The sequence below is a fragment of the Pelobacter seleniigenes DSM 18267 genome, from assembly GCF_000711225.1.
Taxonomy (GTDB): domain Bacteria; phylum Desulfobacterota; class Desulfuromonadia; order Desulfuromonadales; family Geopsychrobacteraceae; genus Seleniibacterium; species Seleniibacterium seleniigenes.
On record NZ_JOMG01000004.1, the window covers coordinates 458692 to 516362 of the forward strand.

Genomic DNA, 57671 nt, shown 5'->3' on the forward strand with positions numbered 1-57671 from the left:
GGCACCGCAGTGGTGATTTTTCCGGACGGATTCAAGGTTGATATCGCTTCGGCCCGGCTTGAATACTATGACAGCCCTGCGGCTCTCCCTCATGTGGAGCATGCCTCCATCAGGCAGGATCTGTATCGCCGTGATTTCACCATCAATACCTTGACGATCGCTTTGAATCGCGAAAATTTCGGGCAAATGCTCGATTTTTTCGGTGGCCAGCGCGACCTGAAAGATAAGGCGATCCGGGTTCTGCATAACCTGAGCTTTGTTGAAGATCCCACCCGACTCTTCCGCGCGGTTCGTTTTGAGCAGCGCCTTGGCTTTCGGATTGGCCGGCAGACCGAACGACTGATGAGGAGCGCGGTACGCATGAACCTGGTGAAGAGGGTCGGTGGCGCCAGGATTCTCAATGAGCTTGAACAGATTCTCAGCGAAGCGCATATCCTCCCGGCCCTTGAGCGGCTGGAACAATTTGAGCTGCTGAAATTTATCGACCGTCGCCTTAAAATAGATGTGCCCAGCAGAAAGTTGCTGATTGCCGCGGGGCGGGCGGCAAACTGGTTCGATTTGCTCTATACCGGTGAATCCTATCGGCGTTGGCTGCTCTATCTCCTCTGTCTGTTCGGCCAGCAATCGGAAAAAACGGTCAGCGGAATCATCCGTTGGCTGAACGTTCATCCGCGCGATCAGGACCTCTTTCTTGAAAAAAGATCGCGCAGCTTGGTGTTGTTGAAAAAATTGAAGTTTTGGAAGGCGAAGCAGGCCCCTCCAACGAATAGCGATATCTTTCACTGGTTCGAAGGCCTGCCGCTGGAGTTGATACTTTTTTTAATGGCTTCAGCTGAGGATGACGTTCTGCAAAAATGGATTTCCCTGTATGTGACCCGGTTGCGTAATGTCAAAATTGCGTTGACCGGCCAGGATCTGATTAATCTTGGGCTGCAGCCGGGACCCTATTTTCAGGATATTTTCAGGGTGGTGCTGGACGCTCGCCTGAATATGGATGTCACCAGTAAACAGGAAGAGATCGAGCTGGCCTTGAAAAACTTTCCGCCCTAGTGGGCTGTTGAAAAGTCCATCCCTGGATTTTTTCAAGCGAGGTGTGGATAAGGCGATTTTTCCCATATCAATACGTTAGAGCGTCACTATTGATTTTGATCGCTCTTCCATGGGCCCAACATGCTGATTCTCAACAGCTTGCTCGTGCCGAGCGGCCTGTTTTGTTGACCGATCGAGTTATCTCGATTAGACTGAGGCACCGGCTTGTAAATCGTTAACAAGCGCTAAGGCTTGGGAGTGCGAAGCGAAACATATATGGAAAGTGTCATCTCCAAGATTGCAATCATGCTGGTCCCTGCGTTGCTGGCAGTCATGCTGCATGAAATTTCCCATGGCTACATCGCCGAACGTTTCGGCGACCCGACCGCACGGCTGCTAGGCCGTCTGACCCTGAATCCGTTCAAGCACATCGACCCCATCGGCACCATTGCGCTTTTTATTTTCGGTTTTGGTTGGGCTCGTCCGGTGCCGGTCAACCCGGGCAATTTCCGCCATCCAAAGCGGGACATGATCTGGGTCGCGGTCGCTGGACCGGTGACCAATCTTCTTCTGGCCATCGCGTCAGCGATTTTCTTGCGTGGCTTGGGATATATTGATCAGAGTTTTATCGGCGCTGCGGATACGTATATCAAGTTTTCAACTCCGGTGAAAATGATGCTGGGTTTCAGCCTCTATATCAACACCTTGCTTGGTGTTTTCAATCTCATCCCTGTGCCGCCGCTTGATGGCGGACGGATTCTGACCGGGGTACTGCCGGAGCGGCAGGCGGCTCTTATCGGCCGGCTTGAGCCCTTCGGCTTTGTATTGATCCTGCTGCTGGTGTTTTTCACCGATCTCTGGCGTGTGATTCTGGCGCCGATTATCAACACGTTGGTGGTGTTGATGGCGGGCAGCCAGGTTGAAGTGGTTCGGCAGGCAATGCACTTCCTGTTCGGACATTGAAAATATGCCGATCCAGATTCTGCTTGAAAACTTTTCCGGTCCCCTTGACCTTCTTTTGCACCTGATCAAAACCAATGAAATGGATATCTACGATATCCGGATTATGGAAATTACCGAGCAGTATCTATCGATTATCGAACAGATGAAGCAGCTTGATCTGGATGTCGCCGGAGAGTTCCTGCTGATGGCGGCCACCCTGATGCATATCAAATCTCGTATGCTGCTGCCGTCGAGTGAAGAGATTGAAGAAGAAGAGGGAGAAGATCCGCGCGCCGAACTGGTTCGGCGACTGCTTGAATACCAGCGCTACAAGGAGGCGGCCCGGTTATTTGAAAATATGCCGCAGTTGCAGCGTGATTATTTCACCGGTCTGGTCAGGGCTGCCGATTATCTGGAACTGGAAGATGCTGCCGATGAAGAAATCACGGTCGGAATCTATCAGTTGGCCGAAGCCTTTCATCGGATCCTCAGTCATCGGCCGAAAGAGGTCTTTCATGAAGTCGTCCGCGAATCGCTCTCCGTTGCGCAATATATCAGGCGACTTTCTGCCCGATTGGCGGAAAAAAAACGCATGGCTTTCCATGAGTGTTTTTCCCCCCGGGCTTCCCGGATTGAACTCGTTGTGACTTTTTTGGCCATGTTGGAACTGGTTAAAATGAGAATGATCAATATCGAACAGGTGAAAGAATTCAGTGAAATCTGGCTGACCCTGGTGGTCGCTCCCGAACAGCTTGATCAGCTTTCGGCAGTTGAGGATGCTCTTGGTTATGAATAATCTCAAGCAGCTGGTTGAAGCATTTATCTTTGCTGCCGACGGACCACTCAGCCTGGATCGTCTGTGCGCACTGCTTGAGCAACCCCGGGCAGTGGTCAGGCCTGTGGTTGAGGAACTGATGCAGGAGTATCAGCTTAGCGCACGCGGGTTCCGGATTTTTGAAATTGCCGGTGGCTACCAGTTCCGCACCCTTCCTGATTTTGCTCCTTACCTGCGCAGAATGGCCAAGGAGAGATCGGTTAAATTTTCCCAGGCGGCCCTGGAAACTCTCGCCATCATTGCCTATCGGCAACCGGTCACCCGGGCGGAAATTGAGTATCTGCGCGGGGTTGATTCCGGCGGGATTGTCAAGTCGCTGCTGGAAAGAAATCTGTTGCGCATTCTCGGTAAGAAGGATGTTCCCGGCCGCCCCCTTTTATATGGTACCAGTCGGCAGTTCCTTGAATTTTTCGGGCTGCGTGATCTGAACGACCTGCCGACTCTTAAAGAATTTGCTGCTTTGGACCCGGAACTTGTCGAGGCCGAGCCGCTAGCTCCGGAAGGAACCTGATGCCAATGGCAGAAAGAATACAGAAACTCATTTCCCAGGCGGGACTTGCTTCCCGGCGACAAGCTGAGCGCTGGATTGAAGAGGGGAAAGTCCTGCTCAATGGCCGTAAAGCCGGACTTGGTGACCGGGCGGATTTAACCGTGGATAAGGTTGAGGTCGCCGGGCGTGCACTGCAGGCTGCAGAGAAGAAGATCACCGTGCTGCTGAATAAGCCACGTGGCTATATCTCAACCCTGAAGGATCCCGGGGAAAGGCGCCTGGTGACTGAATTGGTTGCGGATATTCCAGCGCGCTTATTTCCGATCGGGCGCTTGGATTACAATACCGAAGGGTTGCTGCTGCTGTCGAACGACGGCGACCTGGCCCTGCGCTTGACCCACCCTCGCCATCATGTGAAAAAAACTTATCTGGTCAAAGGGCGGGGCCGTCTGACTAGCGATATGATCGGGCAGTTGGAACAGGGAGTTATGATTGATCAGTACAAGACCGCTCCGGCTCAGGTCGCAAAAGTGAGGAACTCGGCGACAACCTGCTGGTTTGAATTGACCATCAGTGAAGGGAAAAATCGTCAGGTCAGGCGGATGTGCGATGCTATCGGAATCTCGGTGGTCAGGCTGAAAAGAATTGGCTTGGGCGGGTTGGATCTGGGCGGGTTGGAAACCGGCCGATATCGGCTCCTGAGTGCCGCTGAGGTGGCAAGATTGAAAAAAATTAACTAAGTTTATATTCATTATTATACTTTGTCTTAAGATTGTGCTATGCTCGGCCTTGTTAAGGTTTGAATTCAGTGTTAATGCGGGGCAAGGTAAGTGTATTGTTCCGCTTGACTTTTAAAGGTTCATTGTCTAGCGTGAAATAAAGGTCGAGTTGTTGAAACTGTAAATATCGGAGCATTTTTTTGGCAACGAACAAAGAAAAACTCATCGAGTCGGCACAAAAAAATCTGAAGAAAAAGCAGATTGTTAAGGCGATTAAGGACTACGCCAAGATCGTCGAGCTGGACCCGGCAGATGTTCGTTCCCGGCAGAAACTGGCAGAATTGTTCGTGCGTACCAACAAGCCGGCGGAAGCCTTCGAACATTATGAGGCGGTCGCGAAATATTTCTCCAGTAACGGTTTTTATCTGAAAGCCATTGCCATCTATAAGCAGATGCAACGGCTGGATCCAAGCCAGGTTTCAATCATCAATCGGCTCGCTGAATTAAATGAAAAGCAGGGCCTGGTCGGAGACGCCATGGCTGAATATCGCAGCCTGGTCGACTATTACGCCCGCAACGGTATGGTCGCGGATGAGATCAAGACCCTGGAGAAAATGCGTGACCTTGATCAGAATAATCTTAACGTCCGAGTCAAGCTGGCTGAGGTTTATGCCACCAATGAGCGTAAGGATGACGGCTTTGAAGAGCTGGAATCGGTTCTGGATATCCTGAAAAACAAGAACGATTTTGATAAAGCCCTGAAGCTCTACAAGATGTTCCTGCCCCTTTACCCCAACAATAAAAAACTGCAGATGGGGCTGGCCCTTACTTTTTATGAAAAACGGGATTTCGGCCGGGGGGTTATCATCCTGGAAACCCTGCTGAAGGAAAAGCCGTCCGATCCGGATCTGTTACGTCTTATCGCCAGCGGCTATGCTGATCAGCAAAATTGGCCCAAGGCTCTCGAAATCTATCAAAAGCTGCTTGATCTGGATCCTAGTGACCTGGATATCTGTGAGGCCATCATCAAGGGTGAGATCGGTTCCCAGCAGTATGTTCACGCCTTGTCACAGCTGGAAGAGTGGAAGGATGCATTCTTAAAGGCGGAACGGCTTGATCGGTTGAAAGAATACTATGAGCTGCTCAAAGACAAGCTCGGCGACAACCGGATCGTTCTGCAGACCCTTGACTCCATTTATGAGCTGACCGGCGACGGTGACAAACTGCTCGATATCATGTCCGAAGTTCAAATCGAGACGGACGATGATGTGGTTGAGGAAGAGACCCTGTCTGATACCCTGCTCGGTTCGGCCCAGGAAGACATTTCCATCGACGATCTTGACCTTGATCCCGGCGAAGACGCTGAGCCGATCAGTCTGGATGTGGTTGAGGACGAAAATATCGATCTGGAGCTGGAGTCGCTGGAAGATGTTTTCGGCAATGAGGAAGAGGTTGCCGTTTCGGGCTCTGAGGCCGAAGCGGTGATTGAATTGAATGACGGGGCGGATTTTGATTTTGATTTTGCTGCCGATTCAGATGATGATCTGTTTGGCGCCGCTGAACCCGCTTCGATAAGTCCGGCTCCGGCACAACATAATCTGCGGGCCGATCTTGAAGAGGCGGAGTTTTATCTGCAGCAAGGGTTGTTCAACGAGGCCGAGAAGCAGTGCCGAGATATCCTTGCCTACGCTCCGGATAATGAGGAGTGTCGGCAGAAACTGGCTGATATAGAAAAACAGCGCAATGTTGCTGCGCCGACAGCATCGGCCGCTGATTTTGCCGACGGCTTCGGGGATTTTGATTTTGATACTGTTTTTCCCGCCGACACCGTCGCCAGCCCGGAGCAGAAAAAAGTGTTCCGGACCGATGTCGATGAGCAGATCGCTGCCGACGACATGGAGTCTCATTATAATCTCGGCATTGCCTATCGTGAGATGGGCTTGCTTGACGATGCTATCAGCGAGTTCGAAAAGGCCGAGAAAGAGCCGTCCCGCTATGTTGATTGCCAGACGCTCAAAGGGCTCAGCTATTCCGACAAAGAAGATTATGGCAACGCTGAGATCATGTTTCAGCAGGCTCTTGATTCGCCCTACCTTGAAGAGATTCAGCGGCTTAATCTCGGTTACGAACTCGGATTGCTGTACGAGCGTGCCGGTCGCGCCAACGATGCCCTGATCAGTTTTCAGGATGTGTTGTCTCAGGATTCCAATTACCGGGATGTCAGGGATCGGGTCAAGACGCTGAAAGCATCCCTGGGGTTGGTTGATGAGATCGCAGATAACTCGCTGGATGAGCGTAAGGAGAGGATCTCCTTCCTTTGATAAAATTCCAATCTATCTTTTGAGGCTGACCAGCTGCCAGGACTCATTGCGAGGGTATTTGCATGGGGTATACAGATTATTTTCAGTTCGAGCGTGAACCCTTTTCCAACGCACCAAACGACAAATTTTATTACGACAGTGAGCAGCATAAACAAGCGCTGATGCGTTTGAAATACTCGGTTGATTCGGACAAAGGGTTGGCTGTCTTGGTGGGCGGTGTTGGCACCGGTAAGACAACTTTGGCACGTCGCATGCTGGACAGCCTGCCGATCGGGAAATACGAATCTTCCTTGCTGGTGATGATTCATTCAGGGATTACCCCGGAATGGATTCTGTCGCGGATTTGCATGCAGCTTGGGGTCAAACAGCCTGATGGCAGTCCATTGAGAATGCTTAAACAGCTTTACGAAAGGCTGCTGCAGATTGAACAGGAAGGGCGTAAAGCCGTCGTTCTGATCGATGAAGCGCAGATGCTCCAGACGCGTGAATTGATGGAAGAGTTTCGGGGCCTGCTGAATCTGGAAATTCCCGGTAAAAAACTGCTGAATATCGTTTTTTTCGGACTGCCTGCTTTGAACAATATCATGAAGCTTGACGAACCCCTGGCTCAGCGCGTCGCCTTCAAATACACCCTCAGACCATTGACGCCTGAAGATGCCCAAAAATACATCAACTATCGTCTGCAAGTTGCCGGGGCTGAAAAATCGCCTTTTCACCCTGATTGTTTGCCGCTGATCCATCAGCTGTCCGGAGGGGTTCCCAGGCTGATTAATACCATTTGTGACAATGCTTTGTTTGAAACCTACCTGCGCCGTGATCAGGGGATTACCCCGGCGATCATCAGTAATGTCGCTGAAGACCTCGGCCTGATCGAAATGGATCTGACCAAGCCTTACAATGAGCATAACGATGACGATGATGACCTGGAAATTATTTTTGATGAGCTTCAGGATAAATAAATTCCGGAAAACAGACTGATTCTCAGCGGCCGGATTTCGATCCGGCCGCTTTGTTTTTCCCTTCAAATAAGCCATAATAGCAACCATGGAACCAACAATTCATATTCTTCCTGAAGAGCTATGCAACAAAATTGCCGCAGGCGAGGTCGTCGAGCGACCGTCTTCCGTGGTCAAGGAATTGCTGGAAAACGCCCTTGATGCAGGTGCGAGCGACATCCTCGTTGAGCTTGAAGCCGGAGGGAAAAGGCTGATTCGGGTAACCGATAACGGGTCCGGCATGAATCGCCAAGACGCCTTTCTGGCCTTTGAGCGTCATGCGACCAGTAAAATCAGAACGGATGAGGACCTGTTTGCCCTCAACACCCTGGGGTTTCGCGGTGAGGCGCTGGCTTCCATTGCTTCTGTCTCCCGGTTGCGGCTGAAAACCTGCGCTAACAGCGAAGGGCTTGGCCAGCAGATTTACGCCGAAGGGGGGAGAATCAAAAACGCCGAGGAGACCGGCTTGCCACAGGGAACCGTGGTTGAAGTGCGGAATCTTTTTTTTAATCTACCGGCGCGTAAAAAATTCCTGCGCAAGGAACAGACCGAACTCGGTCACGCTGCGGATGTCGTCACCAAACAGGCCCTGGCTCATCCCGAAGTCAGCTTCCGGTTGCGGCATAATGATCGGATCTTGCTGGATTTAAGGCGGGAAAAGGGCGTTCGGGAGCGCGTGGCCGCTTTGTTGGGACGTTCTTTACTGAAAGATCTGCTGAATGTGGAGAGTCAGTCCGGCTCGGATCTGCGCCTGTTCGGACTTATTTCCGCGCCGCAGCTGAACCGTTCCGCAGCGACTCATATCTATACCTTCATCAACGGCAGGTATATCCGCGATCGGGTTGTGCAGCATGCGGTCATGGAAGGTTACCGGCACCTGCTCATGAAGGGCCGTTACCCGGTTGCCGTCATTTTTCTGGAGATTGATCCGGCGCAAGTCGATGTCAATGTCCACCCGACCAAGCATGAGGTCCGCTTCCGGGAGCAGTCCCTGGTTCATGACTTTATCGCAACCAGTCTGCAGCAGACGTTGAAACCTGCCGACTGGCTGACTGGTTCCGCTGACTCCGTGGATCAGCGGGTTGCCGCGGACCAACCGGCCATGCTTGCTCCCGATTCGACAACTGCGGGTGAAGTCTCCGGCCCCGTGGTTACCGAAAGGTCTGTCGTGTTGAAAGAGGCTCCGGCCGATTATCATTCGACCCTGACTGGAGCAGAGCCCGTCTCAAGGAGCGTCGGCCTCTCATCCATGCCGTTTCCTGAACCCTTGGCCAATGGCGAGGGGAGGGAGGACAACAGTGAACCCGTGCAGTCCTTGCTTCCGGGCGCGTCCAGTGACGGATACTTTAGTCGCCTGCAGATCCTTGGCCAGTTTCATCAGAGTTATATCTTATGCCAGGATGGCGACGACCTGATCTTGATCGATCAGCACGCCGCCCATGAACGGGTTGGGTTCGAAAAGCTTCGCCACTCTTATGCGGCCGGAAATATTCCCAGCCAAACCCTCTTGTTTCCCGAGATCCTGGAGCTTGATTTCAACAGCGCCACCGTCCTGACGGAACAGACCGGAGAATTGGCCGCTTTGGGTTTTGAGATCGAGCCTTTTGGCGGTAAATCTTTTGCGCTGAAGGCGGTCCCGCAATTGCTGGGCAATAAGTCCGCTGCCCGACTGGTGGTTGATGTCGCTCTTGAACTGGAGCGGGTGGGCAGGACAGGACAGCTCCGCGATTCTATCGACGAGGTCCTGATCATGATGGCCTGTCACAGCGTGATCAGGGCCAACCAGGCTTTGTCCACTTTGGAAATCAAGGCGCTATTCAAGGAGCTTGACCTGATTGATTTCAAGGCCAACTGCCCTCATGGCCGCCCGGTTATGCAGCGGTTGACCCTGGCGGAAGTCGAACGGTTGTTCCGGCGTCATTAACGATTGAGACCGATGAAGAGCAGACCCAAAGTATTGACTATCTGCGGCCCGACCGGTTCCGGTAAAACCGCGCTGGCCTTGACTCTGGCGCAGAAGTATCCCCTGGAAATCATTTCCGCCGACTCCCGCCAGGTTTATCGGCGGATGGATATTGGCACCGCCAAGGCCACCGTGGCAGAACAGCGCCAGGCGCCTCATCATATGATTGATCTGATCGACCCGGATCAGGATTTCTCGGTGGCCGACTTTGTCGACCGGGCCCGGCCGTTGATCGAGGCGATTGCTCAGCGCGGACATGTTCCCTGTGTGGTCGGTGGGACCGGGTTGTATATCAAGGCGCTGCTCGGTGGGCTGGCTGCCCTCCCTGAGGGCTGCCAGGAGCTGCGTAACGAATTGCATGCACGGGAACAGCTCGAGGGGGCAGGAACCCTGTATCGGGAATTGCAGGAGATCGATCCTCCGGCGGCTGCGGAGATTCATCCGCACAATCTGGTGCGCATTGTGCGGGCTCTGGAGGTTTTCCGACTCAGCGGCCGACGGATGTCTGCATTAAAGGAAGAACATCGCTTTGCCGATCGACACTACCCCTCATTTCAGTTGGCCTGCAGCTTCCCGCGCGAGGAACTCTATGCGCGGATTGACCGCCGCGCGCAAGAGATGCTTGATGCCGGTCTGGTGGCCGAGGTCGAGGCGCTGGCGGCCGATTATTCCTTTGCTCTGAAAGCGCTGCAGACCCTGGGCTATCGAGAGGTGGTTCGCTACCTGAAAAAAGAAATTACCGCGAACGAGATGCTGGAAGATATCCGCAAATACACCCGGCAATATGCAAAGCGGCAATTAACCTGGTTTCGTGCTCAACCAGAAATAATTTGGGTTGATTCCACAAAGGAGTCTGGTAAAGTGATACAATCTATTGATAATTTTATACTTCGTTAAAGGAGCGGACATGCCTAAGTCACCATTCAATATTCAGGATCAGTATCTGAATCAGGCTCGTAAAGAGCGCGTCAAAGTATCCATTGTCATGATGTCCGGGGAGACGTTTCAGGGGTACATCAAATCTTTTGACAGTTTTTGTATCCTGGCAGAAAGTGACGGGGATATTTTGATATATAAACATGCGGTGAGCACCATCACCTCTACAGACGGGACCTTCCGATTGCACGGCGGGCGCGATTAACAGATTTATTTAAATCACCATTTACAGGGGGCGTTACGGTTTCAGTGGCGCCCCCTGTTTCTTTTGCACCTGGCCGGGGCTTGCCCAGAGCCGCCGACGAGGTGCTATAATGATCGGTCGGAAGGTCTTTTTCGGCCTGACCGGACCAAGGAATTGCGATGCTCAAAATAGAATCAGTCGAACCAGGAAGTTACGCTGCGGAACTTGGCCTTGCCGCCGGTGACAGTCTTATTGCCATCAACGGCAAACAAATTGATGATCTGCTCGATTATCACTTGACCGTTTCCGCGGAAAAGCTTGTCATCGAGGTCACTCATGATGACGAACTCTGGGAACTGGAGCTGCTGAAGGAGAGGGAAGAGGATCTCGGCCTTGAGGTTGAGCATCCCTACCCCCGGCAATGCGGCAATCAATGTCTGTTCTGTTTCGTCCATCAGCTTCCCAGAGGGATGAGGAAAACACTCTACATCAAAGATGAGGATTATCGTTTTTCCTACCTCTATGGGTCTTATATCACTCTGACAAATGTGCAGGAAGCCGACCTGCAGAGGATTATTAGCGAGCAATTATCACCGCTGTATATTTCGGTTCATGCGACGGAACACGCGTTGCGACAGACCCTGCTGGGAACCGAGATCCCGGACCTCATGCCGCTGATCGAGCGGCTGACCGCGGCCGGCATCGTGCTGCATTGTCAGGTGGTGCTGTGCCCCGGTTACAACGATGGGCGCGCACTGGAAACCACCATCACGGAACTGGCCGGGTTTTATCCGGCGGTGGCTTCGCTGGCGGTGGTTCCGGTCGGACTGACCCGCCATCGGCAGAAACTTCCTCAGCTCCAGCCGGTCACCGAGCGCGAGGCGACAGCATGCCTGGAACTTATTGACGGGTTGCAGGACAGGTTTCGCGGGGAGTTGGGCAGCCGCTTTGTCTTTGCCGCAGATGAGCTCTATCTTAAAGCCGAGCGGGAGATCCCGGCGTTGGATGCCTATGAAGATTGTGCGCAGTTGGAGAACGGTGTCGGCCTGATTGCCCGCTTCCGCCAGCAGGGAGAAGAAGTCCTGCTGGAAGCCGAGCCGCTTGACCTGGGCACGGTGACCCTGGTGACCGGTACTTCGTTTGCCGAAGAGCTGCAGTCTTTCGCTGACCGGCTGGCCTTGCGGACAGGTGTGAAAATGCATGTTCTCGGGGTTGAAAATAACTTTTTCGGAACCGCTGTGAGCGTGACCGGCCTGGTCACCGGAACAGATCTTCTGGACCAACTGCAACAGATCGGGACTACGGATGCCGTTGTTATCCCGGACGTCATGCTCAGACAGGGCGAAGAGCTGTTTCTGGACGATGTCCTGGTCGAAACCATCCAACAGCGCTGCAATTGTCCGGTGGTGGTTATCGAAAGCTCCCCCTGGGGATTGCTGGAGGGGCTTGAGTCCCTGGCGGAAGGGCCGGAAATTATCCATTGCCAAGAATAGAAGACCATGATCACCTATCGAACCACACTTCCCGTTAAAGGGATGAAATGCCAAAAATGTGTTGCCCGTGTCACTGCCCTGCTGACCGAGTTTCCTGAGATTGACGAGGCCAAAGTTTCCCTCGCCGCTGGCGAGGCGGAAATTTTGACCTCGACTGCACTGTTGCCCCATGCGGAAATAGCGGCGCGATTGTCCGCAGCCGGTTTCGAAACCACAGCTACCGTTGAAGCGGAAGCAAACCCCTCCATCGCCGCAGCTGCTCCTGTAGCAGCGACCGCCCCAAGCGAAAATGCAACGGAACTACGTTTTCCGGTTGGCGGTATGCACTGCGCTTCCTGCGCGGCAACTATTGAGCGACGGGTCGGGGCGGTCGCCGGGGTTGAGGCGGTCGCCGTCAATCTGGCGGGCAATTTTGCCCAGGTCCGTTATCGACCGGAGCGGGTGACTCCAGAGGCTATTTATGCCGCTGTTGATCAGGCCGGCTTCAAGGCCATTCGTGGCGCAGAACCTGACCTTGCCGAAGACGCCAGGAAAGAACTGCGCCTGGTCGCGATTGCCGCGGCCGGTGCCGTGCCGATCATGTTGTTGATGTACTTCCCCCTGTTTGGGGACACGACGCTCTACCTTAACGCGGTGTTGGCGTCTATCGTTCAGTTTACTGCCGGCCTCGGCTTTTACGGGAGCGCCTGGAAATCACTCCGTAACCACAGTGCCAACATGGATGTGCTGGTGGCTTTGGGGATTAGCGCAGCTTACGGGTATTCATTGCTGGCACTTTTCGGCCTGCTCGGCACTGGGGCAACGGTTTTCTTCGAAACCAGTGCCATGCTGATTCTGTTCATCCGTTTCGGCAAGTTGCTTGAATCGCGGGCCAAAGGGCGTGCCAGCGCGGCACTGAAGAAGATTCTCCAGCTGCAGGCCGATTCGGCGCTGCTGGTCAAGGATGGCAAGGAGCAGCAGGTTCCCATTGCCGCTGTCGTTCCGGGTGATCTGGTCCTGGTTAAGCCGGGTGAAAAAATCCCGGTTGATGGTGAGGTCGTGGATGGACGCGCTGCCGTCGATGAGTCGATGATCAGCGGCGAGGCAGTGCCGGTTGCCAAAGAACCCGGCAGTGCCGTGATTGGAGCTACTGTCAACCGTTCCGGGCGGTTGATGATCAGGGCAACGCATGTTGGCGAAGCAGCGGTTCTCGCTCAGATCGTCCGCATGGTCGAAACGGCACAGGGCGACAAACCACCGATTCAGCGTCTGGCTGATCGGATTTCCAACGTTTTCGTACCGATTGTCATCGCCCTGTCGCTGCTCACTTTTTGCGGCTGGCTGGTTGTGGGAAAAGAGTTTCTGTTCGCCTTTCAGATGGCGGTCGCCGTGGTAGTGGTGGCTTGCCCCTGTGCACTGGGCCTGGCAACACCCACGGCCATTATGGTGGGAAGCTCGGTCGGGCTTGAACTCGGTATTCTGTTTAAAAAAGCGACGGTTCTGGAACAGATATCAGGCTTGCAGACACTTTTGTTCGATAAAACCGGAACCTTGACCAAGGGACGGTTTAACGTCGAGCAGGTGATCAGTTGTGGTGAGATGGAGGAGCGGGAGCTGCTTGCTTTTGCCGCATCCCTGGAGAGTGCCAGTACCCATCCGCTGGCTCAAAGTATCGTCGAAAAAGCCGCCGCATTGCAGATTCCCGTACCAACGTCCGGCGATATTGTCGAAACCGGGGGGCATGGTTTGTCCGGGACAACGGCCGGAAGGAGAGTGCTTTGCGGCAGCCAGAAGCTGCTGAGCGATCACGGTGTCGATCTGTCACTCCTGCCGAACCCAGATGTCTGTCGCGGAAATTCGCTGATTTTTATTGCGATCGATGATAAATTACAGGGGATTGTGTGCCTTGCCGATGAGATCAAAGATAATGCCGGCAAGGTTGTCTCCGGGCTCAGGCAGCTTGGCATCGAACCGGTTCTGGTCACTGGTGATCGCCAGGAGGTTGCCGAGCGGGTTGCGGCTCAGCTTGGTATCTCTTTGGTCGAGGCAGAGGTCTTGCCGGAGCAGAAACTGGCTGTGGTCAAAAAATACCAGCAGCTCGGGCAGCGGGTCGGGATGGTGGGGGACGGGATTAACGACGCACCTGCTCTGGCCCAGGCGGATATCGGCATTGCCATTGGCAGCGGCACCGATGTTGCCAAGGAAACCGGCGATCTGGTGCTGGTGGGGGGCGATCTGTTCGACATCGAACGGGGGATTCTGCTGGGCAAAAAAACGCTCTGGAAAATCAAGCAGAACCTGTTCTGGGCGTTCTTTTATAACTTGTTGGGGATTCCTCTGGCGGCCGGATTGTTTTTCCCTTGGTTTGGTCTCTATCTCAAACCGGAATATGCCGGTTTGGCCATGGCTTTTTCCAGTGTTTCCGTGGTGACCAACAGTTTGTTGCTGCGGCGTAGTAAACAAACGTTAGCCCAACTGGGGAGATAATGCCGCCGAAACTGATCATCGGCGTGATCGGCGCAGGGTCCGCAACCGCGGCCGGAATGGCCAAAGCCCGTGAAGTCGGCCGGCTTCTTGCCGAAAGAGGAGCGGTGCTGGTCTGTGGCGGGCTTGGCGGGATTATGCAGGCGGCGGCCGAGGGGTGTCACAATGCCGGCGGCGAGGTTATTGGTATTTTGCCCGGAGCCGACGCCGGCGCGGCCAACCCTTATGTCACTTTGCCCATTGTGACGGCCATGGGACAGGCACGAAATGTCATTATTGTTCAGACCGCGCAGGCGTTGATAGCGATTGAGGGGGAATACGGGACCCTTTCCGAGATCGCAATAGCGTTAAAATTGGGTAAACCTATTGTTCAAATCGACAGTTGGCCGCAACTAAAAACTGGCGGACAGGTGGACACTGCGGAAGAAGCCGTCACGATGATTTTCAATGCCCTCAAGGAGAAATCCGGCTGATGAAGAAAGAAGTCCCACTTGTTTCGATTCTCCCCGAGTGCCCGCAGAGGGCGCCGGAGGAAGACATGGTCAGCCAGATGATCGAGTGGCTGCGAGGGCGTGGCAAGGTCCTGATTGTTACCCATGATAATCCGGATCCCGACTCCATCGCTTCAGCGGTCGCTTTACGGCATCTGATCCTGGTGAAAACGGGGCAGGATGCCATACTGACCTATGGCGGGGTGATCGGCCGCAGTGAAAATCGCAAGATGGTGGAACTGCTGGAGATCCCGCTGGTGCCCATCGCCGAACTGAATCTGGAACAGTTCAACGTGGTCTGCATGGTTGATACCCAGCCGCAAACCGGGAATAATTCCTATCCGGCCGGACAACCAGTGCACCTGGTCATCGATCATCATCAACCCAAGCGTGATCTGTCCGCGATCTGTTGGGTTGATGTCCGTGAACATTATGGTGCTTCGGCGACGATTCTTTACGAATACCTGAACAGTCAGCAGGTCTCCATCAATACCCGTCTTGCCACCAGCTTGTTTTATGCCATCAAATCGGAAACCCAGGATCTGGGCCGGGAATGGTCCAAGGCCGATCGTGAAGCTTATCTCAGGCTGCTGCCACTGTCGAACAACCGGATTCTGTTCGATATCATACACCCGCAGGTTTCGAGGGATTATTTCTGCGCCTTTCGCACTGCCCTTGATAATGCCCACCTGCACGGCAAAGTGTTGGTTTTCAACCTGCAGCGGATTGAAAATCCCGATCTTGTCGCCGAACTGGCTGATTTCCTGTTACGTCAGCAGGGTGTTGAGTATGTGTTGGGCATGGGCTGGTTTGATGGCACCGAGATTTTGTCGATGCGGACAGTTGTCCCGGATGCCAAATTGGGGCTGGTTATCCAGCAGATGGTTGCCGGCGTCGGTTCTGCCGGCGGGCACGGCATGGTCGCCGGCGGTCAGGTCAGGGATATGGCCGAAGACCCTGCCGCGCAGAACGAATTGGAAAATTTGCTGACGGAGAGAATGTGCAAAGCATTGAATCTGCCATTGACCGATCCCGAACCGCTTATTTGCCAATGAATGCCGCGGCCTCAACAAGACAGTCCAGAAGAGACCTTGTTCGCCCCATTCCCAGACAACAGCTGCGGCAGTGGCGACCGGTAAATACCGACATGTCCACAATTGAATTTTCTGCATCCGCCGTTGTTGCAAACGTGCTGCCGTTCCCTGAGTGCCCCGTCCCGGATTGACATTGTCTTTGCAGCTGAGCTATAACCAAGCGGTTTTTACAGGAGTCCCGATGCGTGTTTTTTTTCTTATATGCTGTTTTCTCGGCCTAGGGGTGTTGCCTGGCGTTGCTCAGGCTGCAGTGGATATGGGGTTGCGGGGGAAAGATCCGCTGCGCATCGAAGATGTTTATCAGCAAAAAGGGGTTCCTTATATCGCCATTGAAGACGCCCTTGATGTCGTCGGTCTGAAAGGCCACTGGAATTCCATTGACCATACTTTCAAGATCCAGACGCGCAGAGGTTGGGCTGAAATCTCCCCGGCCAGCAGCTACATGAAGCTCGGAGATGAATTCTATCCGCTGAAAGACAAACCCCGCTTTATTGACGGGCGTTTGCGCGTGACCGATAGCTTCATCCTCAATCAGCTCTCCCAACTGGCCGGACAGCCGGTCTATTTCCGTAATCTGGACCCCGACGCAGACAGCGTTCCGGAAGAAAAAAAGAACAGTCTTGAACAGCTGTTTTCGTTTTTGCTCAACCGCAAACCAGCGGCCAGCGGACCTTTGATCAGGGCGGTGGCCCTGGACCCGGGGCACGGCGGGCTGGATACCGGGGTGTTGGCAGCGTCCGGTTATAAGGAAAAGGAGTTGAACCTGGCAGTGGCCGAAAAATTGGCCAAGCAGTTGAAGATGAAGCTGGGCATTCCGGTTTATCTCAGCCGCGACGGCGATTACGAACTGGCCGTGGACCAACGGCTCAAAGCCGCGTCCGGAGAGGATGTCGATGCCTGGATTCTGCTCCACGCACAATCCTCCTTTTCCCCATTGATTCATGGGGTCAATCTGTTTATCCGCCCGGAGCAACCGACGTCGAAATCCGGCGCCGAAGATGATGCCGTCAAGGTGAGAAGCCACAGTTTTCTCCTGGCCTCACAAGTGGCCCTGGCGCTGCGGTCAAGTGCTGTCGAGGTGCAGGGGATTTATCCGTCGAATCGGTTGTCCCTCGGCCAGGGCAACCTGCCGACCGTTTTGATCGAACTTGGTTATCTGAGTAATTCCGCTGAGGAAAAACAACTGGAAGATGCTGAATACCAACGACAATTAGCTGAAGCTATTTTTAATGGAATCAAGAATTACGCCATGCAAATGAAGGAGCAGCAGAATGCAGCAAAATAAATTCGAGCGCAACGATCAACGGCCGGCCAATCAGTTGCGCCCGATCGATTTTCAACGTCATTTTACCAAATATGCAGAAGGCTCGGTGCTGATCTGTTGCGGCGAAACCAAAGTCCTGTGCAATGCTTCCGTTGAAGAACGGGTGCCCCCGTTTATGCGCGGCGAAGGGAGGGGCTGGGTGACCGCCGAATACAGCATGCTGCCCCGGGCAACCCATTCCCGCTCCATGCGCGAAGCTGCGAAAGGTAAGTTGTCGGGAAGGACCCAGGAAATTCAGCGGCTGATCGGCCGCTCATTGCGGGCGATCACCGATCTCAAGGCCCTTGGCGAAAGAACCATCCAGATCGATTGCGATGTACTGCAGGCCGACGGGGGAACCCGGACCGCTTCGATTACCGGGGCCTATGTGGCTTTGCACGATGCGCTTGCCGGTCTGGTCGATGCTGGCCAGTTGAAAAGTATTCCGCTGCTGGACAGTGTCGCCGCCATCAGTGTCGGGATTGTCGGCGGGCAACCGCTGCTGGATCTGAACTATGCAGAAGATTCTTCTGCCGATGTTGACATGAACTTTGTCATTACCGGTTCCGGAAAGTTTGTCGAGGTGCAGGGGACCGCAGAAGAGGAGCCCTTTTCTTTGCAGGAGCTCGATCTGTTACGGGACTTGGCGCTGCAGGGCTGTTCCGATCTGGCCCTGTTGCAGAAACAGGCGCTGCAGCTCTCATGAAATTGCTCGTGGCCACCGGCAACGCCGGCAAGTTAAAGGAAATTCGCAGTCTGCTGGCAGATTGTCCCATTGAAATTATCGGTCTTGATCAATTGCAGAATCCCCCTGAGGTTGTGGAGGATGGTGATACTTTTACCGCTAACGCCTGCAAGAAGGCCCGGGAGATGGCGGCCTTCAGTCAGCTGCTGACCCTGGCCGATGACAGCGGGCTGGTGGTGTCCGGTCTGGATGGCGCACCCGGAGTTCATTCCGCACGCTATGCCGGAGAGCAGGGTAACGACGAGGCCAATAACCGCAAACTGCTTGAGGCGATGGCGTCGCTGCCTGATCATGAGCGACAGGCGGCCTTTCATTGTGTGATGGCCCTGGCCTGGCCGGACGGTCGGTGCGAAACTTTTACCGGGACGGTGTCGGGAATCATTCTGCATGAGAAAAGAGGCGCCGGGGGCTTTGGCTATGACCCGCTGTTTCTGGTTCCCGAATACGGCAAGACCACAGCGGAGCTGCCCCTCGACATTAAAAATCGGATCAGTCACCGGGGCAATGCGTTACGCCAAGTCATCCCCCTGCTGCGCGAGCTGGCCGGTCAACAGGATTGATTTAGTGACAGGATGTTACCCATTTTCTTCCGGAGGATACCATGGAAAGAACGTTCGCAATTATTAAGCCTGATGCTTTTGCCGCCGGGGACGCCGGCAAAATTCTGGCCCGGATTTACGCTGAGGGATTCAAGGTTGTTGGTTTGAAAAAACTTTATCTGAGCAAGGTTGAAGCCGAAGGCTTCTACGCTGTTCACAAAGAACGACCCTTTTTCGGAGAACTGACCGACTTCATGAGCAGTGGCCCGTGCCTGGTCATGGCCCTGGAAGCGGACAACGCGATTCTGAAATGGCGGGAGCTGATGGGGGCAACCAACCCGGCCGAGGCTGCTGAAGGGACTCTGCGCAACGAATTCGGCACCTCTATCGGTGAAAATGCCACCCATGGTTCCGATGCCCCGGAAACCGCCGCTTTCGAATTGGGCTACTTTTTTAACGGGCTGGAATTACTCTAACCTTTCCTTTTGTTGTGGATCTTTCCCAGCCCTTGCTGAAACCGGGTGGGTAAGGTTCAGGTTTGCTGACAATGACCTTGTCAGCCGGCAAGCCCTTCGGTAGAATTCCGGAGGGCGTTTTTCTTTCATCGGCGTATCCTATGGCCATCTTTCATCATGGCCATCCAATCGGGACGCTGGACATAGAGGTTTTATTGAGTTCGGAAAAAGTAGATTTAAAAAGCATGACCCGGCAGCAGCTGGAAGAATTCCTGGCTCGACTCGGCAAGGAAAAGTACCGCACCAAGCAACTGCTGCGCTGGATCTACCAGCGGCATGTCTATGATTTTGAAGAGATGACGGATCTTGCCAAGGACTTTCGCAAGCGACTTGCAAAAAGCGCTTTTATTTCCCGGTGTCGCCCGGAAGCTGTTCAGGATAGTCAGGATGGAACCAGGAAGTATCTATTCCGACTGGCTGACGGTGAAACCGTTGAAGCGGTCAGAATCCCCATGGAAGAGGGGCGAGCTACCCTGTGTCTGTCAACTCAGGTTGGTTGTGCCATGGGCTGTCGCTTCTGTATGACCGGCACTTTCGGCCTGGTTCGCAATCTGGAAGCGGCCGAGATCGTCAATCAGGTCTGTGCTGCGCAGGAAGATGGGCCGGTTGGCAATATTGTCCTGATGGGAATGGGGGAGCCTCTGCACAACATCGATAATGTGGTGCAGGCATTGGAGATCCTCTATCTTGACGACGGCCTCGGTTATGGCACCCGACGGGTCACCCTGTCCACCTGCGGCCTGGTCCCGGAGATTCGCCAATTAGGTCACCGTATCAAGGTGAACCTGGCGGTTTCGCTGAATGCCACCACGGATGAACTGCGTGACCAGTTGATGCCGGTCAACCGCAAATATCCTTTGGCTGAGTTGCTGGCCGCATGTCGGGATTTCGCAGTCGAAACCCGCCAACGGGTCACCTTTGAGTATATCCTCATCAACGGGGTCAACGATTCCCTCGCCGATGCAAAGCGGCTGGTTTCCTTGCTGCACGGGGTGCGCTGTAAGGTCAATCTGATTGCTTTCAACCCCCATCCCGGGAGTGAATTTAAAGCACCGGGCGAAGCTGCGGTGAAAGAGTTTCAGAGCTATCTGCTGCAGCGCAACATTGTTGCTACATTACGGGCCAGTAAAGGGCAGGATATCGCCGCGGCTTGTGGCCAACTGAAAGGTCAGCTGGCAGGAGTCAAGGTCAACAGGGTCTCGGGATGATGAGCGCCGCTGCTGCCAGCGGGCAGAGGCGCGGTTATGAACTGCCAGGTCTGACGTTGGCGTTTTGGGCAAGGTGATGCTTGCAGAAAAAATATGCCTTGGCCCGATGAGGGCCGAGTCTTCACTATTATAGATTGTGTGTGTTCATTTTTTACAGAGAGGACATTTAATTATGCAGGAACCGGTGATCGGTGTTATAGGTGGAAGCGGTCTCTATGAGATCGAAGGGCTGACCGAAGTCCAGGAAGTGACGATGGAAACCCCCTTCGGAGCGCCTTCCGATGCTTTTATTACCGGCCGGCTTGGTTCGGCGCGGATGGTCTTTCTCCCCCGCCACGGTCGCGGGCATCGACTTCTTCCTTCGGAAGTCAATTATCGGGCGAATATCTACGGCCTTAAAAAACTTGGTGTTGAACAGATTATCTCGGTGTCGGCCGTTGGCAGTATGCGTGAGGATATAGTCCCGGGTGATATTGTGGTTCCGGACCAGTTTTTCGATCGTACCCAGGGAAAAAGGGCTTCGACCTTTTTCGGCAACGGCGTTGTCGGGCATGTTCAGTTTGCCGACCCGGTCTGTGCCGATCTTTCCCAACTGCTGGTTGCGGCAGCCCGGGAGGTTGGTGCAACGGTTCATAGCGGCGGAACCTATATCTGTATAGAAGGGCCGAACTTTTCGACCCGGGCCGAATCGAACATTTTCCGTTCCTGGGGCGTTGACATTATCGGCATGACCAACCTGCCGGAGTCACGCCTGGCCCGGGAAGCGGAAATCTGCTATGGCACAATTGCCCTGGCCACTGACTATGACTGCTGGCATGATGGCCATGACGATGTTTCGGTGGAGGCGGTCATCGCCATCATCAAGCAGAATGTGGCCACGGCGCGCAATATCATCAAGACCGCTGTTGAAAAGATTGTTGCCCAACGCTCGCAACGCAGTTGCGCCTGCGCTGAGGCTTTAAAATACGCCATCATGACCGATAACCGCTTGATTCCGGAGGAAACGCTGCAGGCGTTGGAACCGATTATCGGCAAATATGTTTCCAGGTAAGGACAAACCATGAGCATCCTTGTTGTCGGCAGTGTTGCCTTTGATTCAGTCACCACCCCGTTTGGTGAGGCGGATGATGTCCTGGGCGGTTCGGCCAGCTATTTTTCCACCTCGGCGAGTTTTTTTACCGATGTTCAGCTGGTGGCCGTGATCGGCGAAGACTTCCCTCAGCAGCATATCGATTTCCTGACCAGCCGCAATATTGACCTGAGTGGCCTGCAGACCAGCCCGGGTAAGACATTCCGCTGGAAAGGGCGCTACGAATATGACCTGAACGAGGCCCACACCCTGGACACCCAGCTTAATGTGTTCGAATCTTTCAAGCCGCAGCTGCCGGAAAATTTCCGGGATGCTGAATATGTTTTCCTTGCCAATATCGATCCGGAATTGCAACTGGACGTTCTGCAGCAGGTCAGAAACCCGAAATTCATCGCCTGTGATACCATGAATTTTTGGATCGATGGCAAACGTGAAGAACTGATTCGCACCCTGGGGAAAGTGGATATCCTGATTATTAATGAAGCGGAAGTCAGGCAATTGGCCGAAGAGCCGAATCTGATCAAAGCGGCACAGATCGTGCGCGGATTCGGGCCCCGGACTCTGGTGGTCAAGCGTGGGGAATACGGCATTCTGATGTTTTCGGAAGGATCGACCTTTGCGGCGCCGGCTTATCCACTGGATGAAGTGTTTGATCCGACCGGCGCTGGCGATACCTTTGCCGGCGGGTTTGTCGGCTATTTGGCAGCCACGCGGAACCTGGATGAGGCAAATATGCGCAAAGCGACGGTGTTCGGCACGGTTATGGCGTCTTTTACCGTTGAAAAATTCAGCCTTGACCGCCTGAAGGAGCTCGACCACCGGGATATTTCTGATCGTTACCGTAAAATTAAACTATTGACCGATTTTGCTGACCTGGACGGATAACGCCCGCGGCTTGGCGATGGGGGAGCGCACGGTAGCAACCGCTGTACGCCGCCGGGCGGTCGCTGCTGGCCGGCCCTGAAAGATTATGGATTTTGTTTGCAGACGTTCCGGGAGACCCTTTCCCTGACCCCGTTCACGGAGGAGACTGATGTTTATCCAGCACAAAAGTTTGACCAGTCTGAACCTTCCGGCTGAAAAGATAACCCACCTTCATGCTGCGTCCAGCAATGTTCAGCTGGCTTTTGCAGGGTTCCCCCCGCAGCTGTGCAGTGCCTATCTGATCCTGGCCTCGAGTGGCCAGAAGAGCCTGGTACTGATTGCCTTCTATCTCGTCGAGAGTGGGAGTTCCATCTTTTTTGTCCCTCAAAAAGGCGAAGTGACCAGCGATAAAGCTCAACAGCTATATGAAGAGGGGATTTTTTTCGTAGAATCCATGGGGTTTACTCTTACTGAAACGGATTTCCATCTGAAATCTCTGGAGAAGAAGCAGGATTACTGGAAAGCCTTGCCGATTTGCAGGCCATCCCGCACAAAAGCTGCTGTGGCCGGAAAGGCGGTGGCGCAAAATTCTGCTGGCAGCGACTATGATAGCGCATTGCTTCAGTCCCAAAGTCTGGCGAGCCTGGGACGTTTTCTCGGCGCCATGTAATCTGTCGGAGGACCGAAATGAGAAGAATCGAAAGAACCCTGGTGCTGATCTGTGTTTGCCTGCTTTGTTCCTGCGCGGCGACAACACAAGTCGAAAAACAGCATCAGGCTGATATGCATTATAAATTGGCCATAGCACATCTGCAGAGCAATAATCCGACTTATGCTCTGAAGGAGTTGTTAACCGCGGTCAAACTGGAACCGAACAGCAGCTCCATTCAAGTTGCGCTGGCGCAGGCCTATCAGCAGAAACAAGCCTATCAAGAGGCTGAGAAGCATTATTTCAAGGCACTGGAACTGGAACCGGACAATCCGCGCTACCAAAACAATCTGGCTTCGCTTTATCTGGATATGGGAGAGTGGGACAAGGCCATCGAATATTTCGACAAAGCGGCCAATAATCTGTTGTTTTTAAATGTGCACATTGCGGTTACCGGCAAAGGGTACGCTTACCTGCAGAAAAAAGATTATGTCAACGCGCTGGCTGCCTTCAAGGAGGCCGCCAGGATAGCCCCGCGTTATGCCCCGGCCTATTTTCACGAGGCCGATGTTTACCATGCCCTTGGCAAACCGGATTTGGAACTGAAGTCTTTGGAAAAAGCTGTTGAATTTGCTCCGCAGTATCTGGAGGCCCGTTATCGACTGGCGACCTTGTTGATCAAAAAGCATTCCACTGAGGATGCCAGGAAACAATTGCAAGCGATCATTAACGTGGCCCCGTTGTCCGAATGGGGACAGAAAGCAAAAGATCTGCAGGATGCTCTGGATGTGCTTTGAATCTGATGCTGTTTTCTTTCTGGGAGGCGTGGTCAGATGATCATTCAATGCCCTGAATGCCAGGCCCGCTATCGTATCAAAACCAACGACCGTCCTCTGGCTGCCGCCAAGGTCACCTGTCCGAAATGCGGCGTTCGTTTTGCGATCGCCAACGGTGCCGATGAAGCTCGGTCCCGGGCGGCCATCCCGAATATTCTGGTGGTTGACGATGCCCGGTTTTTCCGGGAATTGATCTCGGATCTGCTGGCCGATCGCCAGGCTCATATCCTGATGGCCGAAAGCGCCCGCCAGGCCTGGGAGGCATTGCAGCGCAACAAAGTTGATCTGTTGATTGTCGATGTCAATCTGCCTGATCTGAACGGCTTCAATCTGATAGAAAAAATCCGTGCCGATGGCAAACTTCGCGAGATCAAGATTCTCTGTATCAGTGGAGTCCATCGCAAGGAAATTGATAAGCTCAAGGCGATTGAAGCCGGTGCCGATGATTTCACCAGCAAATCATTCAACCCGGATGAGTTCAATGCGCGGATTGATAGCCTGCTCAATGATAAGTTGTCTTGACGATATCAGCCCGGCGGCCCAAGCGGTGCACAGCCGGCTTGAGGGGTTTCGCCCCGAATGGTGCCTGGTGCTTGGTTCCGGGTTCGGCGCTATCGTCGAACAGTTGACCGATTTTATCGTCATCGACTATGCCGAGTTGCCGGGCTTCCCACCGACCCGGGTGGCGGGCCATGCCGGACACCTGTATGCGGGCAGGTTATTTGACTGTCCCGTGCTGGTCTGGTCCGGTCGCTATCATGTTTATGAAGGGTACAGTGCCTGGCAGGTGACGGCTCCGGTGCGGGTGGCGGCCGAACTCGACAGCGCCAGGATTCTTTTGACCAATGCCGTTGGCGGGATCAATGATGGCATGCAGCCCGGTGATTTCATGCAGGTGACCGATCATCTTAATCTGACCGGCCAGAATCCGCTGATCGGCAGGCCTGATGTCGGCTTTCCTGATTTACACGATCTTTACCATGCCCCGTCTCTGTCACCTGCCGAAGCGGCCCTGCGTCGTGGTGGCGCAAACCTCTGGCGGGGCACCCTGGCCTGGATGAGCGGCCCCAGCTATGAAACCCCGGCGGAAATCCGTATGCTTGAGAGGCTCGGGGCGGATGCGGTTTCCATGTCGACGGTCCCGGAAGCTATTGTTGGTCGTTATTTGGGGCTGCAGGTGTCTGCACTCTCTTTTGTCGCCAATCGCGCGGCCGGCAAGAGTCCACAGCCCCTCACGCATGAGGACGTCCTGGCCGCCGCAAACTCTGCCGGAGATAATGCCGTTACGCTGATCCGGCAGCTTTTGACCGCCTCTTTGTAAACCCTTCTGCCGATTTCCCCTTCCTTTTTCCCGGCTTCGGACCCTTTTTGAATTATCTATTGATTGGTGAGTGAAATCGATAGGTTATTGTCAATTGCCGTGCTTGACAGGGGGGGCTGCACTGCTAAACTTAATAATAAATTGATCGTTCTGGAGTAATCATGGTCAGGGTATTGGTTGTTGATGATGAAGAAAATGCCCGGGTCGGACTGGCAAAGCTGCTCGGCCACAACGGTTATCAGGCGGTTGCGGTTGGTAACGGTTGTGAAGCACTGAGCTACCTTGCGGCTCATCCGGTGGATGTGGTCCTGACCGACATCAAAATGCCGGAAATGAACGGAATGTTGCTGTTGCGCGAACTGCATGAAAAATATCCACAGTCACAGGTGATCATGATTACTGCGTATGGTGGAATTCGCGCATATCTGGACGCCCTGGACCTGGGCTCTCTGGAAGCGCTTAACAAGCCGTTTCGCTTCGAAAAGTTGAAAGCGGTTATAAGCAAAGTCCTCGATCAGCGGGGAAAGCCCATGGATTCGGGTTCTGCCGCAGTCTCCTGAAAGGAGGTTCCCATGAAAGATTTTTCAACTATTCTGGTCGCAATCGATTTCTCCGACAGTTCTGACAATGCTTTTTTTCTGGCGCTGGGCATGGCCAGAAAATATGGCGCAAAATTGGTTGTCCTTCATGTCATTAACGAACCGGTGGATCTGCGCGGATTCTATGTCCCGCATATCTCATTTGAAAAGCTTGAGGAAGAGATAGAAGAAGGGGCCCATAACATGATGGACAGCTTCTGCAGGGAGAAGCTCGCGGACTTCGACAACTACGAATGCCTGATTGTTCCCGGACTTCCCTATGAGCAGATTATTGGTCAGGCAGAAGAAAAGGGAGCCGAACTGATAGTCCTGGGAACCCATGGACGAGCCGGTCTTGACCATGTCCTGTTCGGCAGCACCGCGGAAAAAGTGGTTCGCAAGTCCAGCCTGCCGGTGTTGACGGTTCGCCTTGAAGAAGAAGCGCAATAGTTGAGCGCAGGAACGCCTCCTGCGGGCAGGGCGTCAACGCCTTGTCCGCGGGAAGGCGGACCATTCCTTTCCAAATATAGCCACCGAAACATGAACGGATTTCGGGATGAGATTGAGCAGCCGGGCAGCTGCTTTTTTTTATGGGGCAATGAGACTGTCCGCTTGCCAACAATCAGCCGGGTGGGTATCCTGACATGAATTTAAAGAAGTACGGAGTGTGAGCTGCGGTGATGAACCAGCAACAAAGCCGTTTTGCCGGCGAGACGATCCTGATTGTCGACGATGAAGAGGTGATCGTCGAATTAGCAGCTTTGCTGTTGAAGAAGCGCGGTTTCAACGTGCTCACGGCGAGTAACGGGCAGGAGGGGCTGGCCGCGGTTTCCGCGCATGGTCCAGCTCTGGTGCTGCTTGATTATATGATGCCGGTGATGAACGGTCTTGATGCGCTCAGGTTGATTCGGCAAAATTTCCCCGATACTTATGTGGTGATGTTCACCGGCAAAGGGAATGAAGAAGTGGCCGTTGAACTCATGAAATCAGGTGCTGCGGATTACCTGCAGAAACCTTTTGCCAAGCACAGCCTGCAGGAGCGAATCGATGCGGTGCTGGCGCGACGTTACATCGAAATCGAAAACCGTAACCTGCTGGAAGAGCGGGAAGCCCTGCAGCAGGAAATTGAGCAATGGAATTTCGAACTGGAGCAGCGGGTCAGGCAAAAGAGTTTTGAATTGGAACAGGCTCATAAGGAAATTATTCAGGCGGAAAAACTCGCTGCGTTGGGGCATATTTCCGCCGGCATGGCGCATGAGATTCGCAACCCGCTTAATTCCATCAGTCTGTATGCCCAACTGCTCCAGGCCGACGCCGACCTGTCTGCAGAGCAATGTGAATACATCGATAAAATAGCTGAAGAAGTCGAACGAATTGATTCCATTCTCCGCAAAATGCTGGCTTCGAGCGAAACGGGCGGGGCGAAACGGGAAAGGGTTTTCCCCGCCGCCATCGCGCGCAAGGTGATCAGCGACTATGAGCCGCGGATGACGACCCAGCAGGTCAGATTGCAGCTGGAGATTGCCGAAGGATTGCCGGCCATTGAAGTTGATCCCAATGAGCTCGAACAGATTTTCGTCAACCTGATCAGCAATGCCCTGTTTGAGATGGCGGATGGAGGCCTGCTGCGGATCTCGTTATGTGCCGGCGCTGAAAATGTCATTTTGGAAATTGCCGACAGTGGCCCCGGCATCCCGGCCGAAAATATCTCGCGTATTTTTGACCCTTTCTTTACCACCAAAGACAAAGGAACCGGCTTCGGACTGTCCGTCGTCCTGCGCGTCGTGAAAGGTTGCGGCGGCCGAATCCTGGTGACTGACTGCAACGAAGGGGGGGCTTGCTTCAGGATCGAGTTCCCTCTTTTTCCCCAATCGGTTCATTGAATAATGGCTTTACAACTACGTGAAATTGCTCTGACCCTGGCTGAACAGGAAGAGAGCCTGGGCCAAAAAGTCGCTGATCTGCTCGGTTTGGAAATTAACCGGATCAGCGACTTGAAAATCATCCGCAAAGGGATCGATGCTCGTAAGAAACCGAACGTTTTGCGGATCTATACCGTTCAGTTCAGTTGCCGCGATGAAGCTGAAGTGCTGCAGCAGCATGCTGATTTGAAGACCTTTGCAGCCGTGGCGCTCCAGGAAGATGCAGCCCTGACCGTCATGCCGCTGACCCGCAAAGCGACAGTCCTGGTGGTGGGAATGGGTCCTGCCGGGCTGTTCTCAGCGCTGACTCTGGCCGAAGCCGGGGCCCGGGTTGTCCTGCTCGAGCGCGGTCGGCCGGTAGCCGAACGACTGCAGGAGGTGCGTGCGTTCTGGTCCGGCGCTGAGCTGAACCCGGAAAGTAATATTCAATTCGGCGAAGGCGGGGCCGGAACCTTCTCGGACGGTAAACTGACCAGCCGGCTTAACCATCCGCTGATCCGTCAGGTCCTGGAACGGCTGGTGGAGTTCGGCGCCCCGCAGGAGATTCTCTGGCAGGCCAAGCCGCATATCGGCTCCGACCGGTTGCGTCAGGTTCTGGTGCGTTTCCGGGATCATCTGGTCCGGCTCGGTGTCGATATCCGTTTCTCTGCCCGACTGACCGGTTTGGAAACCTCTGCCGGGAAAGTCCGCGCCGGAATTGTCAATGCTGCTGAGCGTATCCCCTGTGATGCGCTGGTGCTGGCATGCGGGCACAGCGCGCGCGATACCTATCAATTGCTCAGCGAAGAACAGGTCGCCCTGGAAGGGAAGCCTTTTGCAATCGGCCTGCGGGTGGAACATCCTCTTGAACTGATTAATCAAATTCAGTACGGTATGCCCAAGCATCGGCACTTGCCGGCAGCGGACTATCGTCTCGCCTGGAATGATCCAGAGACCGGCCGCGGGGTTTATTCGTTCTGCATGTGCCCCGGGGGGGAAGTGGTCAATGCCTCTTCAGAGGCGGGCGGTCTGGTGGTCAACGGGATGAGTGACTTTCAGCGTGCGGCACCAAGATCGAACAGCGCTCTGGTGGTCAGCGTCACGACCAAGGATTACCCGGGGACCGACCCCTGTGCGGGGATCCGTTTCCAACGCCACTGGGAACAGGCCGCCTATCGGGCGGGTGGCTCCAACTGGCGGGCACCGGCTCAGCCGTTGCTGGAATTTCTCCACGGCCGGGGTGGGCAGTTGGACTCGTCCTGTCGACCGGGGGTCGCGTCTGCCGATTTGAATGACTGTCTGCCGGCGTTTGTCACCATGGAGCTGCGGCGAGCCCTGCCTCAGTTCGAGAAGAAAATGCGCGGCTTTATCTCCCGGGAAGCGAGCTTGATCGGGGTCGAAACGCGGACTTCGGCACCGCTGAGGATCTTGCGGGATGATCATGGGGAATCCTTGTCGCACCAGGGACTGTTCCCGGCCGGAGAAGGCGCCGGTTACGCGGGGGGTATCATGAGTGCGGCGATTGATGGGATAAAAACCGCCCTGGCAATAGCAGCAATTAACGGATAAGGGATTATTTTGAAACACATTTATGTTGATCAGATCAAAGAGCGCGACCAACTGGAAAGCATATTTCTGGTGCGGGATAAAATCATCGCGATGGCCAAAAACGGTAAGCCCTACATGACCCTGAAGCTGATGGATCGCAGCGGGGAAGTCGAAGGTCGCGTCTGGGACCGGGTGGACCAACTTGATGCTCAGTTCGATAAAAATGATTTTGTGCAAGTCTACGGCAAGGCAAGTGTCTACATGGGGAAAATGCAGTTAGTGGTCCAGGATCTGCACAAGCTTGAGGAGAGCGCGGTCGATCTGGCGGATTTTCTGCCCGTCTCCAAACGGTCTCTGGAGGAGATGCGGGCTGAACTTGACGGACTGCTGGATTCGTTGAACGATCCTCATATCGAAGCGCTGCTGCGGGCTTTTTTCGATGACGCCGATTTTTTCAAACGCTACAGCCGGGCGCCGGCCGCCAAGGGGATGCATCATGTTTATCTCGGCGGTCTGCTGGAGCACTCCCTGGCGGTTTCCGCCCTGGCCTGCGACATCGGCTCGCGCTACCCGCAAGTGAATCGGGATCTGCTGATCAGCGGTGCGTTGCTGCACGATATCGGCAAAACCGAGGAACTGGCCTATGAGCGTTCTTTCGACTACACCGACGACGGGAAGTTGCTGGGGCATATTGTCATCGGGGTGCAGATGATCGAAGACCGGGTCAGGCAACTGAACGGTTTCCCGCGGGAGCTGGCCACCATGATCAAGCATCTGCTGCTTTCCCACCATGGTCAGTACGAATTCGGTTCGCCCAAAAGACCCAAGTTCCTGGAGGCGGTCATTCTCAACTTCATCGATGACCTGGATTCCAAGATCAACGGGGTGTCCAGCCATATCGAAAAAGAGCCGGACAACGACAGCCACTGGTCCAGCTATCATCGGCTCTATGATCGCTATTTTTACAAAGCCGATTATAATGGCAGGAAAGCAGAGGCGCCGGTAACTCCGGCGGCGCCGGCCGGAGCTCAAAGAGTCCAGGCCAAACCGGCTGGCAAAGAGCATAACAAAAAAAACTTCAATAAACCGTTGGGGGCAACCCTCGGGGAACAATTAAAAGAGAAAAACCTCGATCTGTTTGCCTCGATCACCCGTAAAGAGGAGTCACCGTGATTCTGGAAAGTCTGCCGAGCGGACCGCTCGAAGTGAATTGTTATATTGTCGGTTGTGAAAATACCCGCAAAGCTGTGGTGATTGATCCGGGTGGGAATGTCGAAGCTATTTTGCGCATTGTCAAAAAGCATGAGCTTGACGTGGTGATGATTATCAATACGCATGGCCATTTCGATCATATCGGCGGGAATAAACAGCTTCAGGAAGCGACCGGAGCCGAACTGCTGGCCCATCGGGCCGACCGCAGTGTCATGGCCCAGGCGCGGGAGCATGCCGCCATTTTCGGTCTCAGCGCTAACCCTTCGCCGGCGCCGACCCGCGAACTGGTCGGCCGGGAGACCCTGCAGGTCGGTGCCCTCCGGCTGCGGGTCATGCATACCCCCGGGCATTCGGCGGGCGGGATTTGTCTGTATGTCGAGGACTGCCTGTTTTCAGGGGATACGTTGTTTGCAGGGTCGGTTGGTCGCACCGACCTGCCCGAAGGTGACTACTATCAGCTGATTTCCAGCATCAGGGAACAGCTGTTGGGCTTGCCCGATGCAACCAAGGTTTATCCCGGCCACGGCCCGGCGACCACTATCGGCAACGAAAAACAGCACAACCCTTTTCTGGTTTAAGGGGGACTCATGTTCAAAGGGAAGAATGTTGTCTTAGGGGTCAGCGGTGGGATTGCGGTCTACAAGGCCGTTGAACTGCTCCGCTTGCTGACCAAGGCCGGTGCCGATGTCCATGTGGTCATGACCCGGAACGCCTGTGAATTTGTAACCCCTTTAACCTTTCAGACCCTTTCCGGCAACCCGGTTCATACCGACCTGTTCAACCTTTACCAGGAACGGGAAATCGATCACATTTCCCTGGCCGATCGTGCTGACCTGTTTATCCTGGCGCCGGCTACGGCCAACCTGGTGGGGAAGATCGCCCAGGGGCTGGCCGATGACCTGCTGACCACCAGCGTCATGGCCACCAAGGCTCCGGTGCTGGTGGTGCCGGCCATGAACACCAATATGTATCAGAACCCCATCTACCAGCGGAATGAAAAGATCCTGGTGGAGAATGGTTACCATGTGCTGGAACCGGCCAGCGGAGCACTGGCCTGCGGCTGGGAAGGGCAGGGGAAGCTGCCTGACCCGGAGGTCATTTTCGAAACTGCGATCAATGTCTTGACCCCCAAGGACTTGCTCGGTTGTACCCTGCTGGTGACCGCCGGGCCGACCCGGGAAGAAATCGACCCGGTTCGCTACATCTCCAACTATTCTTCCGGCAAAATGGGCTTTGCCATTGCCGCTGCCGCCCGCCGGCGTGGTGGCCAGGTCGTGCTGGTGGCCGGCCCCTCGACCCTGGCGGTCCCCGAAGGGGTGCGCTGTCTGCCGGTCTTCACCGCTGAAGAGATGCGCACGGCGGTCTTCAACCACCTGGAAAATGTCGATGTCGTCATCAAGGCGGCGGCCGTCGCTGATTATCGCTCCGCGGACCGTTCGGTCCATAAAATGAAGAAAAACGCCGAGCAGCTGACCTTGACTCTGGAGCGGAATCCGGACATTCTGGCCGAAATCGGTGAGCAGAAAGGCAACCGGGTATTAGTCGGTTTTGCTGCCGAAACCGAGCGGCTGCTGGCCCATGCTGCGGAAAAGCTCAAGAAAAAGAACCTTGATCTGATCGTTGCCAATGATATTACCCGGCAGGGCGCCGGTTTTGATGTCGATACCAATATTGTCCGCTTTCTGCATGCGGACGGGCAGGTCGAGGAACTGGAATTGATGCCTAAGGCCGAAGTTGCCAACCGCTTGCTCGACCGTGTGGCAACCCTCTGGAAATTGAGAAGGCTCTCCAGTCAGCCTTGAGGCCAGCGCATCCTGCCCAGGCAGGGCGGGTGCTCTGCAGCGGCTCGTTAAATGACGGTAAACAGGGGAAGAATCTCGTCCGGATCGGTAATGGCTATCTTAAAGCGATTGTGCAGTTCCTGGATAATCAGGTCGGAGTCCTCCTTGCACAGTTTGCCGTCCAGCCAGAGCAGATTCAGGTTCTTGCGGACCAGATGGGCCGCGGTCAAAGCGCGATCCCCGGTCGGATCCGCATTCCAATAAGGGCTGTTCTCATCGGCAAGAATGCTAGTGATGGCAGCCAGCCCCATGGCCATATATTCTTCATGCTCGGCGGCGTCGAATTCCCACTTTGACCTTTTGGCCATGGAATGGATCAATTTTCGCCAGCGGCGCAGACGGCTGATCATCATCATTGAATTGAAGATCTGCTTGTTGGTTTTAAAGGAAAAAATCGTATCGGAAAGAGCGCTGCTGAGCATCTGGTCATGCCCGCGATTATCCTGTCTGGCGAGTCGCTGGGCCGTGTCCCAGGTGGCTTGTTTGACCCCGTTTTCCGCCCTGATTTCCCAGTAGGCATGATTAAGCAGGACGGTATTGTAGGTCAGGGCCAGTTTATAGGGAACAAAGTAGTTATGGGCGATGGTGTCCGCGGCAAGATGGGCGAGATAGCCGTAAGCACAGGCTTCCGCTGCCGGACCGATCTCCTGCGCCTGATCCAGGATGCGTCGTCCGACCCGCCAGTTATGGCAGTGTTCCAGGTGGTGGGTGTGCTTTTTTCCCAGGGTGATATCCGCGGCGATACAGCCGTAGAGAAAATCCATGGAATGACTTGCCAATAATGACTGCAAGGCCAGGGGGAGCGCTTCCGGTGCGGCCAGCAGCCGCAGGCCGAGGCCCAGATGGACCCCTGCCCCCCAGGCAAAGGCGCTGTCCGGAATCAACAGCAAAATAATGAACAGGATAAAAAAACGCATGATTTACATCTTCAGTCGGATCAGGGTCGAAACCTCAGAGGAACGTTGAATGACGGATAAATTATATCACGAATGTCATGATTTGATCCGCCAGGGACGCGCGGTTTTGCAGGAACTGCAGGAGTGGGGTTTTGAGTCTGTGACGGTCACCGCGTTTGAGCCTACAGAACCAGCCGCGGCATCCGCTGGCAAAAAAACGGCCACGGCCGTGTCAGCCCCGGAAACGCTGGCGGAGCTTGAGGCTGGCCTGCAGGGGTGTCAACTCTGCCCACTGTGCCAGGAACGTAAAAATATCGTCTTTGGCCAGGGCAATCCGCAGGCTGACCTGGTCCTGGTTGGCGAAGCACCGGGGCGGGAAGAGGATGAGCGCGGCTATCCGTTTGTCGGTGAAGCGGGCCGGTTACTGGAAAAAATCCTTTTTGCCATGAACCTGCAGCGCGAGGATGTGTACATCTGCAACGTCATTAAATGCCGACCGCCGCACAACAGAGATCCCGAGGCCGGAGAGATCGCCACCTGCGAACAGTTTCTGCAACGCCAGCTGGAGATTATCAAGCCGCGCCTGGTGATCACCCTCGGCCGCTTTGCCGCGCACACCCTGCTGCAGACTGCCGAGCCGATCAGCCGCCTGCGCGGGCACTGGAAAGAATATCGGGGGATTGCCGTCATGCCGACTTTCCATCCCGCTTATCTGTTGCGCAATCCGGCCGGGAAAAGGGAGGTCTGGCAGGATATGAAACAGGTGATGCAGCGTCTGCAGGGGTAAGGGTTCAGGCAAAAAGACTCAGCACCGATCCCGGCGCCGGGATGTCTGCGGCCAAGGCCTGATAATACCCGCTGCGCTTGTTGCGGGGGGCGACACTGCTGGTGGCAGGGGGGAGATCGTCGGTCTTGTGCAGCAGGGCTGTTTCCAGCTGGCCTCGTTCGGTTGAATCGCTCTGGGCGCTGCGCGCTGCCGGCGAGATGTCGACGTACTCCGCGTCGATGACCGCTGCCGACCCGGCATGATGGGAATAGGCATCCGCCGCGGCCGCCTGCTCGCGGTCGGGTGGTGCTTGCTGCTGTCGCTGGGGCTCGCTATTTCGATAACTGTCCAGCGTCAGCATGAGAGAATGGTCGATACGCACGAAACGTTGCCTCTGCAAAAGATCTCGCCAGTTGTTGCTATTACCCGTTAACTATATGGAATACAGGGGAAAAATACAAGTGGATGAGACTATTTCAAGGGGTGGGCTGGATGGGTTTCTGCTGGGCCGGTTCCGGGGTTACCTGGACCCATTGCCAGCCTTTGGCTTTCATGCACAACCGGGTATAGCGATCAAGTTCGCGCTGGTACGCAAACAGGTGGTCTTGATAATACCAGCTGGAGTAGGGGCGATAAAAGCGGTTGCGATAAAACGGCGCCCCCCAAAAGGGATCATCGAAGTAATAGAGATGCCTGCTTTGCAACGCCTCCTGGCGGGCCAGGTCGCGGCATTCCGCCAGCGCCTGCTGACGTTCTTGCGGGGCCTGCTGCTGGGGATGTTGCCAAGTCCAATAGCTGTTTCCGGCACAGCCGGTCAGCAACAGGAGCAGGGCTGTAGCAGCTAACGGCAGCAAATTATTTTTTCTGCGTCGGTTCATAGCAAGATTATAACTCATTCGACAGGCGGTTGCCTCAATAGGCAATTTTTTCTTCAAGGGAGCGAAATGCGCATCCTCCATACCTCGGACTGGCATCTTGGCCGCCAATTTTACAATCAATCCCTGCTGGACGATCAGCGCCATGTTCTGGACCAGATTTGCACCATTGTTGCCGAACGTGAAGTCGAGGTGGTGATTGTGGCCGGTGATCTGTATGACCGGTCGGTGCCGCCGGCCGCGGCGGTCGAGCTGCTCGACCAGACGGTTTCTACCATCTGCCAGGAACTGGGTGTCCCTCTGATCATGATTGCGGGGAATCATGACGGTCCCGAGCGGCTTGCCTTCGGCGCCCGGCAGTTGGCCGCCGCCGGGTTCCATGTGGTCGGTAAACTGTGGCAGCAACCCCGGCGGATTACCCTGCAAGATAAGGCCGGTCAGACCGTCGCCTTTTATCCGATTCCCTATGTTGATCCGGCCACGGTTCGATTCGCCCATGAGGTCGACGTCAGCAGTCATCAGGAGGCCTTGTCCCATTTGGTTAATATGATTGTTGCCGATATGGACGAGGCGCAGCCGACGGTGTTGATCGCTCACTGCTTTCTGCTCGGGGGGGAAGGCTCCGAATCGGAACGGCCGCTCTCTCTGGGCGGCATTGAATATGTCGACCCGGCGCTATTCAGCCCGTTTGCCTATACCGCTCTTGGCCATCTGCATGGGGCCCAGAGCAGGCAGGAAGGAAAAATCGTCTATTCCGGGTCGCCACTGAAATATTCTTTCTCCGAAGAGCGCCAGCGTAAAACCGTCACCCTGGTTGACCTTGAACCCGACGGAAAACTGATCACAGAGCGGATCGCCCTTAACGCCCGGCTCGATATGCGGACTCTGGAAGGAGAGCTTGCCGAGTTGCTGGCGCTGGGACAGAATGATCCGCAGCGGGACGATTATCTCCAGGTCCGCCTGACCGACAGCAAAGCGATTCTCGATGTCATGGCCAAGCTCAGAACAGTCTACCCCAATATCCTGCACCTGGAGCGCCCCGGGTTGCTGCAGCGTCAGCAGCAGCTCAGTCAGCAACGTGAGCAGTTGCAACGGGGTGAACTGACCATGTTCGAAGATTTTTTCGAGCAGACCACAGGGGTGGCGATGAATGCCGAGCAGAGCGCGATTATTCGTCAGGAACTTGAGCAGCTGCAGCGAGAGGACCACTGACCGATGCGGCCTCTGAGTTTACACATGGCAGCCTTCGGGCCATTCCCTGGGCTGGAACAGATCGATTTCAGCGTTTTCGGGGACAATCCGCTGGTGCTGATCAACGGACCCACCGGGTCCGGCAAAACGACGATTCTTGATGCGATCTGTTTTGCGCTCTACGGCAAGACCACCGGTGACGAACGGGAAGGCGCACAGATGCGTTGCGATCTGGCCGCGGCAGATGTCCTGTGCGAAGTGTCCTTTGAATTCATGCTCAATCAGCGGCGCTTTCATATCCGCCGCGTGCCCGAACAGTTGCGACCGAAGGCCCGCGGGGATGGCTTCACCGAACAGAAACCGGAAGCCTGCCTCAGCGAGATCCTTCCCGACGGGAGTCACAAGCTGCTGGTGGCGAGCAAGGTCAGCGAAGCGACCCGGGAAATAGAAATTCTGACCGGTTTGTCCGTCGATCAATTCCGCCAGGTTATGGTCCTGCCGCAGGGGAAATTCCGGCAGCTGCTCTTGGCTGAATCGGCCGAGCGGGAGAAGATTTTCAGTCAGTTGTTTCAAACCGGCATCTATAAAAAACTGGAAGAACGGCTCAAGGAAAAAGCTGCGGAGATTCGGCGCGAACGCGATGCCCTACTGCAGTTTCAACGGGGCCTGTTCGAAGCGGCGGAGATCGAGTCGGCCGAGGAACTCGATCGGGAAAGCACCGCACTGCAGCCGGAGGTGGCTGCAGCACTGATCGCTAAGCAGCAACAGGATGCCGCATTGCTGCAGGCGCATAAGGATCTCGACCAGGCGCAAAATCTGCTCCGCGATTTTGAGCAGCTGGCTGCGGCGCAACGAGACCTGGAACAACTGCAGTTACGGCACCCTGCCATTGATCAGGACCGGCTGCGCCTCAAGGCTGCCGGACAGGCGCAGAAACTGGCCCCCTGGTTTCGTGAACAGGAGCGCTGTGTGACGGAACTGCAGCGGGTGGAACAGCGTCTTGAACAAAGTCGCAGCGCCCTGAGCGCGGCCCAAGGCAAATTGGCCGACGCTGCAAAAGCCCAGCAGGGGAGTGCCGAGCTCAGCCGAAAGATCGATGGCCAGAAACAGCAGCTTCATCTGCTGGAAGCCCGCCAGCAGCAGGTTGTCAGGTTGACCGAAGTTGCCGCACGGGTCAGGACGGTGACTGGCCAGGCTGATCTTGATCAACTGCTGGTGCGGTATAAAGCGGTCAGTGAGCAGCAGCAACTGCTGCAAAATATCGTCCGCCAGAAAGCCTTGCTGGACAAACTTAAAGTTCAGCTTGAAGATGCTGAACAGACGGGGAAGCAGCTTAAACAAAGCTATGATAACAGCCTGAATAACAATAAGAAACTGGAGCTTTCCTGGCACCAGGGACAGGCCGCTATTCTGGCGCAGGAGCTGCGCGAGAATCAACCCTGTCCGGTCTGCGGCAGCCTGGACCACCCGACTCCGGCGCGGTCTGCGGAGGCGTTGCCCGACTTTCATGCCCTGGAAAAATCGCGCGTGGCCCTGGCCAAAATATTTTCCGATTTGGAAGAGGCCCGCGATCGTTATCGCAATCGCAAAGCGGAAGCGGCCCAGGCGGCTGCAGGGCATGAGGACCTGTTGAGTCGGCTGGGCGAGGCAGGGGTTTCTCCCCAGGCAGTGGACGCTGAACTGAAGCAGCTGGGTCGACAACTGCAGGGATATCCCGCCGCTGAGCTCGCCAGCGGGAAAGCGTTGGCCGCGGAACAACTGGCCACGCGCCTGGCGAGTCGTAAGGAAGAGTTGGCCGGTTTGCTCCGCGAGCAGGAGCTGCTCTGCCAGGACCTGCCGGAAGCGCAGCGTGAGCCGGCCGGACTTGCGGCTGAAATCAGTGCCCTGAGGACCACGGTCGGGCAACTTGAACGGGAACTGTTCGAACTGAATGCCGCTTTTACCTCGGCGCAGGGGGAACTGGAAGCGGCCCAGGCCGCCAACCGTGAGATTGAACAGCAACAGCAGGCCTTGCGCCAGGAGTTGACCCGGGCTGAGCTGGCCTGTCGCAAAGAACTGGCGGACAGTCCTTTTGCCAGCGAGAAAGAGTTCCGGGCGGCTTTGCTGGCTGATGCGGAATTAACGGCGCTGCAGGAGGGGATTGCCGAATTTGATGGCAGCAGTCAGGCCTTGACCGGCGCCCTGAATCAACTGCAGAAAAAATGTGCCGGACAGCAGCAACCGCAGCTCAGCGGTTATGAAGAGAGGCTGGAACTGGCCCGGCAGGAAAAAGCGGCTGCGGAACAGCACTGGCAGGCTCTTGATGGCAGGTTACAGGTGCTGCTGGCAAGCAAGAAGAAGCTGACCGCCAACCTGGCCCGGCTTGCTGAACTCGATGCCCGCTATGCCACGGTCGGAACCTTGAGTGATGTTGCCAACGGCCAGACCGGTTTGAAAATCAGCTTGCAGCGTTTTGTCCTCAGTGTCCTGCTGGACGATGTGCTGCTGGATGCCAGCCGCCGCCTTGAGGTGATGAGCAGGGGCCGCTACCGGTTGCTGCGCAAGGAGGATCGGGCCAAGGGGAACAAGGCCTCCGGCCTCGATCTGCTGGTGGATGACGCCTATACCGGCAAAACACGACCGGTCGCAACCTTGTCCGGGGGGGAAAGTTTTATGGCCGCTCTGGCCCTGGCCCTGGGCCTGTCCGATATCGTTCAGACCTATGCCGGCGGGGTGCACCTGGATACGCTGTTCATCGATGAAGGGTTCGGCAGTCTCGACCCCGAATCCCTGGAGCTGGCTATCCGCACCCTGGTCGATTTGCAGACCGGCGGGCGGATGATTGGCATTATTTCCCATGTCGCGGAGTTGAAAGAACAGATTCCCCTGCGGATCGATGTGCGCCAGGAACGCAGCGGCAGTTCCATCCATCCGGTCGGTTGCGGCCGGGTTGTCCAGTGAAGGGGGCGGGGTGCCGTGCTGATGAGAGTTGCAGATGACTGAGAGTTATAGCGAGATCATTACCGCTTTGGCCGATGGCGACTTGGTGCTGACCGCCAACAAACGCCTGTTCAGGTATTTGCGCGGCTGCTTTGACCAGCAGATGCTGGCTGCCGGGAAGCTGGTCTGGGATACCCCTCAGTTGAACAGTTATCAGGGCTGGCTGCTCAACTGCCTGAACGAGCTGGGGGAATCCTGGCGGCTGCTGAACCCGCAGCAACAGCTCTATCTCTGGGAACAATTGGTCGAGAGCAGCTCGCGGACGGTGGAACTGGAACTACTCCAGGTCGCCAAGACCGCGGAAAAAGCCCTCCAGGCGTACCAGCTGCTCAATGAGTATGAACTGTCCCTGGAGGGGCAGCCGCTGACTGAAGATCAGCTTATCTTCCAGGACTGGTGCCGCCGCTATCGGAGTCTGGCCGCTGAGCAGCAATGGCTGGATCAGAGCGATCTGCCGCGCCTGGTCGCCAGTGCGCTGGATAGCGGCCGGCTGGTTGTGCCGGAGCGGATTCTGCTCGTCGGCTTCGACCAGCTTTCGCCGGGGCTGGAGCGTTTGCAGGCGCAGTTTCGGGCCATGGGAAAACACTGTGAAGAAGTTTCCCTGGCCAATAAACCGGCCGTTTCTATGCTGCGTTTTGCCGCCAAGGACAGTGACCACGAAATTGAGTCCGCTGCCCGCTGGGCGCGGTTGCTGCTGGAGCAGGGGGCAACCTCAATCGGTGTCGTGGTGCCGGATTTGAGCAGGCGTCGCAGCCGGATCGAACGGTTTTTCGCCGCCCAGATCGATCCGGTCGGGGCGGTCCAGCTGGCGGAGGATGAGGCGATTTTCAGCCTTTCGCTGGGTGGTCCCCTGGCGGAACAGGGAGTGATCCATGCCGGCCTGGAACTGTTATCCCTGCCCCGGATCCTGACCATTCAACAGGCCTCAACCCTGCTCCGATCACCTTTTCTGGGCGGGGCGCACCGGGAAGCGGATGCCCGGACCCGCTTTGATGTGACTCTGCGTGGTTTCGGGCAGCAGACCATTAGCGTAGCAAAGATGCGCGCCCTGGCCGAAAATCGTCCGGGCCTTGCCGAGCTGGTTGCCATTCTACAACAGCTGGAAGCGTTCAGCGCGGAAAGCGGTCAGCGTCTTCCCGGAATTTGGGCCGAACTTTTCGCCGGTCAGTTGCATGCCTGCGGCTGGCCGGGAGAGCGAACTCTCTCCAGCCGGGAATATCAGGCGCTTAGCTCGTTCCAGGAGAATGTCCTGCTCATGCTGCCGCACCTCGATGCGCTGCACGCCCCGGTCGGGCGTGCCCAGGCCCTCGGTTTGGTGCGTCGCCTGGCCCGCGATTGCGAGTTCCAGGTGGAAAGTCCCACCGGGCCGGTTCAGGTGATCGGGTTGCTGGAGTCGACCGGATTGCAGTTCGACCACCTGTGGGTCATGGGACTTGGGGAGACCGTACTGCCTGCGCCCCCGCAACCCAACCCGTTTATCCCTTATCAGCTGCAGGTTCAGGAGCGCATGCCCCATGCTAATGCTGAGCGTGAGCTGGCCTATGCCGAGCAGGTCATGGCGCGGCTGGCCGCCGCCGCGGAGCGGGTGGTGTTCAGCTATCCCTGTTCAGATGGGGATACCCAGCTTAGGGAAAGTCCGTTGATCCCGGCCGCCGCCGTGAGCGGTGAACCGGAACTGGCCGAGCCCCGCGATCCTGTTCATCTGGCCCAGCAGAACAGGCAGGCGCTGGAAACAGTGGCTGATCAGCGTGGTCCGGCTTTGGAGCAGCGGCGGGTGGAAGGCGGCACCGGTCTGTTGAAGGACCAGGCCCATTGTCCGTTCCGTGCTTTCGTTCATCATCGGTTGTGTGCCCGGGAATTTGATGAGGCCGTCGCCGGTATCTCACCCATGGTACGTGGCGACCTGATCCATATCGCTCTGGAACGCATCTGGACCCGGCTGCAGGATCATGACCAGCTGATTCGTTTATCCGCGCCGGAAGTGCAAACCTTGGCCGCGGAGCAGGTGGCCGAAGCTCTGGCGACCTTTTTTGCGCAAAGACCGGCGCCGGGAAATACCATGCTGGCTCTGGAGCAGGAGCGGGTGACGGCCCTGGTGGTGGAATGGCTGGAAGAGGTCGAAATGAAGAGGGATTCATTCCGCGTCGTGGAACTGGAACATCCGCATGTCGAGCAGTTGGGCCCGCTGGAAATCAGCATGCAGATCGACCGGGTCGACGAACTGGCCGACGGCTATCGAATCGTCATTGATTACAAAACCGGCAGCCAGCTGCGCGCCGATGATTTTGTCAGTGCCCCGTTGGTGGAACCGCAGCTGCCCATATATGCGGTTGCCCAACAGGATGCGCCAGCCGACGGGATTGTCTTCGCCCAGGTGCGCAAAGGCCATTGTCGTTTGCTGGGGGTGGTCCGGGAGAAAGGCCTGCTCGGCAGGGTGCGGGAACTGAGTACCTTCAGCCAGTGCGAAGATCTCGGCATTGCCGATTGGAACCAATTATTGGTGTTCTGGCAGCAGCAGATCCGGCAGCTGGCCACCGATTTTGTCGCCGGGGAAGCCGCGGTCAGACCGTTTGACCCGCAGAGCAGTTGTCTTTATTGCGATCTGCCCGGGCTGTGCCGGATTCGCGAAGCCTTAGCCGAGGCCGGAGTTGCTGATGATTGCTGATGCCGAGAAGCGCGCCGCTGCCATTGATATATCCCGTTCCTGTATTGTCCAGGCGCCGGCCGGATCCGGCAAAACCGAACTGCTGATCCAGCGGTTGCTGGCCTTGCTCGGCCAGGTTGACCGGCCCCAGCAGATTCTGGCCATTACCTTCACCAATAAGGCGGCCGCTGAAATGCGCCATCGCCTGTTGGGGGCCTTGAACAACGCGGCCCATGCCCCGGAACCGGAAACGGCCCATGAAGCTCTGACCTGGCGGTTGGCCCGGGGCGCTTTGGCCAAACAGGGAGATGCCCTGCTCAAAAACCCGGCCCAACTGGCCATTCAAACCATTGACAGTTTTAATGCATCGCTGGTCCGGAAGATGCCCTGGATGTCCCGTTTCGGCAGTTTGCCGGAAATGGCCGATGACGCTGATTCCCTTTATCTGCAGACGGTGGAAAAGGTGCTCAGCGGCCTCGAAAGTGGTGCCCCCGGCCACCAGCAGCTGACCGTTCTGTTGCGCCATCTGGACAACCAGGTGCCGCTGGTCCAGCGCCTGCTGGTCGATCTGTTGCGGCGCCGCGATCAATGGCTGCGTTATCTGCGGGCCGATGTGGAAACGTCCCATCGCCAGCTGCAGCAGGCCCTGGATGCTCTTTATGAACAGAAACTGGACCGGCTGCATCGGTTGCTGCCCAGCGCTCAGCAAGACGCGTTGCTCGACTGTCTGCGTTTTGCTGCGGGCAACCTGCCAGATACGCCGCTGGGCAGATTTAGCCAGGCCGGCGCGCTGCCCGGCTTTGCTGCCGCCAACCTTAAGGAGTGGATCGCCATCGGCAATTTTCTACTTACCGCCGCCGGTGAACTGAGAAAGACGGTGACCAAGAACAACGGTTTTCCGGCCGGGAAAGCGCACCAGGCCGCCAAAGAGCGGATGCTGGAATTGCTTCGCGAGCTCAGTGGCCAGGATCAATTTATCCATGCGCTGCAGCAGGTCCGGGGGCTGCCGGCCGGGGGTTACAGTGTTGAACAATGGCGAGTCCTGGAGGCGGTCATTCAACTGCTACCGGTGCTGCTGGTGGATTTGTGGCAGGTGTTCAAAAACAAAGGCCAGGCCGATTTTTCCGAAATCGCCTTGAAAGCGAATCAGGCGCTGGGGCTGGCGGATGACCCGAGCGATCTGCTGCTGCAGATCGATCAGGACCTGCAGCATATCCTGGTCGATGAATTTCAGGACACGTCCCGCCTGCAGTATCAGCTGTTGAGTACCCTGACTTCGGGGTGGATGGCCGGGGACGGGCGAACCCTGTTCCTGGTCGGCGATCCGATGCAGTCCATTTACCTGTTTCGGGAAGCCGAAGTCGGGCTGTTTCTGGAGACCTTCAAAGGAAGCTTCGGGGATCTCATGATGCCTTTGCAGCCGTTACGGCTGAGCTGCAATTTCCGCTCTCAGCAAGGGATCGTGGACTGGAATAATACCAGCTTCAAAGCCATCTTTCCGACCCAGACCGAGGTGGTGACCGGCGCGGTGCCCATGGCCGAAGCCGTGGCCGTTAAACCGGCTCTGCCGGGCGCAGCCTGCACCATTCACCCGGCGATCGGCCGCAACGACCAGGCAGAGGCCGAAAAGGTCATCGAGCTGATTCAGCAGGCGCAGGCCGCTGACCCGGAACAGAGTATTGCCGTCCTGGTACGCAGCCGCAGCCATCTGCAGCAGATCCTGCCCCTGTTGCGACGCTTGAGAATGCCTTATCAGGCCCGGGATATCGAGGTGCTGGGGGCGCGGCCGGCCGCCCTTGATCTGGTTCATCTGACCAAGGCGTTGCTGCATCGTGGTGACCGGCTCAGCTGGCTGGCCGTTCTGCGCGCGCCCTGGTGCGGGCTGACCCTGCATGACCTGCATGCGCTGGTTGCCGATTTGCGCAGCACCACTCTGCCGACTCTGCTGGCAGACCCGGAGCGCCGGCAGCGACTCTCTGCGGATGGGCGGGCACGGCTGGCCCGGGTCTGGCCACTGCTTGAACAGGCTCATAATTCACGCGGTCGTCTGCCGCTGCGGCAACTGGTCGAAAAGTGCTGGCTGGGGGTGGGTGGAGCCGCCTGCTACGATGCGGACGGGATTGCCGATGCCCAGCTGGTTTTCGACCTCCTGGAAAAGTTGGATGAGGGGGGAGATGTCAGCGATTTCGCTTTGCTGGAGCAGGGGTTGAAGAGCATTTTTTCCGCTCCGGAGGTCACTGACTGCAAGTTGCAGATCATGACCATCCACAAGGCCAAAGGCCTGGAATTTGATACCGTGATCCTGCCGGGATTGGGCCGCTCACCGCAGCGTGGCAGTAAGCCTTTACTCCGCTGGCTGGAACATCCTGAACTGGGGCTGCTGCTGGCTCCGGTGGCCGCCTATGGGGAGCAGGATAATGACCCCCTTTACCAGCTGATTGCCGAGTTTGAACTGGAACGGGAAAACCTGGAAACCGCGCGGCTGCTTTATGTTGCCACCACCCGGGCAATCCGCCACCTGCACCTGCTGGGGCACGTCAATGAAAACCGTTCAACGGGCACGCTGACCCCGGCCAAGGGGACTCTACTGGAAACCCTTTGGCCGGTTGCCGAAGCCGACTTCGTTGGTTGCGAAGCTCCGCCGGAAGCAGTGGCGGACAGTTTTTCACCGCCACTGTTGCAGCGTCTGTCCGGGAATTGGACATTGCCGGCCATGGAGACGGTCAGCCTGGCTTTGACGGCAACAGCAGGAACCGCTTCGGAAGAGGCCAAGGAGTCCGGCGAGAGCGTGTTCAGTGGGTGGGAAAGTCCGACTCAGCGGCATGTCGGCACTCTGGTCCACATGTACCTGGAACAGCTTGCCCGCCAGGGGAGTGTTCTCTGGGACGAGGCCGAGCCTGCTCAGCGGACCCGGCAGATTGCCCTGATGCTGCGCGGTCTTGGGGTTGCTGCCAGTGATCTTGACGATAGTGTCGCCAGAGTGTGCCGTGCCGTTGAGGCGGCCCTGGGAAGTGAGCGAGGGCGCTGGGTGCTGGCCAGCCACCGGGAGCACGCCTGTGAACAGCCGCTCAGCGGCCTGGTAGACGGCAAGCTGGTCCATGCCATCATTGATCGGACATTTATTGCTGATGGGCAACGCTGGATTATCGATTATAAGACCAGTGTTCCCCGTTCCGGAGAGAGTCTTTCCGCCTTTATACGGCGTGAGGCCGAGCGCTATCGTGCGCAGCTGGAAATCTACGTCAAGTTATATGCGGCCCGTCACGAACAATGTCCGATCCGGGCCGCGTTGTATTTTCCGCTGGCCGAAGCCTGGCACGAATTTTCAGAGTAAATTTTTTTCCGGAGTTTTCATTTATTGGTGAGACGAACGGTTATGCCATGGACGGGGAAAAACCTTTCAGAATTTGACCGGTCAGGTAGCTTTTTTTCGGATTGACCCTGACCAGGCTTTTGATGGTCTGTGAGGCGAGATGCAACCGGAAGGTTGTGTCTTCACGATTGACCAGGGTCAGGTCGATATTTTTTTTCAATGAACCGATCCGCATTTCGGTTTCAATGACATAGCACCATTCTCTGCTCCCGTCTTCAAACGATACCAGCCGTCTGGTTTTCACCGGCATGACCGAGTAGATTTCAACATCGGTGTTGTTCTGAATCGGATGAACTCCAAAGCTGATAATCAGATCTTCGCCTTCCTTGAAGGTTGAAAAATCGAAGATATTCAGGATCGACTGTTTGGAATCCATAACAACCTGGGCTTCTATCGCCGGAATCTTCAAGGCCGGGAACGAAACCCATTCACACCAACCGATGTCAAGCAGGAGCGAGTTTGTGTTTTTCCGCATAATTGCTACTCCTATGATTGGATATTGTTAATATTTGGCATAATAACGGCTCTTCTTTAAAATGTAAATTATTCTAATATTAAAAAAATCATTCTTTTAGGGATTCAAAAATTTAATAATTTCAAAATGTTGAAGATATAACCGTCTCGCGTACCAGATCATGTATTCTGTTGGAAAATGGTTAATATTTGTGATTAGGCATTTCAATTCTCAATAAAATTTTTATATACTTAGCTCCTGTATTCAGTGAAATTGTGATGCTAAGCCCGTTTTTAGGCTTGAGCTTGTGGAGGCAGCATGTCCCTTGCGGCAAAAATCGGCTTGTTTCTGGGGATCCTCATTCTGGGGCTTGCCGGTGTGTTGATCTATGCCCAGACCCAGGTCACGCCGGACAAGGTCCGGAGCTTGCTGGTGCCGCTGGTTGAAGACACCCTGGACCGGCAGGTTGCTTTCGGGGATATTCAGATCGGCTTTTTCTCGGGCATATCGGTCGCGGACCTGAGGGTCAAAAAGCAGAACAGCAAAGAAGATTTCATCACCATCAAAAATGCCAAATTAAGTTACCGTTTCTTCCCGCTACTTAGAGGTCGTATCGTGGTCGACCAGGTGATGCTCGATGAGCCGGTGATCGATGTCAGCAGGTTTACCGACGGGAGCTACAATTTTTCCGACCTGCTTAAAAAGAACCGGAGTGATCGCGGGCAATACCCGCAAGCGGCGCGGGCTCTGGTGAGTGATATCTTCAGCTTGTTTGTGCATGAGGTCAGTGTTAAAAACGGTTCCTTAACTTATACCGATAAATTCAAAAGCCCCAACGTTCCCTATCGCTTTGCTTTACAGCAACTGAATATTCATGCTCGGGAGATTGCTCCCGACCAGGCCTTTCCCCTCGACCTGTCGGTGGTCCTCAACGGCGCCCGGCTCGATCTGTCCGGGCACTACGATATAACGCACACCAGCGGTGATTTTCTGGTTCACTTGGCGGATCTGGACATGGTCCCGTTTTCTCCCTATTACCGGGACCTGCTGCCAGCTAAAGTCGGTTCGGGGAGAGTGTCCCTGAATCTTGAAGTCGATCTTCAGCCCGAACTGCTCAGCTCCAAAGGCAAACTGACCCTTGCTGATCTTGATCTGACCCTTCCCAGCGGCACGTCCCTGCAAAAAGTTCATTTAACCAGCGACTATTCCCTGATCTATGATTTCATGAGGCAACAGCTCGATCTTTCCACGCTGCTGGTCAATTTCAATGATATGGGGGTGGGCATGGAAGGGCGGTTGGATTTTGCGGCGCAGGAAACGAAGATGGATCTGGCGGTCATTTTTGATCAGCTTGATCTGCGCCAGGCCATGCAAAGCCTTCCTGACAAGCTGATCAGAAACTATCGCAAGTACAGCTTCGCCGGCAGTATCAGCGGTCGGGCACAGCTGGTTGGAACGCTGGGGCAGGGGAGCGGACTGCTTAAGTCGGCTCAGTTGACTTTGAACGGGGTTCAGGCCAGTGTCAAGGACATGCGCGGCGGGGTCAGTGGTGCTCTGTCCTATGCCGATGCTGCGGTCACGGCCCAGAATCTGATGTTGTCTTATGGCAATCAGCAGGCACTGTTAAACCTGCAGGCAACCCGCCAACCCGACGGAGTGCTGCAGGGAACCTTTTCGCTGTCTGCCGAAGAGTTGAACCTGAATGAACTGGTTGCAACCGATTCAACAGCTTCTCCCCTATCCGCAGGGGAGGAGAGCTCTTCCGGTTCTGCCGAGGGGCTCGGGCCTTTTGCCCTCCCTCTGGATCTGCACGGTAATTTAACGGTTCGTAAAGCCCGCTTCAAACAGTTGATCATTGAACAGGTCACGGCGGATGTGAATCTCAGTGACAATAGGCTGCGGCTGGACCGATTGCGCGGAGTGATGGAGCAAGGGAGAGTGCTGGCGGATGCCGAGGTGGATCTTGGGGTGCGCGGCTTTGTTTACCAGGGACAGCTGGATCTCACGGATGTGGACGCTGCTGTTTTGGCGGCGGGATTGTTACCGGATCCGGGCGCAACCCTGGCGGGCCGCTTGCAGTGGCGCAGCAGTTTTCGGGGAAGTGGTGCTTCAGCACAACCCTGGCTGGATCGTTTTCAGTCCAAAGGAGAGTTTTCTTTACAGCAGGGGCTGATCAAGGGGTTTCCCGTGATCGATTCATTGGCCGTGTTTCTTGGTGTTGATGAACTCCATAACTTGAATTTTGAGGATTTTTCCGCCGCTTATGATGTGCGCGATGGTCTGGTTCGGGTGAATGGACTCCTCACCGGTTCCCAGGCCAGACTGGCGCCGATAGGCAGTGTCGGCAGCGACGGGCGTCTGAATATGAACCTGGAGGTTCGGCTGGCGCCGGAGCTGGCCGGCCGGATGGGAGCTTCCGGCCCGTTTATGAAAGTTTTCAGCGATGAGCGGGGTTGGGGGATCATTCCGGTCAGGCTGCTGGGTTCTTTGACGCAACCGGAGATCGGACCGGATACCGCTGCCATTGAAAAGCTGATGATGAACCGGGTCAGCCAGGATGCTGCAGGCAAAGCGGAGGCAGATAATCCTTCGTCAGCGCCGTCGGATCAGGAATCCGTTAAAAAGATGCTCGACAAAACTCTGAACAAGCTGTTTGGCAAATAGCCGGTAGCGTCTGAGACTACCGGCATGCGTGTCGCTCAGCGGTTATGACTGCGGGTCATGGTCCGTAAGGTGACAAATTCTTCCGCACTGGTCGGATGGATGCCGACGGTTTGATCGAAGATCGCCTTGGTGGCTCCCGCTTTCAGTGCAACCGCCACCCCTTGAATGATTTCCGCTGCACCTTCACCCGCCATATGCGCACCGATGACCCGGTCACTGTTGCGCTCAACAATAAGTTTGATCAGGATGCGATCACCGCTGCCGCTTAAGGCATGTTTCAGGGCGCGAAACTCGGTTGTGTAGATATCCACCTGCGGGTAGCGCTGGCATGCCTCTTCCTCACTCAAACCGACACTGCTGAAGGGCGGGTTGCTGAAGACCGCGGTGGGGATCAGTTGATACGACAGCGGGGTCGCGCCCCCCTGGTAGAGGTGCTTGACCAGGGTCATGGCTTCGGCCAAGGCAACCGGGGTCAATTGCATCCGGTCGATCACGTCGCCGAGGGCAAAGATGGAAGGGATCGAAGTTTGATAAAAATCGTCGACCTTGACGGCGCCGGCAGCAGTCAACTCCACCCCGACCTGCTCCAACCCCAGCTCACTGGTGTTGGGGCGGCGGCCGGTTGCGGCCAGGACCAGATCAGTGGTCAGCAAAGAGCCGTCATTGAGGGTGGCGGTATAGCTTCCGTCCGGTTCTTTTTCAACTTTCTCAACATCACAGTTAAAGCGTAGATCAATCCCTTTTCTGCGCATATGCCCGGCCACGAACTCCCTGATCTCGGTATCAAATCCGCGCAGGAACAGGTCACCCCGGTAGAGCTGGCAGACCTTGACTCCCAAGCCGTTGAAAATGCCGGCAAATTCACTGGCAATATAGCCGCCGCCGATAATCAGGATGCGCTCCGGGAGCCGTTCGAGATCGAAGATCTGGTCGGACGAGAGCAGATGCTCGCGCCCCGGAATGGCGGGGAAAACGGGATGACTGCCGGTAGCGATGAGGATCCGTGCAGCGCTGCAACTGGTCCCGGCGATCTCAACGCTATGCGCTGTTTGCACCCGCGCCCGACCACGAATCAGCTCTGCTCCCGACTTGGCGAGCATGTTTTCCATGGCCTGATTGGAGGTGCTGAGCAGGGCAGATTTGTTGTCACGCAGGGTTGCCCAATCGAACGCCGGAGTTGTCGCTTGCCAGCCAAACCCGGTCGCTGCCGAAAAAGCGGCGCCGTATTCGGTTGCATGGACATACAGTTTTTTTGGAACGCAGCCGAGATTGACACAGGTGCCGCCCGTCCTGGCCTGTTCGGCGACGGTGACTTTGATGCCGGTGGCGGCGGCCATCCGTGCGGCTCTGATACCGCCGGACCCCGCGCCGATGACAAAGAGGTCATAATCATATCTGGACATGCGGTTCCTCCTTGGCCGGCGGTTTGGAACGCGCCGGTAAAGCCCATCATCGGGCCGGTAAAAGTAATGACAAATTGTTCAGTTGTTAACGCCATCAGGTCCGAAAACAAGCCTGCTCTCAGCGAATATGCACCTGCTCTGGGTTGTCCTTTGTGCCAGCCTCTTAACCGACTTCATTATACTCGCGAGCCCGGAAATCCACACCCAGCTCTTGCGCCACCCGGCTACAGGCCTCCATGTCGACCCCAGGATAGCTGACGGCGCTGGCCGTGACTTCAGGGATGACCTGCGCGGCCTGGCGCAAAAAATCCTTGACGGCGGCATAGCTTTTGCTGCCATAGCTGGATTGGCACAGGCTCTGGTAGGTGGCTTCGTCCGGGGCATTCAAGGAAACGGAAACGGAATCGATCAGCCCTGCCAGCTCCGGTAAAATATTGCGCCCGTAAACAAGGTTGGCCTGGCCGTCAGTGTTAATTCTTACCTTAATCCCCTGCTTTTTCAACCAGGCAGCAATGGTTTTGATCAGCTCCAGGCGTAACAGCGGTTCCCCGTAACCGCAGAAAACAACCTCGGAATAGTGTTTTGGGTCGCCGATGGCGGCGATGACCTCCTCGGCGGAGGGTTCATGGTCGAGCTTGAGTTCATGACCTTTAACGATGAAGTCCCGGAACTTGGTACAGAAGATACAGCTGTTGGTGCAGCGGTTGGTGATATTAAGGTAGAGAGAATCGCGGATTTTATAGGCGATTTTGTGGCTCTGATCGATCACGCCGATGCCGAACAGGTCGTAACAATTGCGACTGGTGATGCGGGCCACGTCTTCCAGAGTTAAGCCCTTGATCGCCGCAATTTTCTCTGCGGTCAACCGGACATACGCCGGTTCGTTGCGGCGGCCGCGAAATTGCTGGGGGCTCAGGTAGGGGCAATCGGTTTCGACCAACATACGATCGATGCTGATACCGCTGACGACCTGACGAATCTCTTCGTTCTTCGGGTAAGTGATGGTTCCGGTAAAGGACAAATAAAAGCCCAGTTCGATACAGCGTCTGGCCATTGCCAAATCGCCGCTGAAGCAATGCAACACCCCGCCGACACTGGCCGCCTGCTCTTCTTCAAGGATCTGCAGCACCTCATCATGGGCGTCCCGGTCATGGACAATGATCGGTTTCCCGGCTTCCTTCGCCAGTCGGATCTGCTGCCGAAACGCTTCACGTTGAATATCCTGGGGGCAGTGATCACGGAAATAGTCCAGACCGATTTCGCCGAGGGCGACGACTTTGGGATGCTGGAGCAGTTCCCGCAGGCGCTCCAGGGCTGCGGCATCAAGTCCGGCGGCATCATGGGGGTGAATGCCGACGGCTGCATAAATGTGGTCATATTGTTCGGCCAGGGCGACATTTTTTTCCGAGCTTGCCAGGTCGCAGCCGATACTCAAAATGTGGCTGATACCGTCGGCTGTGGCTCTGCTGATGACCTCGTCGCAGTCAGTCGCGAACTGACTGTGGTCAAGGTGAGCGTGGCTGTCGACCAGCAAAGGATGTTGTTCGGTCATTTTTTTGCTCCAAAAAATCGGGGCGCTGTAGTGCGCCCCGCAAGAACCATGCAAGTGATAGCTCTAATATTACTCGGTTTCTATCCGCGGGAAAAGAGGCGCGGCTTTTTCAATGGTGGTGCCGGGTTTCAGTCCACCCCACTGATCCTGTCCGTCCAGGGCCAGGTTGGTTCCGTCAGCACCAAGCAGGGAGCTGATCTTGGCGCCGGTTTCGGGCATGAAGGGTGCCACGATCAGGGCGATCAGGCGCAAGGATTCCAACAGGTTGTACATCACCGTTGCCAGGCGCTCACGCTGCTGAGGGTCTTTGGCCAGGGTCCAGGGGGCGGTTTCATCAATGTATTTATTGCCGGCTGAAATCAGCTCCCAGATGCTCATCAACGCCTTGTTGAAGGCCATATCTTCAAGCTGTTCATCAATTTTAGTCAGGTTGGCGGCAAATAGCTCGATCAGTTTTTCATCGATTTCGAGGCGTGCCCCCGGTTCCGGCAATTCCCCGGCAAAATATTTGCCAAGCATGGCCGTTGAGCGGCTGACCAGGTTGCCCAGGTCGTTCGCCAGGTCGGAGTTGATGCGATGGATCAGAGCGCTGTGGGAAAAATCGCCGTCCAGTCCGAAGGGAACCTCGCGGAGCAGGAAGTACCTGATGGCGTCGACGCCGTATTTGTCGACCAGCATATTTGGCTCGACCACATTGCGCAGGCTCTTGCTCATTTTCTGCCCCTCCACGGTCCACCAGCCGTGAGCGAAAACTTTCTTTGGCAACGGCAGGCCCGCGGCCATCAGGAAGGTCGGCCAGTAAACGGCATGAAAGCGCAGAATGTCTTTGCCGATCACATGAACCGCCGGCCAGAATGTTTCGAAATTGCCGTCTTTGTCCTCCGGGTAACCGAGGGCGGAAATATAGTTGGTCAGGGCGTCAAACCAGACATAGATGACGTGTTTATCATTACCTGGAGCCGGGATTCCCCAGGAAAAGGAGGTCCGGGAAATGGACAGATCACGCAGGCCTTCCCGGACAAAGCTGAGGATTTCGTTGCGGCGTGATTTCGGCTGAATAAAGTCCGGGTTGTTCCCGATATATTCGAGGAGCTGATCCTGGTATTTGCTCATGCGAAAGAAGTAGGACTCTTCCTTGAGCTTGGTGGTCGGCCGACCACAGTCCGGGCAGTTGCCGTCGAGCAGCTGGGTTTCGGTCCAGAAGGTTTCACAGGGAGTGCAGTACCAGTCCTCATATTCCCCAAGGTAGATGTCTCCCTTGGCTTCAATAGCTTTGAACTGCTCCTGGACCGTATGCTTGTGGCGTTCCTGGGTGGTACGGATAAAATCGGTATGGGAGATGTTGAGTTTTTTCCACAGGGCCTGGAAGCGTTTAACCACCCGGTCGGCAAGTTCAAGGGGGGTCTCCCCGTTGGCTTTGGCGGCGGTTTCAACTTTTTGCCCATGCTCATCGGTACCGGTCAGAAATGCAACCTGATAACCGCGCGCCCGTTTGTAGCGGGCCAGCACGTCGCAGGCCAAAGTCGTGTAGGCGTGGCCGATATGCGGAACATCATTGACATAATAAATAGGTGTCGTGACGTAAAAGGTTTTTTCCATTATTTACTCCCATCGCGAAGACGAAAAAAATTACATGTCATTTCATGACTTGGTTTCAGGATTTTTGGGGCGGTTCGAACGCCGTCGGGGTCTTCTGCGCCGTCGTTGGGGCTTGCCTTGAGCATCCTGTTCAGCCGGAGTGCTGTTATTGCTACTGCTACTGCTCGGAGGTTGAACCGGGGCGCTGTCACGGCTTTCCGTGGTTTTCTTCTGCACCGGGGCCGGGCGGCCTTGCGGTTTGGCGCGTCGCTGGCTGCGTCCCGGTTTTTTACCCGGGGGGGATTCCGGGGCCGTTTTGCCGCTCTCTTCTTTGGGGGCCTTGGGCTCGGTTTCCTGTGCCGGCGGTGCTGCAGCCTGATTGTCGATTTCCTGTTGCAGCTCTTTGATATGCTTCTGGCAACGCTCCCCGTCATGGCAGACCAGAGTAACCTTCTGGGCCAAAATATCGAGGGCGATAACCTCAGCCTTACCGTCTTTAAGCTGCAGCTTCTTGCCGCACTTCGGCAGATTTTTCTTCAGTTCGTTGTAGGTTTCGTATTCATAGGCCAGACAGCACAGCAACCGGCCGCACTGACCGGAGATCTTGGTGGGGTTGAGGGCCAGCCCCTGAGCTTTGGCCATTTTGACCGACACCGGGGCAAATTCACGCAGATGACTGCAACAGCACAGTTCCCGGCCACAGATACCGAGTCCCCCGACCAGCTTGGCTTCATCGCGAACGCCGATCTGGCGCATTTCGATTCTGGTTCGGAAATGTTGGGCCAGGTCGCGAACCAATTCACGAAAATCGATGCGGCCGTCAGCCGTAAAGTAGAAAATGATTTTCGACCCGTCGTAGAGGTATTCGGCGCGGACCAGCTTCATGTCCAGTTTGCGCTGCTGGACCTTGTCCTGACAAAACAGCAGGGCTTCCTTCTCGCGCTGGGCGTTGCTGTCGGCCATCTGCTGATCGCTTTCTGTGGCGATGCGGATGACCGCTTTCAGTTTGGGTGGTGCTTCCGCGGGGGAGATTTGCCGTGGTTTGGTAATGACCGTTCCCAAAGCACGTCCCCGCTCGGTTTCAACGATGACTTTGTCTCCAGGGACCAGTTCCAGCTCCTTAACTTCAAAGTCGAAGATTTTTCCTGCCGTATGAAAAGCGATACTGACTATTGTAAGAGGTTCCATAAAACCCAGATCCTTTGGTATATATCGAAAAAATCCGCTGGGGACTTTTTCATGTATGGGCGGAGAAAAGATTCTTTTTCCGCCTTATGAAATCAACAACAGGCAGCTGCGCGGCTGATGTTACGGCCCTGTAAAAAAGGGCAATCAAGGTTGTTACTGCCTGATGTGACAGAGCGTTGCTGCCGCCAATATCCCTTGCCTTCAGGCGGCGGCGATTCCCAGCAGCATCACCTCCATGGTCAGCTGCCGATTGACATTTCTCTGCAGATGAAAGCGTGCCTGGTCAATGGTTTTCAGCTTGGCCAGCACGCTTTCGACGGAAGCTCGCTGAACTTCCCGATTGAGCAATTCCAGAAGATCCTGATTCACCAGATCTTCTTCCGGGCGGCCGTATTTCAGCAGCAACAGGTCGCGGAAAAAAGCCTGGAAAATATCCAGGAAGTCCTGCAGGCTCTCTTTTTCCTCGGCCAGTTCCTCAGCCAGGGATAACGTCGGAATATTACTTCCTGGGGACAGTGCTGACAAGGCTTGAATCAGTTCGCGGCGTTTTTCCAGAAACAGCTGCTGTTTTGGCCCCAGGGCTTTTTTGAAGCTACCGTCCGACAGGGCAGCCAGGACTGCAATCTCGGTCTCATTGAAATCGAGCCGCTGACTCAGGAGCGTGGACAGTTGGCGGAGCGGCAGCCTGCGGAACGGGAGCCGTTGGCAGCGTGACCGGATGGTCGGCAGCAACTGCTCCGGCCGTCCGGATAGAAGAATCATGACGGTATTGGGCTGCGGTTCTTCCAGTGTCTTCAGGAGTGCATTGGCTGCCCCGGCAGTCAGATATTCGGCGCCGTCAATCAGGCAGACCTTGTATATCCCTTCCAGCGGACGCAGTGACAGTTGCTGCTGCAGTTCGCGGATCTGATCGATCTTGATCGCCGCCTCTGCGCTGTCGATCAGATGGACATCCGGGTGATTGTTGTGGTCGATCTTGCGGCAGGCGGCGCAATCACCGCAGCCGGTTCCGTGCAGACAGAGCAATGCCCGGGCAAAGGCCAGGGCCATCAGTTTTTTACCGATCCCTTCGGCCCCTTCGAAAAGATAGGCATGGGCGATCCGCTTATTGGCCAGGGCCCGGCGGAGAATATTTTTCTGCTGCTCGTGCCCAGCTATGGATGCAAAGGTCATGGAGGTTCCGAAGCAAAGTGTAAACGAAAAAAAACAGACGGTTCAGAGTGTCAAGTGGCCAGGTGTTAACCGAAGGTTGAACCGTCTGCCATCTTCTGTCTGCGGTTGATACCCGGCAGAGCTCGCGACTGTTTTCTCTGGACTGGCTAAGCCATGTTTTTTATTTCAACCTGTCATTATAGGTAGACAATTCTGCTTGAATCAAGGAGAAAGGGATAAAAGTACTGTAAAGAAATTGAACTGCCGGGTGCTTTTGGCTATACTCCGCGACAAATAAGAGAATGGGAAATGGAGGAGCAGTGCCGAAGTTTTTGGATCATCTTGAAAATGCTTTGAATTACACTTTTTGCGACCGCTCTTTGCCGCTTCAGGCGTTGACTCATAAATCCTTCAGTAATGAACAGTCCGAATTTGTTCTGCATAACGAACGTCTTGAATTCCTGGGCGACGCAGTTCTTGAACTGGTTATCAGTCAATGGGTTTTTCGGCAATATCCGGATATCCCGGAAGGCGGCCTGACCCGGATCCGTGCCGAGGTCGTCAGTGAAAAGGGGCTCGCCGAAATCGCCCGCGAACTGGACCTGGGGCGTGGGTTGAAGCTTGGTCGAGGCGAGGAACGAAGCGGGGGACGGGAAAAGCCGAGCCTGCTTGCCGATGCGCTGGAGGCCCTGTTGGGGGCGATCTTTCTGGACGGAGGTTTTGCCGCCGCCTGCCAGGTGGTGGAGCGGCGGTTTGCCGCTGCGATAAAAAAATCAGCACTGCTGCGTTACGGCAGTGATTATAAAACCTGTCTTCAGGAAAGGTTGCAGGCCTGTTATAATCAGTTACCCGAGTATATCATGACCCAGGTCTCCGGACCTGACCATGACCGGATGTTTTCCATGGAAGTTCGCTTTAGCGGAAAGCTGCTCGGCAAAGGGAGTGGCAGCAGCAAGAAAAGTGCTGAACAAAAAGCCGCGGCTGCAGCCCTGGATCATCCTTTATTAAGATCGTTGGAGAAATAATGACCCAAAAGCAGTTCAGATCCGGGTTCGTCGCCATGGTTGGCCGACCCAATGTCGGCAAATCAACCCTGCTGAACCGGATTCTCGGCCAGAAAATCGCCATTACCTCGAATAAACCGCAAACGACCCGCAACCGGATTCTGGGGATTCACAATTTCCCCGGTGGACAGGCGCTGTTCGTGGATACCCCGGGTATCCATAAGGCCAAAAGCAAGCTGAATCGTTTTATGGTCGATCAGGCGATCGGGGCCTGTGCCGATGTTGACCTGATCCTGTTTCTGGTTGAGGCGCAGACCGCGTTGGGTCCGGGAGATGAATATATCCTCAACCTGTTCGAGAAAATGTCGGTGCCGGTTTTCCTGGTGATCAATAAGATTGACCTGGTTGAACCACCCAAGCTGCTTGGGCTGATCAGCTCTTATGTGGAGCGTTTCGAGTTTGCCGAAGTGGTCCCGATTTCGGCACGCTCCGGAGACGGGGTCGAAAAAATCCTCGCTTTGGTAGAAGCGCGCCTGGAAGAAGGCCCACAATATTATGCCGGCGATGAATTGACCGATCTGCCGGAACGTTTTATTGCCGCTGAACTGATCAGGGAAAAGATCATGCGGCGGACCAACGAAGAAATTCCCTATGGTGTCGGCGTCAAAGTCGAGTCTTTTGAAGAACAGCCGGAAAAAAACCTGGTTGTCATTCAGGCGACGATCCATGTTGAAAGAGACAGCCATAAAAAAATCATTGTCGGAAAAGGCGGGCAGATGATCAAGAAGATTGGCCAGGAGGCGCGCCAGGATATTGAGCGTATGCTGGCCACCCGGGTTTTCCTTGAGCTGTTTGTCCGGGTTGACAAGGACTGGAGTCAGAGTGAACGCATGCTGCGTGAACTTGGCTATAGCCAGAACTAGCTGAACATCCCGGCTTTGGGGTGGTTTGTCAGCCTAATTGATCTTTAGAAAGTAAATGAAGAATTTATGTTGAAGACAGTCGCTATTGTCGGTCGCCCTAATGTGGGCAAGTCAACCCTGTTCAATCGCCTGCTGGGAAAACGCAAGGCGATTGTCGAGGATTTTCCAGGGGTGACCCGGGATCGGCACTACGCCGAAATCACCCGTTTTGCCAAACCGTTTCTGCTCATTGATACCGGTGGGTTTGAGCCGGCCAGCGAGGACCGGCTGCTTGCGCAGATGCGTGAACAGTCACAGCTGGCGGTGGAAGAGGCTGACATCATCCTTTATCTGATGGATGTCAAATCCGGCCTGACGCCATCCGATATCGAAATTGCGGAAATGCTGCGGCGGGTCGATAAGCCGGTCTTTTATCTGGTGAACAAAGTCGATGGTGACAAGCAGGAAATCGCCGCGGCTGAATTCTATGCCCTGGGAATCGAAAAGCTGTATACGCTTTCCGCTGAGCATGGCCGGGGAATTAACGATCTCATCGATGACCTCGAAGAGCTGCTGCCGGCCGGTCCCGCGACAAGCGAGCCGACCGAAGAAGTGCGCATGGCTCTGGTCGGCCGGCCCAATGTCGGCAAATCTTCCCTGGTCAACCGGTTGCTTGGGGTTGAGCGGGTGGTGGCGAATCCGGTTGCCGGAACGACCAGGGACAGCATCGATTCGCCGTTTCAGTACAATAACAAACGCTATGTATTGATCGATACCGCCGGGATTCGGCGCAAGGGGAAAGTCAGCCAGGCGCTGGAAAAGTACAGTGCAATTACTGCGTTGAAAGCCATGGATCGGTCCCATGTTGTGCTGATGGTGCTGGATGCCAGTGAAGGCGTGACCGACCAGGATCTGGCCGTGGCGGGCTATGCCTACGAAAAAGGA

The 57671-nt window shown here is 55.4% G+C and carries 50 protein-coding genes (2 of these 50 only partly in view); 41 read left to right on the forward strand and 9 right to left on the reverse strand.

Annotated features, from left to right (window positions below; all coding sequences use genetic code 11):
• From N909_RS0119060 to coaBC, 32 genes are all read left to right on the forward strand, one after another.
• Nucleotides 1–1050, forward strand: partial view of a CBS domain-containing protein gene (locus tag N909_RS0119060; RefSeq protein WP_029917730.1) — the 3' portion only. The gene continues 1596 nt to the left of window position 1, outside the view; only the last 1050 of its 2646 coding nucleotides appear in the window; its start codon lies beyond the left edge, outside the window; the stop codon is at nt 1048–1050.
• A gap of 255 nt (nt 1051–1305) precedes the next feature.
• Nucleotides 1306–1992 carry a site-2 protease family protein gene (locus N909_RS0119065; protein WP_029917731.1) on the forward strand — a complete coding sequence of 229 codons (687 nt, stop codon included), beginning with the start codon at nt 1306–1308 and terminating at the stop codon, nt 1990–1992.
• Nucleotides 1993–1996: 4 nt separating this feature from the next.
• Nucleotides 1997–2767: a segregation and condensation protein A gene (locus tag N909_RS0119070; RefSeq protein ID WP_036684139.1), complete on the forward strand. Its 771-nt coding sequence runs from the start codon at nt 1997–1999 to the stop codon at nt 2765–2767.
• Nucleotides 2760–3317, forward strand: coding sequence for an SMC-Scp complex subunit ScpB (gene scpB / locus N909_RS0119075; RefSeq protein WP_051689966.1), 558 nt, complete (start codon nt 2760–2762; stop codon nt 3315–3317). Before N909_RS0119070 ends, scpB begins: the two co-directional genes overlap by 8 nt.
• A 5-nt stretch (nt 3318–3322) precedes the next feature.
• On the forward strand, nt 3323–4036 hold the full coding sequence (locus N909_RS0119080) for a pseudouridine synthase (protein WP_029917734.1): 714 nt from the start codon (nt 3323–3325) through the stop codon (nt 4034–4036).
• A 179-nt stretch (nt 4037–4215) separates the two neighbouring features.
• A complete protein-coding gene (locus N909_RS0119085) occupies nt 4216–6336 on the forward strand; it encodes a tetratricopeptide repeat protein (RefSeq protein WP_029917735.1) in 2121 nt (706 codons plus the stop codon).
• A 62-nt stretch (nt 6337–6398) separates the two neighbouring features.
• On the forward strand, nt 6399–7295 hold the full coding sequence (locus N909_RS0119090; RefSeq protein WP_029917736.1) for an ExeA family protein: 897 nt from the start codon (nt 6399–6401) through the stop codon (nt 7293–7295).
• Nucleotides 7296–7380: 85 nt separating this feature from the next.
• On the forward strand, nt 7381–9255 hold the full coding sequence (gene mutL, locus N909_RS0119095) for a DNA mismatch repair endonuclease MutL (RefSeq protein WP_029917737.1): 1875 nt from the start codon (nt 7381–7383) through the stop codon (nt 9253–9255).
• 12 nt (nt 9256–9267) lie between these two features.
• Nucleotides 9268–10191: a tRNA (adenosine(37)-N6)-dimethylallyltransferase MiaA gene (gene miaA / locus N909_RS0119100; RefSeq protein WP_029917738.1), complete on the forward strand. Its 924-nt coding sequence runs from the start codon at nt 9268–9270 to the stop codon at nt 10189–10191.
• A gap of 10 nt (nt 10192–10201) precedes the next feature.
• Nucleotides 10202–10435, forward strand: coding sequence for an RNA chaperone Hfq (gene hfq, locus N909_RS0119105; protein WP_029917739.1), 234 nt, complete (start codon nt 10202–10204; stop codon nt 10433–10435).
• Nucleotides 10436–10593: 158 nt separating this feature from the next.
• Nucleotides 10594–11907 carry a DUF512 domain-containing protein gene (locus tag N909_RS0119110; protein ID WP_029917740.1) on the forward strand — a complete coding sequence of 438 codons (1314 nt, stop codon included), beginning with the start codon at nt 10594–10596 and terminating at the stop codon, nt 11905–11907.
• Nucleotides 11908–11913: 6 nt separating this feature from the next.
• The gene (locus N909_RS0119115; RefSeq protein WP_084167827.1) at nt 11914–14373 is read left to right on the forward strand and encodes a heavy metal translocating P-type ATPase; all 2460 of its coding nucleotides are present in this window, start codon (nt 11914–11916) and stop codon (nt 14371–14373) included.
• Nucleotides 14373–14843, forward strand: coding sequence for a TIGR00725 family protein (locus tag N909_RS0119120; RefSeq protein WP_029917742.1), 471 nt, complete (start codon nt 14373–14375; stop codon nt 14841–14843). Before N909_RS0119115 ends, N909_RS0119120 begins: the two co-directional genes overlap by 1 nt.
• Complete coding sequence (locus N909_RS0119125) at nt 14843–15916, forward strand: DHH family phosphoesterase (protein ID WP_245613640.1); 1074 nt, start codon at nt 14843–14845, stop codon at nt 15914–15916. The genes N909_RS0119120 and N909_RS0119125 overlap by 1 nt, the downstream gene beginning before the upstream one ends.
• Before the next feature lie 220 nt (nt 15917–16136).
• A complete protein-coding gene (locus N909_RS0119130) occupies nt 16137–17240 on the forward strand; it encodes an N-acetylmuramoyl-L-alanine amidase family protein (RefSeq protein ID WP_029917744.1) in 1104 nt (367 codons plus the stop codon).
• Nucleotides 17227–17964, forward strand: coding sequence for a ribonuclease PH (gene rph, locus N909_RS0119135; RefSeq protein ID WP_029917745.1), 738 nt, complete (start codon nt 17227–17229; stop codon nt 17962–17964). The genes N909_RS0119130 and rph overlap by 14 nt, the downstream gene beginning before the upstream one ends.
• Entirely contained in the window at nt 17961–18563 is a 603-nt protein-coding gene (locus tag N909_RS0119140; protein WP_029917746.1) for an XTP/dITP diphosphatase, read from the forward strand. Before rph ends, N909_RS0119140 begins: the two co-directional genes overlap by 4 nt.
• Before the next feature lie 41 nt (nt 18564–18604).
• A complete protein-coding gene (gene ndk / locus N909_RS0119145; protein WP_029917747.1) occupies nt 18605–19018 on the forward strand; it encodes a nucleoside-diphosphate kinase in 414 nt (137 codons plus the stop codon).
• 194 nt (nt 19019–19212) lie between these two features.
• Nucleotides 19213–20265, forward strand: a complete 1053-nt coding sequence (rlmN, locus tag N909_RS0119150; RefSeq protein ID WP_245613641.1) for a dual-specificity RNA methyltransferase RlmN — start codon at nt 19213–19215, stop codon at nt 20263–20265.
• A 172-nt stretch (nt 20266–20437) separates the two neighbouring features.
• Nucleotides 20438–21316 carry an S-methyl-5'-thioadenosine phosphorylase gene (mtnP, locus tag N909_RS0119155; protein WP_029917749.1) on the forward strand — a complete coding sequence of 293 codons (879 nt, stop codon included), beginning with the start codon at nt 20438–20440 and terminating at the stop codon, nt 21314–21316.
• A gap of 9 nt (nt 21317–21325) precedes the next feature.
• Nucleotides 21326–22240 carry a PfkB family carbohydrate kinase gene (locus N909_RS0119160; protein ID WP_029917750.1) on the forward strand — a complete coding sequence of 305 codons (915 nt, stop codon included), beginning with the start codon at nt 21326–21328 and terminating at the stop codon, nt 22238–22240.
• Between the two features lie 148 nt (nt 22241–22388).
• A complete protein-coding gene (locus N909_RS0119165; RefSeq protein ID WP_029917751.1) occupies nt 22389–22889 on the forward strand; it encodes a hypothetical protein in 501 nt (166 codons plus the stop codon).
• Nucleotides 22890–22906: 17 nt separating this feature from the next.
• Entirely contained in the window at nt 22907–23665 is a 759-nt protein-coding gene (locus tag N909_RS0119170; protein WP_029917752.1) for a tetratricopeptide repeat protein, read from the forward strand.
• Between the two features lie 36 nt (nt 23666–23701).
• Nucleotides 23702–24226 carry a response regulator gene (locus tag N909_RS0119175; RefSeq protein ID WP_051689967.1) on the forward strand — a complete coding sequence of 175 codons (525 nt, stop codon included), beginning with the start codon at nt 23702–23704 and terminating at the stop codon, nt 24224–24226.
• Complete coding sequence (locus tag N909_RS0119180; RefSeq protein WP_029917754.1) at nt 24210–25025, forward strand: purine-nucleoside phosphorylase; 816 nt, start codon at nt 24210–24212, stop codon at nt 25023–25025. Before N909_RS0119175 ends, N909_RS0119180 begins: the two co-directional genes overlap by 17 nt.
• A gap of 161 nt (nt 25026–25186) precedes the next feature.
• Complete coding sequence (locus tag N909_RS0119185) at nt 25187–25585, forward strand: response regulator (protein ID WP_029917755.1); 399 nt, start codon at nt 25187–25189, stop codon at nt 25583–25585.
• 12 nt (nt 25586–25597) lie between these two features.
• Nucleotides 25598–26053: a universal stress protein gene (locus N909_RS0119190; RefSeq protein ID WP_029917756.1), complete on the forward strand. Its 456-nt coding sequence runs from the start codon at nt 25598–25600 to the stop codon at nt 26051–26053.
• A gap of 230 nt (nt 26054–26283) precedes the next feature.
• Nucleotides 26284–27486 carry a hybrid sensor histidine kinase/response regulator gene (locus N909_RS0119195; protein WP_029917757.1) on the forward strand — a complete coding sequence of 401 codons (1203 nt, stop codon included), beginning with the start codon at nt 26284–26286 and terminating at the stop codon, nt 27484–27486.
• Between the two features lie 3 nt (nt 27487–27489).
• Complete coding sequence (locus tag N909_RS0119200; RefSeq protein WP_029917758.1) at nt 27490–29073, forward strand: NAD(P)/FAD-dependent oxidoreductase; 1584 nt, start codon at nt 27490–27492, stop codon at nt 29071–29073.
• A 9-nt stretch (nt 29074–29082) separates the two neighbouring features.
• Nucleotides 29083–30225 (forward strand): 3'-5' exoribonuclease YhaM family protein, encoded by a 1143-nt coding sequence (locus N909_RS0119205; protein ID WP_029917759.1) that lies wholly within the window; start codon nt 29083–29085, stop codon nt 30223–30225.
• Entirely contained in the window at nt 30222–30842 is a 621-nt protein-coding gene (locus N909_RS0119210; RefSeq protein ID WP_029917760.1) for an MBL fold metallo-hydrolase, read from the forward strand. The genes N909_RS0119205 and N909_RS0119210 overlap by 4 nt, the downstream gene beginning before the upstream one ends.
• Before the next feature lie 9 nt (nt 30843–30851).
• Nucleotides 30852–32066, forward strand: coding sequence for a bifunctional phosphopantothenoylcysteine decarboxylase/phosphopantothenate--cysteine ligase CoaBC (gene coaBC, locus N909_RS0119215; RefSeq protein ID WP_029917761.1), 1215 nt, complete (start codon nt 30852–30854; stop codon nt 32064–32066).
• Between the two features lie 47 nt (nt 32067–32113).
• On the opposite strand, the gene N909_RS0119220 is transcribed toward coaBC, so the two are convergent.
• On the reverse strand, nt 32114–33022 hold the full coding sequence (locus tag N909_RS0119220; protein WP_029917762.1) for a zinc dependent phospholipase C family protein: 909 nt from the start codon (nt 33020–33022) through the stop codon (nt 32114–32116).
• 49 nt (nt 33023–33071) lie between these two features.
• On the opposite strand from N909_RS0119220, the gene N909_RS0119225 reads away from it, so the two are divergent.
• Entirely contained in the window at nt 33072–33788 is a 717-nt protein-coding gene (locus N909_RS0119225) for a uracil-DNA glycosylase (RefSeq protein WP_029917763.1), read from the forward strand.
• Between the two features lie 4 nt (nt 33789–33792).
• On the opposite strand, the gene N909_RS0119230 is transcribed toward N909_RS0119225, so the two are convergent.
• Together N909_RS0119230 and N909_RS0119235 are read right to left on the reverse strand one after the other, a co-directional pair.
• The gene (locus N909_RS0119230) at nt 33793–34167 is read right to left on the reverse strand and encodes a hypothetical protein (protein ID WP_155006014.1); all 375 of its coding nucleotides are present in this window, start codon (nt 34165–34167) and stop codon (nt 33793–33795) included.
• Between the two features lie 76 nt (nt 34168–34243).
• Entirely contained in the window at nt 34244–34645 is a 402-nt protein-coding gene (locus tag N909_RS0119235; RefSeq protein WP_155006015.1) for a hypothetical protein, read from the reverse strand.
• A 66-nt stretch (nt 34646–34711) separates the two neighbouring features.
• Here N909_RS0119235 and N909_RS0119240 point away from each other — a divergent pair, with 66 nt between their 5' ends.
• Genes N909_RS0119240 through N909_RS0119255 form a run of 4 tightly spaced genes read left to right on the forward strand, consistent with a single transcriptional unit; the run spans nt 34712 to nt 44790 of the window.
• Entirely contained in the window at nt 34712–35854 is a 1143-nt protein-coding gene (locus N909_RS0119240; protein WP_029917766.1) for an exonuclease SbcCD subunit D, read from the forward strand.
• 3 nt (nt 35855–35857) lie between these two features.
• Complete coding sequence (locus tag N909_RS0119245) at nt 35858–38773, forward strand: AAA family ATPase (RefSeq protein WP_029917767.1); 2916 nt, start codon at nt 35858–35860, stop codon at nt 38771–38773.
• A 34-nt stretch (nt 38774–38807) separates the two neighbouring features.
• Nucleotides 38808–41477: a PD-(D/E)XK nuclease family protein gene (locus N909_RS0119250; RefSeq protein ID WP_029917768.1), complete on the forward strand. Its 2670-nt coding sequence runs from the start codon at nt 38808–38810 to the stop codon at nt 41475–41477.
• Nucleotides 41467–44790: a UvrD-helicase domain-containing protein gene (locus tag N909_RS0119255; protein ID WP_029917769.1), complete on the forward strand. Its 3324-nt coding sequence runs from the start codon at nt 41467–41469 to the stop codon at nt 44788–44790. The genes N909_RS0119250 and N909_RS0119255 overlap by 11 nt, the downstream gene beginning before the upstream one ends.
• Nucleotides 44791–44830: 40 nt before the next feature.
• Here N909_RS0119255 and N909_RS0119260 read toward each other — a convergent pair whose 3' ends face one another.
• On the reverse strand, nt 44831–45304 hold the full coding sequence (locus N909_RS0119260) for a putative ATP-dependent zinc protease (RefSeq protein ID WP_029917770.1): 474 nt from the start codon (nt 45302–45304) through the stop codon (nt 44831–44833).
• A gap of 297 nt (nt 45305–45601) precedes the next feature.
• Between N909_RS0119260 and N909_RS0119265 the strand changes: the two genes are divergently transcribed.
• On the forward strand, nt 45602–47947 hold the full coding sequence (locus tag N909_RS0119265) for an AsmA family protein (RefSeq protein ID WP_029917771.1): 2346 nt from the start codon (nt 45602–45604) through the stop codon (nt 47945–47947).
• Nucleotides 47948–47982: 35 nt separating this feature from the next.
• Here N909_RS0119265 and gorA read toward each other — a convergent pair whose 3' ends face one another.
• From gorA to holB, 5 genes are all read right to left on the reverse strand, one after another.
• Nucleotides 47983–49350: a glutathione-disulfide reductase gene (gene gorA, locus N909_RS0119270; RefSeq protein ID WP_029917772.1), complete on the reverse strand. Its 1368-nt coding sequence runs from the start codon at nt 49348–49350 to the stop codon at nt 47983–47985.
• A gap of 163 nt (nt 49351–49513) precedes the next feature.
• Nucleotides 49514–50902 (reverse strand): TatD family hydrolase, encoded by a 1389-nt coding sequence (locus N909_RS0119275; protein ID WP_029917773.1) that lies wholly within the window; start codon nt 50900–50902, stop codon nt 49514–49516.
• A 69-nt stretch (nt 50903–50971) separates the two neighbouring features.
• The gene (gene metG / locus N909_RS0119280) at nt 50972–52501 is read right to left on the reverse strand and encodes a methionine--tRNA ligase (RefSeq protein ID WP_029917774.1); all 1530 of its coding nucleotides are present in this window, start codon (nt 52499–52501) and stop codon (nt 50972–50974) included.
• A 42-nt stretch (nt 52502–52543) separates the two neighbouring features.
• Complete coding sequence (locus tag N909_RS0119285) at nt 52544–53668, reverse strand: PSP1 domain-containing protein (RefSeq protein WP_029917775.1); 1125 nt, start codon at nt 53666–53668, stop codon at nt 52544–52546.
• A 201-nt stretch (nt 53669–53869) separates the two neighbouring features.
• Entirely contained in the window at nt 53870–54841 is a 972-nt protein-coding gene (gene holB / locus N909_RS0119290) for a DNA polymerase III subunit delta' (RefSeq protein WP_029917776.1), read from the reverse strand.
• Between the two features lie 299 nt (nt 54842–55140).
• Between holB and rnc the strand changes: the two genes are divergently transcribed.
• From rnc to der, 3 genes are all read left to right on the forward strand, one after another.
• Nucleotides 55141–55845: a ribonuclease III gene (gene rnc, locus N909_RS0119295; RefSeq protein WP_029917777.1), complete on the forward strand. Its 705-nt coding sequence runs from the start codon at nt 55141–55143 to the stop codon at nt 55843–55845.
• Nucleotides 55845–56747, forward strand: coding sequence for a GTPase Era (era, locus tag N909_RS0119300; protein ID WP_029917778.1), 903 nt, complete (start codon nt 55845–55847; stop codon nt 56745–56747). The genes rnc and era overlap by 1 nt, the downstream gene beginning before the upstream one ends.
• Nucleotides 56748–56813: 66 nt before the next feature.
• A protein-coding gene (der, locus tag N909_RS0119305) for a ribosome biogenesis GTPase Der (RefSeq protein ID WP_029917779.1) crosses the window boundary here: on the forward strand, nt 56814–57671 show its 5' portion. The gene runs 450 nt beyond the window's last position; the window shows 858 of its 1308 coding nt (coding positions 1–858); the start codon lies at nt 56814–56816; its stop codon lies off the right edge, out of view.

Bases quoted from the DNA above. Each gene is read 5' to 3' on its own strand.
- N909_RS0119130 (WP_029917744.1), top strand. From the start codon at position 16,137: ATGCGTGTTTTTTTTCTTATATGCTGTTTTCTCGGCCTAGGGGTGTTG.
- N909_RS0119180 (WP_029917754.1), top strand. From the start codon at position 24,210: ATGATAAGTTGTCTTGACGATATCAGCCCGGCGGCCCAAGCGGTGCAC.
- N909_RS0119160 (WP_029917750.1), top strand. From the start codon at position 21,326: ATGAGCATCCTTGTTGTCGGCAGTGTTGCCTTTGATTCAGTCACCACC.
- N909_RS0119235 (WP_155006015.1), bottom strand. From the start codon at position 34,645: ATGAACCGACGCAGAAAAAATAATTTGCTGCCGTTAGCTGCTACAGCC.
- N909_RS0119195 (WP_029917757.1), top strand. From the start codon at position 26,284: ATGAACCAGCAACAAAGCCGTTTTGCCGGCGAGACGATCCTGATTGTC.
- ndk (WP_029917747.1), top strand. From the start codon at position 18,605: ATGGAAAGAACGTTCGCAATTATTAAGCCTGATGCTTTTGCCGCCGGG.
- N909_RS0119255 (WP_029917769.1), top strand. From the start codon at position 41,467: ATGATTGCTGATGCCGAGAAGCGCGCCGCTGCCATTGATATATCCCGT.
- N909_RS0119265 (WP_029917771.1), top strand. From the start codon at position 45,602: ATGTCCCTTGCGGCAAAAATCGGCTTGTTTCTGGGGATCCTCATTCTG.
- N909_RS0119170 (WP_029917752.1), top strand. From the start codon at position 22,907: ATGAGAAGAATCGAAAGAACCCTGGTGCTGATCTGTGTTTGCCTGCTT.
- N909_RS0119190 (WP_029917756.1), top strand. From the start codon at position 25,598: ATGAAAGATTTTTCAACTATTCTGGTCGCAATCGATTTCTCCGACAGT.
- mtnP (WP_029917749.1), top strand. From the start codon at position 20,438: ATGCAGGAACCGGTGATCGGTGTTATAGGTGGAAGCGGTCTCTATGAG.
- N909_RS0119080 (WP_029917734.1), top strand. From the start codon at position 3,323: ATGGCAGAAAGAATACAGAAACTCATTTCCCAGGCGGGACTTGCTTCC.
- N909_RS0119120 (WP_029917742.1), top strand. From the start codon at position 14,373: ATGCCGCCGAAACTGATCATCGGCGTGATCGGCGCAGGGTCCGCAACC.
- miaA (WP_029917738.1), top strand. From the start codon at position 9,268: ATGAAGAGCAGACCCAAAGTATTGACTATCTGCGGCCCGACCGGTTCC.
- N909_RS0119220 (WP_029917762.1), bottom strand. From the start codon at position 33,022: ATGCGTTTTTTTATCCTGTTCATTATTTTGCTGTTGATTCCGGACAGC.
- scpB (WP_051689966.1), top strand. From the start codon at position 2,760: ATGAATAATCTCAAGCAGCTGGTTGAAGCATTTATCTTTGCTGCCGAC.
- N909_RS0119240 (WP_029917766.1), top strand. From the start codon at position 34,712: ATGCGCATCCTCCATACCTCGGACTGGCATCTTGGCCGCCAATTTTAC.
- gorA (WP_029917772.1), bottom strand. From the start codon at position 49,350: ATGTCCAGATATGATTATGACCTCTTTGTCATCGGCGCGGGGTCCGGC.
- rph (WP_029917745.1), top strand. From the start codon at position 17,227: ATGCAGCAAAATAAATTCGAGCGCAACGATCAACGGCCGGCCAATCAG.
- era (WP_029917778.1), top strand. From the start codon at position 55,845: ATGACCCAAAAGCAGTTCAGATCCGGGTTCGTCGCCATGGTTGGCCGA.
- N909_RS0119175 (WP_051689967.1), top strand. From the start codon at position 23,702: ATGATCATTCAATGCCCTGAATGCCAGGCCCGCTATCGTATCAAAACC.
- mutL (WP_029917737.1), top strand. From the start codon at position 7,381: ATGGAACCAACAATTCATATTCTTCCTGAAGAGCTATGCAACAAAATT.
- N909_RS0119260 (WP_029917770.1), bottom strand. From the start codon at position 45,304: ATGCGGAAAAACACAAACTCGCTCCTGCTTGACATCGGTTGGTGTGAA.
- N909_RS0119165 (WP_029917751.1), top strand. From the start codon at position 22,389: ATGTTTATCCAGCACAAAAGTTTGACCAGTCTGAACCTTCCGGCTGAA.
- N909_RS0119275 (WP_029917773.1), bottom strand. From the start codon at position 50,902: ATGACCGAACAACATCCTTTGCTGGTCGACAGCCACGCTCACCTTGAC.
- N909_RS0119185 (WP_029917755.1), top strand. From the start codon at position 25,187: ATGGTCAGGGTATTGGTTGTTGATGATGAAGAAAATGCCCGGGTCGGA.
- N909_RS0119245 (WP_029917767.1), top strand. From the start codon at position 35,858: ATGCGGCCTCTGAGTTTACACATGGCAGCCTTCGGGCCATTCCCTGGG.
- coaBC (WP_029917761.1), top strand. From the start codon at position 30,852: ATGTTCAAAGGGAAGAATGTTGTCTTAGGGGTCAGCGGTGGGATTGCG.
- N909_RS0119285 (WP_029917775.1), bottom strand. From the start codon at position 53,668: ATGGAACCTCTTACAATAGTCAGTATCGCTTTTCATACGGCAGGAAAA.
- N909_RS0119225 (WP_029917763.1), top strand. From the start codon at position 33,072: ATGACGGATAAATTATATCACGAATGTCATGATTTGATCCGCCAGGGA.
- N909_RS0119200 (WP_029917758.1), top strand. From the start codon at position 27,490: ATGGCTTTACAACTACGTGAAATTGCTCTGACCCTGGCTGAACAGGAA.
- N909_RS0119065 (WP_029917731.1), top strand. From the start codon at position 1,306: ATGGAAAGTGTCATCTCCAAGATTGCAATCATGCTGGTCCCTGCGTTG.
- N909_RS0119140 (WP_029917746.1), top strand. From the start codon at position 17,961: ATGAAATTGCTCGTGGCCACCGGCAACGCCGGCAAGTTAAAGGAAATT.
- N909_RS0119125 (WP_245613640.1), top strand. From the start codon at position 14,843: ATGAAGAAAGAAGTCCCACTTGTTTCGATTCTCCCCGAGTGCCCGCAG.
- metG (WP_029917774.1), bottom strand. From the start codon at position 52,501: ATGGAAAAAACCTTTTACGTCACGACACCTATTTATTATGTCAATGAT.
- hfq (WP_029917739.1), top strand. From the start codon at position 10,202: ATGCCTAAGTCACCATTCAATATTCAGGATCAGTATCTGAATCAGGCT.
- N909_RS0119090 (WP_029917736.1), top strand. From the start codon at position 6,399: ATGGGGTATACAGATTATTTTCAGTTCGAGCGTGAACCCTTTTCCAAC.
- N909_RS0119110 (WP_029917740.1), top strand. From the start codon at position 10,594: ATGCTCAAAATAGAATCAGTCGAACCAGGAAGTTACGCTGCGGAACTT.
- N909_RS0119250 (WP_029917768.1), top strand. From the start codon at position 38,808: ATGACTGAGAGTTATAGCGAGATCATTACCGCTTTGGCCGATGGCGAC.
- holB (WP_029917776.1), bottom strand. From the start codon at position 54,841: ATGACCTTTGCATCCATAGCTGGGCACGAGCAGCAGAAAAATATTCTC.
- N909_RS0119115 (WP_084167827.1), top strand. From the start codon at position 11,914: ATGATCACCTATCGAACCACACTTCCCGTTAAAGGGATGAAATGCCAA.
- N909_RS0119070 (WP_036684139.1), top strand. From the start codon at position 1,997: ATGCCGATCCAGATTCTGCTTGAAAACTTTTCCGGTCCCCTTGACCTT.